General features: G+C 63.2%; 53 protein-coding genes, 1 tRNA gene, 1 other RNA gene and 1 pseudogene (1 of these 56 running past the window's edge). 22 read left to right on the top strand and 34 right to left on the bottom strand.

Annotation, left to right across the window (positions count from 1 at the left end; translation table 11 throughout):
* Positions 1-39: 39 nt before the first annotated feature.
* From L610_RS09190 to L610_RS09205, 4 genes are all read right to left on the bottom strand, one after another.
* Positions 40-684: a plasmid pRiA4b ORF-3 family protein gene (locus L610_RS09190; RefSeq protein WP_144704471.1), complete on the bottom strand. Its 645-nt coding sequence runs from the start codon at positions 682-684 to the stop codon at positions 40-42.
* A complete protein-coding gene (locus L610_RS09195; RefSeq protein ID WP_244650305.1) occupies positions 681-2,264 on the bottom strand; it encodes an IS66 family transposase in 1,584 nt (527 codons plus the stop codon). Before L610_RS09195 ends, L610_RS09190 begins: the two co-directional genes overlap by 4 nt.
* Positions 2,265-2,356: 92 nt before the next feature.
* Positions 2,357-2,704: an IS66 family insertion sequence element accessory protein TnpB gene (gene tnpB / locus L610_RS09200; RefSeq protein WP_144704475.1), complete on the bottom strand. Its 348-nt coding sequence runs from the start codon at positions 2,702-2,704 to the stop codon at positions 2,357-2,359.
* Positions 2,701-3,102: a transposase gene (locus L610_RS09205; RefSeq protein ID WP_024850032.1), complete on the bottom strand. Its 402-nt coding sequence runs from the start codon at positions 3,100-3,102 to the stop codon at positions 2,701-2,703. Before L610_RS09205 ends, tnpB begins: the two co-directional genes overlap by 4 nt.
* 97 nt (positions 3,103-3,199) lie before the next feature.
* Here L610_RS09205 and L610_RS20195 point away from each other — a divergent pair, with 97 nt between their 5' ends.
* Together L610_RS20195 and L610_RS09210 are read left to right on the top strand one after the other, a co-directional pair.
* A complete protein-coding gene (locus L610_RS20195; RefSeq protein ID WP_186441407.1) occupies positions 3,200-3,340 on the top strand; it encodes a hypothetical protein in 141 nt (46 codons plus the stop codon).
* Positions 3,341-3,521: 181 nt separating this feature from the next.
* Positions 3,522-4,007 carry a hypothetical protein gene (locus tag L610_RS09210; protein ID WP_144704478.1) on the top strand — a complete coding sequence of 162 codons (486 nt, stop codon included), beginning with the start codon at positions 3,522-3,524 and terminating at the stop codon, positions 4,005-4,007.
* 59 nt (positions 4,008-4,066) lie between these two features.
* Here the strand turns inward: L610_RS09210 and L610_RS09215 are convergent, their stop codons facing one another.
* Positions 4,067-4,387: a hypothetical protein gene (locus L610_RS09215; RefSeq protein WP_144704483.1), complete on the bottom strand. Its 321-nt coding sequence runs from the start codon at positions 4,385-4,387 to the stop codon at positions 4,067-4,069.
* A 324-nt stretch (positions 4,388-4,711) separates the two neighbouring features.
* Here L610_RS09215 and L610_RS09220 point away from each other — a divergent pair.
* The 5 genes from L610_RS09220 to L610_RS09235 all read left to right on the top strand — a co-directional run bounded on the left by L610_RS09220 (position 4,712) and on the right by L610_RS09235 (position 6,961).
* Positions 4,712-4,790, top strand: an RNA gene (locus L610_RS09220) — hammerhead ribozyme type II.
* A 16-nt stretch (positions 4,791-4,806) separates the two neighbouring features.
* Entirely contained in the window at positions 4,807-4,968 is a 162-nt protein-coding gene (locus L610_RS20200; RefSeq protein WP_186441409.1) for a hypothetical protein, read from the top strand.
* 20 nt (positions 4,969-4,988) lie between these two features.
* On the top strand, positions 4,989-5,198 hold the full coding sequence (locus L610_RS09225) for a hypothetical protein (protein ID WP_144704486.1): 210 nt from the start codon (positions 4,989-4,991) through the stop codon (positions 5,196-5,198).
* A 27-nt stretch (positions 5,199-5,225) separates the two neighbouring features.
* Positions 5,226-5,744, top strand: a complete 519-nt coding sequence (locus L610_RS09230; RefSeq protein WP_144704489.1) for an antirestriction protein ArdA — start codon at positions 5,226-5,228, stop codon at positions 5,742-5,744.
* 758 nt (positions 5,745-6,502) lie between these two features.
* Complete coding sequence (locus L610_RS09235) at positions 6,503-6,961, top strand: helix-turn-helix domain-containing protein (protein WP_144704492.1); 459 nt, start codon at positions 6,503-6,505, stop codon at positions 6,959-6,961.
* A gap of 69 nt (positions 6,962-7,030) precedes the next feature.
* On the opposite strand, the gene L610_RS09240 is transcribed toward L610_RS09235, so the two are convergent.
* Positions 7,031-7,115: transfer RNA gene (locus L610_RS09240), tRNA-Leu, on the bottom strand.
* Positions 7,116-7,136: 21 nt separating this feature from the next.
* On the opposite strand from L610_RS09240, the gene L610_RS09245 reads away from it, so the two are divergent.
* From L610_RS09245 to L610_RS09290, 10 genes and pseudogenes are all read left to right on the top strand, one after another.
* Complete coding sequence (locus L610_RS09245) at positions 7,137-8,237, top strand: site-specific integrase (protein WP_144704495.1); 1,101 nt, start codon at positions 7,137-7,139, stop codon at positions 8,235-8,237.
* A 193-nt stretch (positions 8,238-8,430) separates the two neighbouring features.
* Complete coding sequence (locus L610_RS09250) at positions 8,431-9,039, top strand: TlpA disulfide reductase family protein (RefSeq protein WP_246658973.1); 609 nt, start codon at positions 8,431-8,433, stop codon at positions 9,037-9,039.
* Complete coding sequence (locus tag L610_RS09255) at positions 9,036-10,136, top strand: transglutaminase-like domain-containing protein (protein WP_144704498.1); 1,101 nt, start codon at positions 9,036-9,038, stop codon at positions 10,134-10,136. The genes L610_RS09250 and L610_RS09255 overlap by 4 nt, the downstream gene beginning before the upstream one ends.
* A 515-nt stretch (positions 10,137-10,651) precedes the next feature.
* Positions 10,652-12,520 carry a TRAP transporter large permease subunit gene (locus L610_RS09260; protein ID WP_024847754.1) on the top strand — a complete coding sequence of 623 codons (1,869 nt, stop codon included), beginning with the start codon at positions 10,652-10,654 and terminating at the stop codon, positions 12,518-12,520.
* A gap of 34 nt (positions 12,521-12,554) precedes the next feature.
* Positions 12,555-13,568 (top strand): TRAP transporter substrate-binding protein, encoded by a 1,014-nt coding sequence (locus L610_RS09265; RefSeq protein WP_024847755.1) that lies wholly within the window; start codon positions 12,555-12,557, stop codon positions 13,566-13,568.
* Positions 13,569-13,645: 77 nt separating this feature from the next.
* On the top strand, positions 13,646-14,458 hold the full coding sequence (locus L610_RS09270) for an SDR family NAD(P)-dependent oxidoreductase (protein ID WP_034329675.1): 813 nt from the start codon (positions 13,646-13,648) through the stop codon (positions 14,456-14,458).
* A gap of 1 nt (position 14,459) precedes the next feature.
* Complete coding sequence (locus L610_RS09275; RefSeq protein WP_024847757.1) at positions 14,460-15,311, top strand: IclR family transcriptional regulator; 852 nt, start codon at positions 14,460-14,462, stop codon at positions 15,309-15,311.
* Positions 15,308-16,892, top strand: a pseudogene (locus L610_RS09280) (acyl-CoA synthetase). Before L610_RS09275 ends, L610_RS09280 begins: the two are co-directional and overlap by 4 nt.
* Entirely contained in the window at positions 16,889-17,632 is a 744-nt protein-coding gene (locus L610_RS09285; protein ID WP_024847759.1) for an SDR family NAD(P)-dependent oxidoreductase, read from the top strand. The pseudogene L610_RS09280 and the gene L610_RS09285 overlap by 4 nt, the downstream one beginning before the upstream one ends.
* 77 nt (positions 17,633-17,709) lie before the next feature.
* A complete protein-coding gene (locus L610_RS09290; protein ID WP_186441411.1) occupies positions 17,710-18,480 on the top strand; it encodes a PCC domain-containing protein in 771 nt (256 codons plus the stop codon).
* Positions 18,481-18,543: 63 nt separating this feature from the next.
* On the opposite strand, the gene L610_RS09295 is transcribed toward L610_RS09290, so the two are convergent.
* Both L610_RS09295 and L610_RS09300 read right to left on the bottom strand, forming a co-directional pair.
* A complete protein-coding gene (locus L610_RS09295; RefSeq protein ID WP_144704501.1) occupies positions 18,544-19,122 on the bottom strand; it encodes a GDYXXLXY domain-containing protein in 579 nt (192 codons plus the stop codon).
* Entirely contained in the window at positions 19,119-20,219 is a 1,101-nt protein-coding gene (locus L610_RS09300) for a DUF2157 domain-containing protein (protein ID WP_144704504.1), read from the bottom strand. The genes L610_RS09295 and L610_RS09300 overlap by 4 nt, the downstream gene beginning before the upstream one ends.
* A gap of 246 nt (positions 20,220-20,465) precedes the next feature.
* On the opposite strand from L610_RS09300, the gene L610_RS09305 reads away from it, so the two are divergent.
* Positions 20,466-20,606 (top strand): DUF1127 domain-containing protein, encoded by a 141-nt coding sequence (locus L610_RS09305; RefSeq protein ID WP_084465841.1) that lies wholly within the window; start codon positions 20,466-20,468, stop codon positions 20,604-20,606.
* Positions 20,607-20,781: 175 nt separating this feature from the next.
* Complete coding sequence (gene trmFO, locus L610_RS09310; protein WP_144704507.1) at positions 20,782-22,206, top strand: methylenetetrahydrofolate--tRNA-(uracil(54)-C(5))-methyltransferase (FADH(2)-oxidizing) TrmFO; 1,425 nt, start codon at positions 20,782-20,784, stop codon at positions 22,204-22,206.
* A gap of 3 nt (positions 22,207-22,209) precedes the next feature.
* On the opposite strand, the gene L610_RS09315 is transcribed toward trmFO, so the two are convergent.
* Genes L610_RS09315 through yajC form a run of 4 tightly spaced genes read right to left on the bottom strand, consistent with a single transcriptional unit; the run spans position 22,210 to position 26,407 of the window.
* Positions 22,210-23,049 (bottom strand): phytoene/squalene synthase family protein, encoded by an 840-nt coding sequence (locus L610_RS09315; RefSeq protein WP_024847764.1) that lies wholly within the window; start codon positions 23,047-23,049, stop codon positions 22,210-22,212.
* A gap of 1 nt (position 23,050) precedes the next feature.
* Positions 23,051-23,440, bottom strand: coding sequence for an Mth938-like domain-containing protein (locus L610_RS09320; RefSeq protein ID WP_024847765.1), 390 nt, complete (start codon positions 23,438-23,440; stop codon positions 23,051-23,053).
* Positions 23,440-26,019, bottom strand: coding sequence for a protein translocase subunit SecDF (secDF, locus tag L610_RS09325; RefSeq protein WP_024847766.1), 2,580 nt, complete (start codon positions 26,017-26,019; stop codon positions 23,440-23,442). Before secDF ends, L610_RS09320 begins: the two co-directional genes overlap by 1 nt.
* Before the next feature lie 52 nt (positions 26,020-26,071).
* The gene (yajC, locus tag L610_RS09330; protein ID WP_024847767.1) at positions 26,072-26,407 is read right to left on the bottom strand and encodes a preprotein translocase subunit YajC; all 336 of its coding nucleotides are present in this window, start codon (positions 26,405-26,407) and stop codon (positions 26,072-26,074) included.
* 178 nt (positions 26,408-26,585) lie between these two features.
* Here yajC and L610_RS09335 point away from each other — a divergent pair, with 178 nt between their 5' ends.
* Entirely contained in the window at positions 26,586-27,464 is an 879-nt protein-coding gene (locus tag L610_RS09335; RefSeq protein ID WP_024847768.1) for an ATP-binding protein, read from the top strand.
* 109 nt (positions 27,465-27,573) lie between these two features.
* Here the strand turns inward: L610_RS09335 and L610_RS09340 are convergent, their stop codons facing one another.
* The 14 genes from L610_RS09340 to L610_RS09405 all read right to left on the bottom strand — a co-directional run bounded on the left by L610_RS09340 (position 27,574) and on the right by L610_RS09405 (position 44,026).
* Positions 27,574-28,911: a M23 family metallopeptidase gene (locus tag L610_RS09340; protein ID WP_144704510.1), complete on the bottom strand. Its 1,338-nt coding sequence runs from the start codon at positions 28,909-28,911 to the stop codon at positions 27,574-27,576.
* 107 nt (positions 28,912-29,018) lie between these two features.
* A complete protein-coding gene (locus L610_RS09345; RefSeq protein WP_034329681.1) occupies positions 29,019-29,666 on the bottom strand; it encodes a protein-L-isoaspartate(D-aspartate) O-methyltransferase in 648 nt (215 codons plus the stop codon).
* Between the two features lie 2 nt (positions 29,667-29,668).
* Positions 29,669-30,451, bottom strand: a complete 783-nt coding sequence (gene surE / locus L610_RS09350) for a 5'/3'-nucleotidase SurE (RefSeq protein WP_144704513.1) — start codon at positions 30,449-30,451, stop codon at positions 29,669-29,671.
* Positions 30,451-31,752 (bottom strand): serine--tRNA ligase, encoded by a 1,302-nt coding sequence (serS, locus tag L610_RS09355; RefSeq protein ID WP_024847772.1) that lies wholly within the window; start codon positions 31,750-31,752, stop codon positions 30,451-30,453. Before serS ends, surE begins: the two co-directional genes overlap by 1 nt.
* Positions 31,753-31,936: 184 nt before the next feature.
* Complete coding sequence (tatC, locus tag L610_RS09360; RefSeq protein WP_024847773.1) at positions 31,937-32,770, bottom strand: twin-arginine translocase subunit TatC; 834 nt, start codon at positions 32,768-32,770, stop codon at positions 31,937-31,939.
* Positions 32,767-33,318, bottom strand: coding sequence for a Sec-independent protein translocase protein TatB (gene tatB / locus L610_RS09365; protein ID WP_024847774.1), 552 nt, complete (start codon positions 33,316-33,318; stop codon positions 32,767-32,769). The genes tatC and tatB overlap by 4 nt, the downstream gene beginning before the upstream one ends.
* Positions 33,319-33,364: 46 nt before the next feature.
* On the bottom strand, positions 33,365-33,580 hold the full coding sequence (locus L610_RS09370) for a twin-arginine translocase TatA/TatE family subunit (RefSeq protein WP_024847775.1): 216 nt from the start codon (positions 33,578-33,580) through the stop codon (positions 33,365-33,367).
* A gap of 57 nt (positions 33,581-33,637) precedes the next feature.
* A complete protein-coding gene (locus L610_RS09375) occupies positions 33,638-34,738 on the bottom strand; it encodes an ABC transporter ATP-binding protein (RefSeq protein WP_245263686.1) in 1,101 nt (366 codons plus the stop codon).
* A 52-nt stretch (positions 34,739-34,790) separates the two neighbouring features.
* Positions 34,791-35,513 (bottom strand): SMC-Scp complex subunit ScpB, encoded by a 723-nt coding sequence (gene scpB / locus L610_RS09380; protein WP_024847777.1) that lies wholly within the window; start codon positions 35,511-35,513, stop codon positions 34,791-34,793.
* A complete protein-coding gene (locus L610_RS09385) occupies positions 35,506-36,312 on the bottom strand; it encodes a ScpA family protein (RefSeq protein ID WP_024847778.1) in 807 nt (268 codons plus the stop codon). The genes scpB and L610_RS09385 overlap by 8 nt, the downstream gene beginning before the upstream one ends.
* 42 nt (positions 36,313-36,354) lie before the next feature.
* On the bottom strand, positions 36,355-37,374 hold the full coding sequence (nagZ, locus tag L610_RS09390) for a beta-N-acetylhexosaminidase (RefSeq protein WP_024847779.1): 1,020 nt from the start codon (positions 37,372-37,374) through the stop codon (positions 36,355-36,357).
* 117 nt (positions 37,375-37,491) lie between these two features.
* Entirely contained in the window at positions 37,492-40,890 is a 3,399-nt protein-coding gene (locus L610_RS09395) for an SPOR domain-containing protein (RefSeq protein WP_144704516.1), read from the bottom strand.
* Between the two features lie 101 nt (positions 40,891-40,991).
* Positions 40,992-42,749 (bottom strand): arginine--tRNA ligase, encoded by a 1,758-nt coding sequence (gene argS, locus L610_RS09400; RefSeq protein WP_144704520.1) that lies wholly within the window; start codon positions 42,747-42,749, stop codon positions 40,992-40,994.
* A 62-nt stretch (positions 42,750-42,811) separates the two neighbouring features.
* Positions 42,812-44,026, bottom strand: coding sequence for a deoxyguanosinetriphosphate triphosphohydrolase (locus tag L610_RS09405; protein WP_246658974.1), 1,215 nt, complete (start codon positions 44,024-44,026; stop codon positions 42,812-42,814).
* Positions 44,027-44,111: 85 nt separating this feature from the next.
* Between L610_RS09405 and erpA the strand changes: the two genes are divergently transcribed.
* Both erpA and xth read left to right on the top strand, forming a co-directional pair.
* Positions 44,112-44,462: an iron-sulfur cluster insertion protein ErpA gene (gene erpA / locus L610_RS09410; RefSeq protein WP_144704526.1), complete on the top strand. Its 351-nt coding sequence runs from the start codon at positions 44,112-44,114 to the stop codon at positions 44,460-44,462.
* Between the two features lie 5 nt (positions 44,463-44,467).
* Positions 44,468-45,256 (top strand): exodeoxyribonuclease III, encoded by a 789-nt coding sequence (xth, locus tag L610_RS09415; protein ID WP_144704529.1) that lies wholly within the window; start codon positions 44,468-44,470, stop codon positions 45,254-45,256.
* A gap of 27 nt (positions 45,257-45,283) precedes the next feature.
* Here the strand turns inward: xth and L610_RS09420 are convergent, their stop codons facing one another.
* From L610_RS09420 to L610_RS09455, 8 genes are all read right to left on the bottom strand, one after another.
* The gene (locus L610_RS09420; RefSeq protein ID WP_144704532.1) at positions 45,284-46,099 is read right to left on the bottom strand and encodes a tetratricopeptide repeat protein; all 816 of its coding nucleotides are present in this window, start codon (positions 46,097-46,099) and stop codon (positions 45,284-45,286) included.
* Between the two features lie 334 nt (positions 46,100-46,433).
* Entirely contained in the window at positions 46,434-47,600 is a 1,167-nt protein-coding gene (locus L610_RS09425; RefSeq protein ID WP_144704535.1) for an OmpP1/FadL family transporter, read from the bottom strand.
* Between the two features lie 236 nt (positions 47,601-47,836).
* Complete coding sequence (locus L610_RS09430) at positions 47,837-50,608, bottom strand: valine--tRNA ligase (RefSeq protein WP_144704538.1); 2,772 nt, start codon at positions 50,606-50,608, stop codon at positions 47,837-47,839.
* A gap of 494 nt (positions 50,609-51,102) precedes the next feature.
* Positions 51,103-51,774, bottom strand: coding sequence for a PopZ family protein (locus L610_RS09435; protein WP_024847789.1), 672 nt, complete (start codon positions 51,772-51,774; stop codon positions 51,103-51,105).
* Between the two features lie 231 nt (positions 51,775-52,005).
* Positions 52,006-52,278: a DNA-binding protein HupB gene (gene hupB, locus L610_RS09440; RefSeq protein WP_024847790.1), complete on the bottom strand. Its 273-nt coding sequence runs from the start codon at positions 52,276-52,278 to the stop codon at positions 52,006-52,008.
* Positions 52,279-52,624: 346 nt separating this feature from the next.
* Positions 52,625-55,033 carry an endopeptidase La gene (gene lon, locus L610_RS09445; protein WP_024847791.1) on the bottom strand — a complete coding sequence of 803 codons (2,409 nt, stop codon included), beginning with the start codon at positions 55,031-55,033 and terminating at the stop codon, positions 52,625-52,627.
* A gap of 228 nt (positions 55,034-55,261) precedes the next feature.
* On the bottom strand, positions 55,262-56,533 hold the full coding sequence (gene clpX / locus L610_RS09450) for an ATP-dependent Clp protease ATP-binding subunit ClpX (RefSeq protein ID WP_024847792.1): 1,272 nt from the start codon (positions 56,531-56,533) through the stop codon (positions 55,262-55,264).
* A gap of 291 nt (positions 56,534-56,824) precedes the next feature.
* Positions 56,825-57,134, bottom strand: partial view of an ATP-dependent Clp protease proteolytic subunit gene (locus L610_RS09455; protein WP_024847793.1) — the 3' end only. 341 nt of this gene lie beyond the right edge of the window; only the last 310 of its 651 coding nucleotides appear in the window; the start codon falls outside the window, past its right edge; the stop codon is at positions 56,825-56,827.

A 57,134-nucleotide genomic window follows, 5' to 3' on the forward strand; every position in this document is an offset into this window, starting at 1 on the left:
AGTAACCGTCCGGTGAGGACCGCGGTTATGGCGGCGTGATCAGTTATCGGGTTTCGGCGGGGCTTTGTTGATCAATCGCGCCTTGGCTGGGTTTCGTCGGTTCGCGATGCGCAAGAGCGCGTATTTGATCGGGAGTTCGTCGATGGTGTCGGGATCGTAGTCGTCGGCCCATTCGGTTGCGTCGGCATGGTTGGGGTGGTCGGGGTCGGCCAGCGCGTCGAGCATGTCGTAGAAGCCTGGAATGCCACCGCAATCCTCGGGTGGGGCGTTCCTCTCGCCGCCGAGATAGCGCGGATAGGAGGTCTCGGGATGGCCGGCCCTGACGCCGGTCACGGTGAGCCGAAGCTCCCAGCTGTCGCCGAAGTCGTAGAGGTAGTCGATCGTCGTCCTGCGCGGCTTGAGCACATCGCGCAGGCGCACTTTGGCGGCGTCCTTGCGCGGCGCCGTTCCCCAGTCCTCGTCCATCGGCAGGCCGTATCTCTGCTTGCCGATGGTGAACTCCCACAGATGGTAGTCGAACCAGCCCATCACGGCCTGGATGATGTCGTGCAGCACCTTCAGCGTGATCGAGGTCAGCACCTCGACCTCGCGCCAGATCAGGGGATCGGTGTCGCGCAGTTCGACGCGGACCGTGGCGATCTCGTTGAGGCTGTCGGATGCGGCGATCTTCGGGGACGGGCTCATGCGGCCAGTCTTGCAGATTGCGCCTTCCAGTTCCACGGCAGGAGATCGGCCAGGCGGCCCTGCGGCGTGTCGGCGATGCGGGCGAGCACGTCGGCCAGCCAGGCCTGCGGGTCGACGTCGTTGAGCTTGGCGGTTGCGATCAGCGTGTACATGATCGCCGCGCGATCGGCGCCGCGGTCCGACCCGGCGAAGAGCCAGGACTTCCTGCCCAGTGCCAGACCGCGCAGCGCCCGTTCGGCCGCATTGTTCGTGAGGCAGACGCGCCCGTCCTGGAGGAAGCGTGTGAAGCCATTCCAGCGCTTGAGCATGTAGTCGATCGCCTGGGCGGCGGGCGCATGGCGCGAGAGCCTGGCCCGCTCGCCACGCATCCACTCTTCCAGTTCGGCGACGAGCGGCGCACTCCGTTCCTGACGCGCGGCAAGACGTTGCTGGGCAGGCAGCCCGTTGATGTCGCGCTCGATGTCGAACAGGATATCGATGCGCCTCACGGCCTCGAAGGCGATCGGTGAGATCGGCGGCGCGGTCTTGCCGCGACGCGCGTTGGCGGCGATGTCGGCGAGCACGAAGAACTTGCGCCGCGCATGGCTCCAGCAGAGCGCTTCCATCACCGGTCCGGGCTTGCGGTCGACGAGGTAGAGCCGGTTGTAACCGGCATAGGCATCGGCCTGCAGAATGCCGGTAAACTGCTTCAGGTGCCGCTCGGGGTGATCGCCAGACCGGTCGCGCGATGCGTGGAACAGGGCTGCAGGTGGCGATGTCCCGCCGAAGGGCCGATCGTCGCGGACATAGACCCAGGCCCGGCCGGTGTCGGTCTTGCCCTTCGCCAGGATCGGCACCGTCGTGTCGTCGCCGTGAAGCCGTTCCGCCGAGAGCACATGCTCCTCGATGAGCGCATGCAGCGGACGCAGCACCGCCGCGCATGCGCCGACCTGATCGGCCAGCGTCGACAGGCTCAGCTCGACACCTTCGCGGGCATAGCGCTCGCTCTGCCGGCTCAGCGGCTGATGCTGGCCGAACTTCTCGAACAGCACCATCGCCAGCAGGTTCGGCCCGGCGAAGCCGCGCGGCGTGACGTGGAACGGCGCCGGCGGCTGGGTGATCGTCTCGCACTGGCGGCACGAGAACTTCTCGCGCACCGTCTGGATGACCTTCCACCGACGCGGGATCACCTCCAGCGTCTCGGTCACGTTCTCGCCTAGCTTCGACAGCCTGGTCGAGCCGCAGCAGGGGCAGCTCTCGGGTGCGGCGATCACGACGCGCTCGCGCGGCAGGTGCTCCGGGAACGGCTTGCGCGACGGGCGCCGGCGCTCGAACGAGCGGACCGTCTGTGACCGGGAAGCCGCCCTTTCGGCAGAAAGTTCGTCCTCAACAGCATCAGCTTCCAGATCCTCGAGCTGAAGCTCCATCTGCTCGAGCAGCCGGGCCTTGCGCTCCGAGCGGCTGCCGTAGAGTTCGCGCCTGAGCTTCTCGATCTCCAGCTTCAGTCGTGCAATCAACGCCTCCGTTCCGGAGCTGACCGCCGCCGCGTGGGCGGCAAGAGCTTCGGCCTCGATGCGTGCGGCGCGCTCCGCCAGGATCATCGCGTGGGCGGCGGCGAGGTCGGAAGGGAGCGATTCAGCGTCGGGCATATGGAAATGGAATCATATCCACCGCCATGTGCAAGACCAAATCGTCAGCCGGTCGCCGTCGGCCGCCAGGTCTTCTGCGGCATGCGCCAGTCGATGCCTTCGAGTAGATAGCCGAGTTGGGCCGGCGTGATCGTCACGACGCCGTCGGCCGGCGATGGCCAGATGAAGCGCCCCCGTTCCAGCCGCTTGCAGAACAAGCAGGCGCCCTGGCCGTCGTGCCAAAGCACCTTGATCAGATCGCCGCGACGACCACGGAAGACGAACAGGTGACCATTGTGCGGATCACGCTTCAGCGTCTCCTGCACTACCAATGCCAGGCCCGGAAAGCCCTTCCTCATGTCGGTGTGACCCGTCGCCAGCCACACCCGCACGCCGCTCGGAACCGGGATCATCGCAACCCGAGCGCGTCCAGCACGCGCCGCAGCGCCTCGCCATCCACGTCGCGATCAACACGGACACGGCGCCCGCCGCCAAGCTCGATCTCGATGATGCCGCTCTTGCGGCGACGTCGGTTGGGAGACGCCGATGATGCCGGCGTCTCAACGACGGGCGGCTGGGCGGCAGGGACGATCTCGACCGGGACCAATTGCGTGGCGCCAACATCGACCCGATCACACAGCTCCTTGCGCCATCGGAAGAGCTGGCTGACGTGAATGCCCGCCGATCGCGCGACCTCCGAGGCCGTCACGCCAGGCTCGAAAGATGCCACCACCAGGCGCTCCTTCTCCTCACGCGACCAGCGGCGCCGTCTCTCGACCGACGTGATCACCTCCACTCGCGGCATCGTCATAGGGCTACTCCTAGGATTGTCCCTAGGACTTCCGACGTTCGCCCTCAGACCGCAAGGCGGCCGTCACCGGAGGGATACCCCTGATAGGTGTTTGACCATGAAGCAGATCGTTTCTTGGTTGAAGGCTGATTCCGGCAATGGACCACGGTGGGCCTTCATCCTCATCGGCATCGCCATCTTCTACGTCCTGTTCATCGGAGATGGTCCCCGCAGCGACTGGTACTATCCCGTTCGATGATCGTCCCGCCCCTCCCCAGCACTCGCTACCGCTCGGCTGGGGAGTGTCAACCTTGGGCTAACCACCGAGGAGCGATGGCTCTCCCCCTTCCCCTTCTTCATCCATTCTCAACGTTCATTGCCGATCGTCCTGAGCAGCGTAGCCGCAGAAGGCCCCTCTCAAGCAACAGGATGGTCTCCCGATGACTACCATGCCCACCAATAGCCAATCGTCTTGGCCGCGTTACTACAGGACCCTCAAACGGGTTTTAGGCGGCTACCTGATGGCCTGCTTCGTGGCGGGCATTGTTATCGGATGTTTTCTTACCGTTCCTGCGGTGAGCGACCCCGGCTCCAGCCTGTCACTGAGCGACGCAATGTTCTTAGCGGTCGTGCACGTTGGAATGGCAACCGCATTTGTGGTCTTTCTCTCCTTCATTCCCGCAACGCTCATGATCTTCGTGACCGAGCTATGGGCAATCCAAAGCCGTGTGGTCTACCTCGCAACTGGGCTCGTTACATCGAGCGTCAGCTTCATCGTTAGCTTGCTCTGGTCCGGCAGTCACAGATTCCATACCCCTCTCCGTATTCTTGAAACGTGGGGTCTCATGATGTGCGTGGCTGGACTGGTCGCCGGGTACACGTACTGGAAGATTGCCGGAAGACGGGCAGGAAGGTGGAGACCGTGACTCAGAAGAGGCGGTAGACCACCCCGCAGGGAGGCGGGCTAGAGAGGGACCGGCTAACCTTATCGAACGGGCAGACGGTAGACGCTGACGTCGCCCAGTTTCTCAAGTTCCTGCACGCCGCACTCGTAGTCGCCCCTTCTCAAGCCGGGGTCATTGTTGGACGCGGCCAAAGTGAGTGCCGCTCTCGGACACTCTTCTACGCTCACGAACCCCTCAATCCTCTCTCCGACGATCAGATCGTGGCGGTTGGGGTAGTAGTGGAGGACGACCCACTCCCACGGTGCTGCGTCTTCACCCCAGAACCAGTTCGCTATGGTCACTAGCGCGCTACCAAAGGCGAACCACAGGCCAAGGACTAGAATGAGAACGATCAGGGGCATAGCCCTCTCCCCACCCAGTAATCTGAGGCCATGGTATCCCAGCAATTCCACTCTGCCGAGTGGCGGCCCCTAGGCCCTTTTACGGCGTCTCCATTGGGGTGTCTTGAAGGCGGCAAGGCCGAGCGACTTCGGCGGCGCGTCCATCAATATCCCCGCCTCTTCTGCCGCAGCCCTGAACCACATTCGGGCTGACAACATTGGCCCTACATCCTCTGGTCGCTCCAGTGCCCGTAGGGGAGTCGCGACTATGCCTGCGGAACGGTCGAGATCGTGGATACCCGCCGTGCTGCGGCTGCTTCTGCGGCCTGATCTATCCACCCATGGATGCGAAACCTAAGGCGGGCCAGTGGCTCGCCTGATGGTCGTCCTAGGGTCGCGCCTAGGGCCTGATGAGCAGCGATTAATGGGAGTTAGCGCGAATGTACCTGATCGACATCGAACACGAACGCGAAGCCCTCAAGGCGTACATCGAGGCTATCCGGGAAGAATACCTCGCCTGCGAGTCCGGGACGGAAGAGAGCTTGGCACTTGCCGAGGAACTGGCAGAGGCGCGGGCACAGCTGCGCGCGCTCCGGGACTAATGGGCACAAGGGAGATCGCTATGACGGGACGTGAGTGGACCGCCTTCGATGCAACGATGGTCGCCGAGGGCAATTTTGAGCTGGCTGGCCTGAGCGCCGAGGAAGTGACCGAGGATGTGGTCGTCTCCGCTTGGCAACACCTGATCGACACCGGCCTTGCGTGGTCGCTGCAAGGCTCATTCGGTCGAACCGCTCACCGGCTGATCGAGGCCGGAATTTGTCACGCCTGATTTTCCCCTCATTAAGAGCATTTCGCCATGACTTCACGCATCTACGTCGCCTGCCTTGCGGCATACAACAACGGCATCCTGCACGGTCGCTGGATAAACGCCAGCCGGGACACCGAGGCCATGCAGCAGGAGGTTCGGGCTGTTCTCGCCAGCAGCCCGGTCCCGGACGCCGAAGAATGGGCCATCCATGACACCGAGGACCTTCCGAACACCATTGGGGAGTTCTCCGGGCTGGAGGCGGTCGCGTCCTTCATGGAACTGGTCGAGGACTATCCGTGGATCGACCTCTATGACCTGATCGACATCGTGCAGGAAGTGGACGGGCCTGATGAGGCGCGGGAGCTGCTGGAGGATAGGCTGATCGGCGTCTACGACAGCTTCCGGGACTACGCGGATGAGTTCGCGGATGAGCAGCTGGCCGCTCTTGGGCAGCAGGACACCCTAGCAGCTCGCTACTTCGACTATGAGGCGTTCGCCCGCGATCTGCGGATGGACCTGAACGTCATCGACCTCAAAAGCGGTCGCGTGGCGATCTTCCACGCCTGAGCCAAGTGCGGTCTACTGAGGGAGGCCAGCATGGAAGCTCTACGCGCCCAGCAGGGCAACAGTAAGAAGACTGGATGGGGGCCGGGAAGGCCCTCCCCCAACCGCTACCGTAAGATGAAGCAACGCTGGCTCCCGAACGGCCAGCGCCTCGTCTACTACCAGTGCCGCGTGACGGGGGCCACGTTCGCACTGAACCTCGGCTGGAAGACTTCGAGGCAGACTATTCACAGGTCGCCCTAAATCCATAACAGGATTGGACGGCGGTCGTGGATAGCAACGCAAGAACAGTTGCGAATCCATGCGTGGATAGTTATTCGTGGTTCTCGTTCATCTCTGCTTTATGAGGGAGATGGGTGACTGGAGTGAGACGGTTAGACATGGACGCCTACATTTCTGTCCCGTTGATTGGGAGTGCATTCATCGAAGTGCGTAGGGAGTGGGTCGGTTGGGGTTCGATCCGCTACCCAAGAGGAGACCGGGAGATTTTCCTTGGCTACCTCCAGTTGACCTGCTCGCCAGCCGAGCGCGGGGGCGCAAGCAGGAAGTCGTTGCTGGCCGTGGGGGCGGCAGCTTCGATTGGCCTCATCGGTGCGGTCGCACTAACGCATCGGGGGGCACAGAGTGACATCAACCAGCCTCACGCTGAGTTGATTAATCCACAGGTCGAAAACATTCCGAGTCTGGATATGATGGACAAATGGCACTATATGGTGCTCCCTCCGGGAGACTAGAGTGCCTTTAAGACAGGGGACTTTCTTATGACGAAGACTGGCAGCGAGACGTACAATCGAGCGTCGAAGTTTATCCAGCTACTCCGTAAGCATCAGACCGACATGCCGATGCAGATGGCTGACGTGTTGCTCGCGATAGCGCGCCGTCCCGGCTTAACCATGGCGGAGCTGGCCGAGGAAGTGGACTTGGCTCAATCTTCATGCTCTCGAAACGTAGCTGCACTCTCTGAGTATCACCGGCTGGGCAAGCCGGGACTAGGACTGGTCGAAGCGGTGATCGATCCAAGAGAGCCGCGACGGAGGGCGATCTTCCTGACTCAAAAGGGAAAGGTATTCGTCACCCAGCTTATGCGCGCCATAGACCCTGACTTCTCGTTCGACCGAGACACGGACGCCCGTGTGGAAGTGGCACGTATGCACCAAGAGGCTGCGGAGAAGGCCAAGGCCGAGCGAGACGCTCAGAAGCAGTCTAGAAAGCGCACCTAAGCTCTACCCATCCATCCCGGATGTTTACGCCCTGTCCCCTCCGGGGGATGGGGCTTGGGGGATTCCCGATGGTGCCCGGTGAGGGACTTGAACCCCCATGCCTCTCGGCGCTTGATCCTAAGTCAAGTGCGTCTACCAATTTCGCCAACCGGGCAGCACTAGGAGGTAGCTTGCTATGTCCATTAAGCAGCGCGGTCAATCGTTTCAAGCGACAGTCCACTACAAAGGTGCGCGTTATCGTCGTCAGTTCCCGACGAGGCTCGAAGCCGAGCGGTGGCTGGTCGAGACCAAGACGGCTCTGTCTCAGGGCCGCTCGCCTGAGATGGCCCCTTCGGTCGCCTTGACCTCCGATGACTACCGCCCTTCCACCTTCAAGGAACTCGCTGAGTACGTGTTCGAGCACCACTGGCGCGGTACGAGGTCCGAGAAGACCATGAAGATCAACGTCAACCACATGATCGAGTGGATTGGTCCCGAGAAGGACTACCGGAAGATCACGGACCACACCACGGACATGCTGGTCGCGCAGCTGAGGGACACCTACCCCGACAGCACGGTCAACAAGAAGATGTCCACCCTCCGGGTCATCCTCCGGCTCGCCTACAAGCGCGGCTGGACCGACCGGATGGTCAACATCAAGCACTTCAAGGAGAGCGAGGGCCGCATCCGCGTGTTCTCGCCCGAGGAAGAGCGTAAGATGCTGGACTGGTTCATCGGTGCCGGGGACATGGACATGCACGACTACGTGGTCGTGTCCATCGACTGCGGCTTCCGCCAGTCCGAGGTCTTGAAGCTGCTGGCCCATGACGTGGACCACCGGAAGGCTTCGGTCTACGACACCAAGAACCGCAAGCGCCGTGCGGTGCCCCTCACCCCGCGCGCCCGTGACGTACTGGAGCGCCGCAAGCGCCTTCATGACCGGGAGCTTTTCCCCATGACCAAGGACCAGATCAACTGGCACTGGAACAAGATGCGGTCGGCTCTCGGGTACGCGGACGATGAAGAGTTCGTGCCGCACACGATGCGTCACACCTTCTGCTCCCGGCTGGCCGACCTCGACGTGTCCGCTCAGGTCATTCAAGCTCTGGCCGGACACACCCGCATCGAGACCACCATGCGTTACATCCACCTGTCCGAGCGGTCGCTGTTCTCGGCAATCGAGCGGCTGGCGGCGAGCATGGGCGCATCAGAAACTTCTAAGGGCGGTGACGCCACGCCACACCCGGCCACGCCACACGCCACAACCCCGCGCCACATGGCCCTGTGTGGTGCATAGTATTCCGTGGATGGATGGCGCTAACCCATTCGCCTACCTAGCTAATTCGCCCTCAGTATATCACGCGCGTTAGATTTAGGTTCTGGCGCCGAGAGGCGTGGGGGTTCAAGTCCCTCCACCCGCACCATCAGCCCTCAGAGGCGCACCCAATCCCCTTAACTTGACAACCAATAGTGCTGGGCTAGGCTTTGGCGTGGTCAGCCATTTGGCTCCCGAGGTTCGGGGCTCGCGTCTTCAAGGCAAGCTATTCCGCGTGGTTCTCGCCGCGGTCGTCGTGAGTGTGGCGCTTGGAAGCCGTGTCCTGGCGTCGCCGCAGTTTGCGCTTGAGCCCTGGCAGGGTGGGCCGAAGCCTGCGTGGACACTGGATGTCCTGGATGGCGAGAAGCTGACGCTTGAGGGCTACCTCGGCAAGCCCGTCATCGTCCATTTCTTCGCCACATGGTGCGAGCCCTGCGTCGAGGAGCTCGGCTCGCTGGAGCGGCTTACCAACCGCAAGTACAGTGGCCTCGCGATCCTTGCCATCGACGTCGGCGAAATCGACGCGCGCGTGCGCAACTTCCTACGAAAGCATCCTGTCAATTTTCCGGTCCTGCTCGATCGCGATCGCGCGGTGACGAAGACGTGGCAGGTCACCGCGCYGCCGACGAGCTTCGTGCTGGCCTGCGGTCTCACGCCCGTCCTGCACGTGCGAGGCGACATCGCATGGGACAGTGCCGAAGTCGCCACCACCCTTGACCAAGCCATCCAAACGCCCGCCGAGGGGCAGCCAGCATGCAACCAGCAAAGGGAGGAAAGTGAATGACAAGTCGGCGTGAATTCCTGGCCGGAACGGCCGCTTTTTCCGCAGCTGCATTGATGCTGCCAAACGTGGCAAGGGCCGAAGTGAAATTCGACCCCCAGCCCGGTAAGTGGCGCACCTTCAGCATCACAACGCGCATTGAGCTGGCGGATGCGGGCAAGGCCGCCCACGTCTGGGTGCCGCTGCCGTCGCTGACGGAAGATGCGTGGATTGTGCCCGAGGGAGACGAGTGGTCGAGCAATGCGGCCTCCGCCGAAATGATCACCGACCCAAAGTACGGCGCAAAATTGTTGCGCGCGAACTTTGCCGTCGGCAACGAGCCTGGTGTGATCGAAGTGAGGAGCCGGATCAGGACACAGGACCGCGGGGCGCCGTTCGGCGGCACGAGGGCTGCGGCGTCGCTGAGTGATTCTGAGCGGCAGTTGTTCCTCGAGCCGACCGAACTGATGCCGACCGACGGGATAGTCAAGGAGACGGCCGACAAGATCACCGGCGGCGCCGGCGACGAGGTCGCCAGGGCCCGCGCGATCTATGACTGGATCGTCGAGAATTGCCACCGCGACAAGTCGGTACGCGGCTGCGGCACGGGCGACGTTGCGAGCATGCTGGAGTCGGGCAACCTGGGCGGCAAGTGCGCGGACCTCAACGCGCTCTATGTGGCGCTGGCACGGGCATCTGGCCTTCCGGCACGCGACGTCTACGGTCTGCGCGTCGCCCCGTCCCGGTTTGGCTACAAGAGCCTCGGCGCCGGTTCGGAGAACGTCACCAAGGCACAGCACTGCCGGGCGGAAGTGTATCTTACCGGCTATGGCTGGGTCGCTGTCGATCCGGCGGACGTGCGCAAGGTGATGCTGGAAGAACCGCCAGCGGACAATCCGATCGATGCGCCGGTCGTTGTCGCGGCGCGCGAAAAGCTGTTCGGCGCCTGGGAGGGCAACTGGCTTGCCTACAACACCGCCCACGACCTGGTGCTGCCGGGTTCGCAGCACAAGGTGGCGTTTCTAATGTACCCGCAGGCCGAGGTCGGCGGCGAACTTCTCGATTCGCTTGACCCGGATACCTTCAAGTACACGATCACTTCGGCGGAGATCGCTTCCTGATTGGATATTGGGGGGTGGGCGGCACGAGCCTGCCCCTGACAGCCTCAACATCACGATCTGGGCGTTGTTGCGATTACGCCTGTTTTAGGTCGATTGCGTCACTTCAACCTGCCGACGCGGATGCCCATTCTCGTCGGCACCAAAGGTCCCCACAGGCCGCCATTTCGGCCTGACCATTTTCAGCTTATCGTGCCCCTAAAGCATTGCGGACCGGAAGTCGCCGCTTCTTCCGTTGCGTAAGTTCTGGTGTCAGCACCCTTCTCAACAAAGACTACGCAGACACAAATAGGTTCGCAATATGGACCTCATCGCTTCTTCCAAGAATATTGATCTCTCACTTTGGATGTGCAAACCTCAACTTGGAGGAGCTTGGTGGTCCACGATGTGGATCACCGGTTAAGCACGAGGATCGCACAAGCGGCCGTGCAGAGGGGGACTCATCCGGATTGTTTTCCGCGTGGAGGCGCAGGAGGAAATTCGGGGAGTTGCCGTCGGATCTGGGAGGAGCGACCGCAATGGCGGCAACCGACGAGGACGCTTTTTCTGTCGAAAGCCACGCCGAGGTCGAGGGCGCACGCCCCGGCTCGGCGCTAATGAAGCCCGTCGAGGTGGTCGCATCGATACTCCTCGTCATCATCGTCGGCCTGCTGCTCACCGGGGTCGTCGCCCGTTACGTCCTGCACACGCCAATCGTCTGGATCGACGAGGCAGCGTCGATCTCCTTCCTGTGGCTGGCGATGCTGGGTTCGGCGATTGCGGTCGACCGCAACGAGCACCTGCGCCTCACCGTCTTCGCGGCACTCTTTCCTGAACGGTTGCGCAGCTTCATCGACACGCTCGCGATGGTCGTCGTCATCGTCGTGCTCGCGGCACTCATCATGCCCGCCATCGAATATGTGCGGGAAGAATCCTTCATCACCTCGCCGGCGCTGAAGATCTCGGTCAGCTACCGCGTCTCGGCGCTTGTGGTCGGCATCGTGCTGATGATGCTGGTGGCGCTTCGCCACCTGTTCGCAAGCTCGAGCATCGCCGACATCGTCAAGGCGGCTGCGCTGGTGGCGTTGCTCGGCGCCATCGGCTGGTGGCTGTCGCCGTTCTTCATGAGCCTCGGCAACGTCAACATCCTGATTTTCCTGGTGGGACTGGCCGCGCTTTGCCTGGTCCTCGGCGTACCTATCGCCTTCTGCTTCGGCATGGGAACGATCGCATTCCTGACGCTGACGACCCATGTGCCGATGATGGTGATGATCGGGCGCATGGACGAAGGCATGTCGAGCCTGATCCTGCTGTCGGTTCCGATCTTCGTACTGCTCGGCTGCATCCTCGACGCCACTGGCATGGGCAAGGCAATCGTCGAGTTCATGGCCTCGCTGTTGGGGCACGTGCGCGCCGGCATGTCCTACGTCCTGCTTGGTTCGCTGTTCCTCGTCTCGGGCATTTCGGGATCGAAAGTCTCCGACATGGCAACGGTCGCCCCTGCCCTGTTCCCGGAAATGAAGCGACGTGGCCACAAGCCTAAGGAGATGATCGCACTGCTGGCCACCGGCGCTGCGATGGCCGACACGGTACCGCCGTCGATCGTGCTGATCGTGTTAGGCTCGGTCGCGGGCGTTTCGATCGCAGCCCTCTTCACCAGCGGTTTCGTCATTGCGATCGTGCTGCTGCTGGCGCTGGCCGTGCTCGCCCGCTGGAAAGCGCGCCACGAGAGCATGGAAGGCGTGAAGCGCGCGTCGTTGCGTGTCATCTGGACGGCGCTGCTGATTGCAGCCCCTGCCCTGCTGCTACCGTTCCTGATCCGCGGCGCTGTCGGCGGCGGCATCGCGACGGCGACGGAGGTGTCGACCATCGCCGTGCTCTACGCCTTCGTCATCGGCATCGTGCTCTATGGCGGCATCCGGCCGGCAAAGATCTACGCCATGCTCGTCGAGACGGCGGCATTGTCCGGTGCGATCCTGCTGATCCTCGGGACGGCCTCGGCGATGGCCTGGGCGCTGACTCAGACCGGCTTTGCCCACCAGCTCGCCGGCTACATGCGCGAGCTGCCGGGCGGCTGGTTCGCCTTCATGCTGGTCACCATCGCGGTGTTCGTCGTGCTCGGCTGCGTGCTCGAGGGCCTGCCGGCGATCGTGCTGATGGCGCCGCTGATGTTCCCGATCGCCAAGCAGCTCGGCATCCACGACGTGCACTACTCGATGGTGGTGGTGACCGCGATGAATGTCGGCCTGATGGCGCCCCCGATCGGCATCGGCTTCTACATCGCCTGCAAGATCGGCCAGGTCTCGCCCGACGAGGCGATGGGCGCGATCTGGCCCTATCTCGGCGCGCTGATCGTCGGGCTGCTCGTCATCGCCGCCGTGCCGGCGCTGTCGATCGCATACCTGTGAAACCAGAAATCATAATGAGGAGGAGGAAACCTGCATGAAGATCAATCGCAGAACCCTAGTGCTGGGCGCGTCCGCCCTGCCGCTGGTATCGACCATCCGCTACGCCGGCGCTCAGACTGCCGAGTTCAACTACAAATACGCCAACAACCTGCCGATCTCGCACCCGATGAACGTGCGCGCGCAGGAAGCGGTCGACAAGATCCGTGAAGAGACCGGGGGGCGCGTCGCCATCCAGATCTTCCCGTCGAACCAGCTTGGCGCCGACACCGACATGCTGAGCCAGGTGCGCTCCGGCGGTGTCGAGTTCTTCACCCTGTCGCCGCTGATCCTGTCGACGCTTGTGTCGAACGCCTCGATCAGCGGCATTGGCTTTGCCTTCCCAAGCTACGACCAGGTGTGGCCGGCAATGGACGGCGAGCTCGGCGCCTATGTACGCGGGGAAATCGAGAAGTCGAACCTCGTCGTCATGGAGAAGATCTGGGACAATGGCTTCCGTCAGATCACCTCGTCGGTGGGCCCGATCAACAATGCGGATGACCTCAAGGGCTTCAAGATCCGCGTCCCGGTGAGCCCGCTGTGGACCTCGATGTTCACCGCCTTCGAATCCGCCCCGGCCTCGATCAACTTCGCAGAGGTCTATTCGGCACTGCAGACCGGCATCGTCGACGGCCAGGAAAACCCGCTCGCGATCATCTCCACCGCCAAGCTCTACGAGGTGCAGAAGTACCTCTCCGTCACCAACCACATGTGGGACGGCTTCTGGTTCCTTGCCAACAAGCGCGCCTGGGAGCGCCTGCCGGAGGACTTGCGCGAGATCGTGGCGAAGAACATCAACGAAGCGGCGGTCAAGGAGCGCGAGGACGTGGCTGCGCTCAATGCCTCGCTGCTCGGTGAGCTCGAGAAGCAGGGCATGGTCATCAACCAGCCTGACACCGCGACCTTCCGCCAGAAGCTGACGGATGCCGGCTTCTACGGCGAGTGGAAGAACACCTACGGCGAAGAAGCCTGGGCGATCCTCGAAAAGGCCGTCGGCACCAAACTCGGTTAGTTCGGGCAGCGAAAGCATCGCGGGCGGACCTCTGGCCCGCCCGTCTTTTGCGTCGGCATTGAGTAGGTGCGGGAAAGATGCGGAACGTAAAGGGACGTCTCGAAGGAAAATCAGCCATCGTGTTTGGCGCCGGCTCATCCGGCCCCGGCTGGGGAAACGGCAAGGCGGCGGCAGTGGCATTTGCACGCGAAGGCGCACGTGTCGCCTGCGTCGACCTCGTCGCCGAGGCTGCGGAGGAAACGGCGTCGATCATCCGCGACGAAGGCTATGAAGCGATCTCGGTCCAGGCAGACGTTACCGACCTTGCCTCGGTAGAAGCCGCGGCAGCAAAGGTGGCGAACGCCTTCGGCGGCATCTCGATCCTGCACAACAATGTCGGCGTCACCCACATGGGCGGGCCGGTGGAGCTCGACGAGCAGGAATTCCAGGCCGCGCTCGACCTGAATATCGGCCCGGTCTACCGCACCTCGAAGGCGGTGCTGCCCTACATGCTCAAGGCCGGCGGCGGCGTGATCATCAACATCTCCTCGCTCGCGGCGATCCGCTACATCGGCTACCCCTACTTCGCCTACTACGCGACCAAGGCGGCGGTGAACCAGGCGACCGTTGCCCTCGCCATGCAGTATGCGCGGCAGGGAATCCGAGCCAACTGCATCATGCCGGGCCTCATCGACACGCCGCTGATCTACAACCAGATTTCCGGACAGTACGGCTCGGTCGAGGAAATGGTCGCTGCGCGCGACGCGATGGTGCCGCTCGGTAAGATGGGCACCGCGTGGGACGTCGCTGCCGCAGCCGTATTCCTCGCCTCGGACGAGGCCAAGTTCATTACCGGCGTGTGCCTGCCCGTTGACGGGGGCCAGAGCTGCGCCGCAGCCGGGCCTGCCTGAAATGAACCTCGCCGGCGAACGCGATGTAACCGGCTCCCAGAGCGTCGACCGGGCGCTCACGCTTCTGTCGATGGTGGGCCGGCATGCTGACCGCGGTGTTTCGCTCTCCCGGATCGTCGAGCAAAGCGGCCTCAACAAGCCAACCTGTCGGCGCCTGCTTCTGGCGCTGATGCGCGCGGGGCTCGTCGAACAGGACGAAGAGAGCCGCCGATACTACCTTGGCCAGGAATCTTATGTCCTCGGAAGCCTTGCCTCGCGCCGCTTCGGGCTGTTGCAGCTGTCGATGGAAAGCCTGCTCCGCCTGTCGCGGAGCACGGAGGACTCAAGCTTCCTGTCGGTGCGGCGCGACACCTTCGCCGTGTGTCTCCACCGCGAGGAAGGCACCTACCCTGTCCGCACGCACGCGCTTCAGGCTGGTTTCGAGCATCCGCTCGGGGTCGGCGCCGGCTCGCTCGCCATGCTCGCGGCACTTCCTGACGACGAGGTCGAGGCGACGCTCGCGGCGAACGCGCTCGTACTCGCCGAGCAATTTCCGATGCTGCCGGCGGACCGCATCCGCGCCGACGTCGCGGACACACGCGCCAAAGGCTACGCGCTCAACCCCGGCCGCATCTTCGCCAATTCCTGGGGGATCGGCGTCGCGCTGAAGACGCCGGAGGGCCACCTCGCCGGTGCGCTCAGCATCGCCGCGATCGACAGCCGCATGCAGGAGAAGCGCCAGCAGGAACTGGCCGGATACCTTTTGCAGGAGGCGCGACTGGTCGAAGCGCGCATCGCCCAGATGTTCGCTACCCGCCAGGACAGCCGCAACACCGCCTCACCCCGAATGCCTGATAGGAGAGCAAACAGATGACACCAAGCACCACCAGGGTGATGAACCTGTCGCACTTCCTGACCCAGGCTGCGCAGCGCGATCCGGATGGCATCGGCTTCGTGTGGGGTGATGACACCTGGACCTGGGGTGAGATGGAAGCGCGCGTCAACGCGATGGCGAGCGCGTTGCGCGCTGAGTTCGGCGTGAAGAAGGGCGAACGCGTGCTGGTGCAGTCGTCGAACTGCCTGCAGATGTTCGAGTCGATGTTTGCCTGCTTCCGTGTCGGTGCCGTGTGGGTGCCGACGAACTTTCGCCAGACGCCGGACGAAGTGGCCTATCTTGCGCAGGCGAGCGGCGCGGTCGGCATGATCTGCCATGCCTCCTTCCCGGCCCACGCCTCGACCTGCCGGCAGNCCAGCCATGCGCTTCGTCATCGCCATCGGCAATGCAGACTTCGGCGAGGACTATGACGCAATCGTCGCGCGCCACCGAGGCGAAATTGTCCGCGACGAGCCCGTCGAACGCGACGATCCGTGCTGGTTCTTCTTCACCTCCGGCACGACCGGCAAGCCGAAGGCCGCAGTCCTAACCCACGGCCAGATGGCCTTCGTGGTGACAAACCATCTCTGCGACCTGATGCCGGGCACCGGCCCCGGCGACGCCTCGATCGTCGTTGCGCCGCTTTCGCATGGCGCGGGCGTCCACCAGCTGGTGCAGGTCGCGCACGGGGTTAAGACAATCCTGCCTCGCAGCGACCGCTTCGATCCAAACCTGATCTGGTCTTTGGTCGAGAAATGGCGGGTAACGAACCTCTTTACCGTGCCAACCATCGTCAAGATGCTGGTCGAGGACCCGGCGGTCGACCGTTACGACCACTCCTCGCTGCGCTACGTGATCTATGCGGGTGCGCCGATGTATCGCGAGGACCAGAAGCGGGCGCTCGAGAAGCTGGGCCCGGTGCTGGTGCAGTACTTCGGTCTCGGCGAGGTCACAGGCAACATCACCGTGCTGCCGCCCGCCCTTCACACGCTGGAAGACGGACCACATGCCCGCATCGGCACCTGCGGCTTCGCACGCACCGGCATGCAGGTCGAGATCCAGAACGGCGCCGGCGAACCGGTGCCGCGCGGCGAGACGGGCGAAATCTGCGTGATCGGACCTGCCGTGTTCGCGGGCTACTACAACAATCCGGAAGCCAACGCGAAGGCGTTCCGCAACGGCTGGTTCCGCACCGGAGACCTCGGCCACATGGACGAACAGGGGTTTGTCTACATCACTGGCCGCGCTTCGGACATGTACATCTCCGGCGGCTCCAACATCTATCCGCGCGAGATCGAGGAAAAGATCCTGCAGCATCCCGCCATCAGCGAGGTGGCGGTGCTGGGCGTGCCCGATCCCGTATGGGGCGAAGTCGGCATTGCGGTGTGTGTCCCGCGCGAGGGTCATTCTCCGGCAGAGGCCGAACTGCGCGGCTGGCTGGAGGACAAGATCGCCCGCTACAAGATGCCCAAGCGTTTCGTCTTCTGGAATGAGATGCCGAAGTCAGCCTATGGCAAGATTGCCAAGAAGCTGATCCGTGAAGAGCTCGAGCGGCGCGGCGAGCTGGAGTCCGCGGCATGAGCGGCGCGGTCATCATCACCGGCGGTGCCTGCGGCATCGGCTTCGAGACCGCCCGCATCCTTAATGAGCGTGGCTGGAGCCCTCACCTCATAGACCTTCGGCGCGAGGCGCTGGTCGAGGCCTGCAGCAAGCTTGGCTTGCCTGTCGACGCCACCTTCGCCCTCAACGTGACCGACGAGGCCGCTGTGGAAGAGGCCGTCGTCGCAATCGCCGCGCGGGGTCGGATCGCCGGGGTCGTGAACTGTGCAGGCATCGGCGCCGACAAGCCGCTGACGGAGACCAGCGTCGATGAATTCCGGCGCATCATCGAGGTGAACCTGACAGGCACCTTCATCGTCTCGCGCGCAGCAGCAAGGCACTGGCTGGCAAAGGGCGAGCAGGGAGCGATCGTCAACATCAGCTCGATCTCGGGAATGATTGGAAACAAGGGCCGCAGCGCCTATGGCGCGTCGAAGGGCGCGGTGAACACCATGACGATGGTGCTCGCCAACGAACTCGGGCCTGCCGGCATCCGGGTCAATGCGGTCGCGCCTGGCCCGATCGACACGGCACTCGCACGCGCCATCCACACCGACGACGTTCGCCAGCAATGGCATGCGCGCGTGCCGCTGCGCCGCTATGGCGAACCGCATGAAATCGCGCGCGTCGTCGCCTTCCTGCTGTCGGACGAGGCGAGCTACGTCAACGGCCACATCCTCGCCGCCGACGGCGGTTTTGTCACCGCGGGGCTCGCGAACTAATGCGCTACCTCAAGCATCCCGGCCCTGTCGCGGCAGAGCGTGAGCAATCTGCTCGCTGCCGAGCGACGCAGCTATCGTTGCGGCTCGCGAAGGGGCAGAGCGTCAACGCGGCCATCACCGGCACACTCGCCAACGCTGGCTTTTCCGCCGGCCACGTGCATCTCGAAAACGTGGCGATCTGGCCGATGCGCTACGTCATTCCGGCGGCCTCGCCTGACGACAGCCACGTTGCCTGGTACAGCGAGACATATGCGCCCGACGGCGTCGTCATCATCGAGCGCGCCGGCGTCATTGCCGGCATTCGCGACGGTGCGCCGTTCATCCACTGTCATGGCATCTGGATCGATGAGGCGGGCAACCGCCGCGCCGGGCACTTGCTGCCACACGAGGCGTTCATCGCTGAGGATGCGACGGTGCGGGCCTGGGGCATCAAAGGCGCGAACTACATTGCACGTGACGATGCGGAGACCAATTTCAAGCTGTTCGCAGCCGAGGCAACCGGCCATGAGGTCGCCGCCCCCAACGCGCTTGCAGTGACCATTCGCCCGAATGGCGACATCTCACTTGCGATCGAGGCGTTGTGTAGCCGCCACGGCATCACGCAGGCCCAAATCCTTGGTGTCGGTAGCCTCAACGAGATCGATTTCGACGACGGCCGGCGCGTCGCCTCCTATGCGACTGAAGTCTTCATCGACGACGGCCGCATCTTCACGACGGATGGCAGATTGCAGAGCCAGCTCGATGTTTCGCTCGTTGATCTGCGCGGGGCGATTCACAGCGGCCGCCTTATGAACGGCCAGAATCCTGTCTGCGTTACTTTCGAGTTGCTGATCGTCACCGACGACTGAGGGTAAGCGGTCAGCAGGATTTTGGAAATGGGCCACCCGTCCGGCGGCCCTTGTCGGAAACCCTCAATACACCGGCTCTTCATAGAGCATCGTCTCGCCGTCGTGCAGCGACTTGATCTGCGCGGTGCTGTTCGAGGAAATGGCGACCTTCATGCGGAAGGAGCGGGTGCGCAGGTCGCGCTCAATCTGGCGGCCCTCGCCCTCCGGCACATAAAAGCGCTCGATGCCGTAGGTCACGCGCACGGCGTCGCTTTCCCAGCGCGCGAAGTATGCCGTGCCACGGATGTCGACTTCCGCGTCAGACAGCGCCGCTGCGGCGGGCGCATCGACCGAGGCCGCGACCGGCTGCCAGATGCCGTCCCCGCCTTCCTTCAGGCGAATGAAGACGGTGCGTTCTACGCTGTCATTCTCGGGCAGCGCCGGAGTATTCGTGAACAGCGATACCGGCACCCGGCTGATGTTGTAGCCGAGGATGACATAGTCGCCGCGCAGAAGATCGCGTGGGTCGACCGGCTCGACGGAGAGCACGATCTCGCGGCCTTCGCGCAGGATCTGAGCGCGGCCGAGGATGGTCCAGCTCAGGAACGCGATCTGGACTAGTGCGACGAGGATCGCGACGGGGATCAGCCAGCGCCGGTTCATCGTTTCGCTCCTTCAGCTGTGCCAAAACGCCGTTCGAGGCGGCCGATGAGCCAGGCCAGTGCCGAAAGAACGATGCCGCCGAGGATGAAGAAGCCGGCGGTGCCGAGCATCGAACCCAGCATGACGACGTAAAGCATGCCGAGCTGGACGATGAAGGCGGCGTAGGCGAGCCAGCGCAGCAGCCGGCTTTCGCGTCCCGACAGCAGCAATGCGGCAATGATGCCGGCGAAGATGACGATCGAGGCAAGGACAAAGCCGTCGGTGTCGACATGAAGAAGCTGCACCATGCCGCCGGCAACGAGAAACGCGAAGAGACCGTGCACAGCCGCGGTGCTGCCGAGACCGGTAAATTTTCGTGCAGCTTCGGGCTGCAGAAGATCGAAACCGAACAAGGCGATGCCGAAGGCACCGAGGAACAGCGGCGCGACGAGGCTTTCCTGGTCGAGGAAGTTGAGCGCGGCGACCAGCGACAGCGACAGCACCAGCAAGTGGTGCGCGTGGCGGCTGCCGGTCCAGAACGACAGCAGGTAGAGCACCGCAGCACCCGCAAGGTAGCCGAGGCTCGACCGCATCACCTCGTCGCCGCCCTCGCCCAGCTCCATGACGAGCCAGACGATGGCAAGCAGCGCCGCGCCTGCCGTCAGATAGCGCGAGCATAGCGCACCCGCCGCAAGCGCGGTGCCCGCGCCCCAGACTAAAACTGCCTGCCGCTCGTCGCCAGAGAGGTGATACATCTGGCCGATTAGTGCGATCGAGGCCCCGAAGGCGGTGGCAGCAAGCACCCAGACGGATTCGGCCAGTGTGTCGCGGCCCTTCAGCTTCAGCCACGCGCCGCCGACATAACCAAAGACCATCAGAGCAAACAGCAGGCCGACGCGCACGAGGCGCGGGATCATCTCCCAGTTGGCCGCGACGATCAGCAGGATCGCGGCGGCAAACAGCGCAGCCGCCATGGTCGCGAGCACGACGCCGAAAGAAACGCCCCGATGGCGCTGTGACACGTCAAACGAAAGTTTCTCTGCCGTGGCCGCATCAATGAGGCCGGCCTTCGCCCAGCGTTCAATGTCGCCTTTGACCCTGGTGGCGTAGCTCGCCATCACCCTCTCCGCTTGCGACCGATGCTGGACTGCAACATCCGCCAGCCTCAGCCTGATTTCCGCCACGATTACGGCAACATAACCGCGTCGCCCATCTTTCGCCGCAAGCGTTGACGCCCCTCAATGTTGCAATGCACAAAACGCATTGGAGCCATGCGCCAACGTCACTTCAAAAAGATGAAGCTCGGGACTATCTACCAGCCATCGCAAGAACAACGAAACACAAAAACTTCTCTAGGTGACGAAATGAACTTGATCCGCAACTTCCGCAACTGGCGCCGCTACCGTGAAACCGTCAACGAGCTGAGCCGCCTATCCAACCGCGAACTTCACGACCTCGGCATTGCCCGCGGCGACATTCCGTTCATCGCCCGCAAGTCGATCTAACGCATTCAGTTCTTGCCAGGTTCTCCTCCTCCCAGCCTGGCAGATATGGCCCTCCTCTTCCTCCTCCCAGTGAAGGGCCACTAAAACGACACCCGCCGGTCCTCCTCCCCCGGCGGGTGTTGTTGTTTCCGGGCTTTCCTTGCTTTCAGGCACACTCCGGATTATCTCCTCCCCCATGACAATAGCTCCCGTTCACGTCATCGGCGGCGGTCTCGCCGGTTCCGAAGCCACCTGGCAGCTCGCTCAGGCGGGCGTCCCCGTCATCCTGCACGAAATGCGCCCAGTGCGGCGCACGGAGGCGCACCAGACCGAAGGCCTTGCCGAGCTGGTCTGCTCCAACTCCTTCCGTTCGGACGATGCCGAGACCAATGCCGTCGGCGTTCTCCATGCCGAAATGCGCATGGCGAACTCGCTAATCATGGCCTCGGGCGATGCCAGCCAGGTTCCAGCTGGCGGCGCGCTGGCTGTCGACCGGGTCGCCTTCTCCGACCGCGTGTCGCAGACGCTTGCCTCGCACCCGCTCGTCACCATCGTTCGTGAGGAGGTCACCGGCCTGCCGCCGAAGGACTGGGATCTCGTCATCATCTCCACCGGCCCGCTCACAGCACCGTCGCTGGCCGAGGCCATCGCGGCCGAGACGGGCGCTGACTCGCTCGCCTTCTTCGACGCTATCGCGCCGATCGTGCATTTCGACTCGATCGACATGAACGTCGCCTGGTTCCAGTCGCGCTACGACAAGGTCGGCCCCGGCGGCACCGGCAAGGACTACATCAACTGCCCGATGACGAAGGAGCAGTACGAGGCCTTCGTCGGCGCGCTGCTCGCGGGCGCCAAGACCGAATTCAAGGAATGGGAAGGCACGCCCTATTTTGATGGCTGCCTGCCAATCGAGGTGATGGCGGAGCGCGGACCTGAAACGCTGCGCCACGGGCCGATGAAGCCGATGGGCCTCACCAACGCCCACAACCCGACAGTGAAGCCCTATGCGGTGGTTCAGCTGCGCCAGGACAATGCGCTGGGCACGCTCTACAACATGGTCGGCTTCCAGACGAAGCTGAAGCATGGCGAGCAGGTGCGCATCTTCCGCACCATTCCGGGACTGGAGAATGCGGACTTCGCCCGCCTCGGCGGCCTGCACCGCAACACCTACATCAACTCGCCGATCCTGCTCGACCGGACGCTGCAGCTGAAGTCCCGCCCCGGTCTGCGCTTTGCCGGCCAGATCACCGGCTGCGAGGGTTATGTCGAGTCGGCCGCGATCGGCCTCCTGGCCGGCCGCTTTGCCGCCGCGCAGCGTCTTGGCAAGGACATCAAGCCGCCGCCGCCCACGACCGCATTCGGCGCGCTGCTTGGCCACATCACCGGCGGGCACATCGTCTCGGACGACGAGCCGGGCAAGCGTTCGTTCCAGCCGATGAACGTCAATTTCGGCCTGTTCCCGCCGCTCGAGCCCGGAACTCAGCTTCGCCCGGAAGGCTTCGAAGGCCGCTTCCGCGGCAAGGATAAGGCACTGGCGAAGAAAAAGGCCCTCGCGGCGCGTGCGCTGGCCGACTGCCGCCGCTGGCTCGACAGCAACAACGCGCTGGCGGCTGCCGAGTAATCGCTACCAGCGCCGCGCGGCGCTGGTCAGCAACCTGAAATGCTTTCGCACTGCCCCCACTTCGGCGACCTTCTCGAGAGGGTCGAAGCTGGACGCTGCGATCTTGTCGAGGTAGAGCGGCGCAAGCGTTGCGGGCAGGAAGGCTGCCCGCAGCGATGACGGCAGACCCTTAGCCTCATTCCGGAACTTATCGAAATGATCGCGCGCCAGCGCGGCCATGGCGGCGACCGCGTTCTTCGCGGCCTCGCGGTTCTGTGCGGCAACGAATTCGTCGCGGCTGGTGCCAACGGCCGTCAGGATTTCGGTAGGGACGTAACACTGCCCGCGGGAGCGGTGCAGTGGAGTCAGCCGCAGGAGGCCAGTGATGGCCTGGGCGCAGCCGGCATGACCAGCCGCTGAGGCGTAAACCGGAGCTGCATCCGCATCAAGGATCAGCGCGGCCAGCTGGATGATCGCCGAAGCCGTCTCACCACAATAGCCCTCGAGATCCGAGCGCGACGGCATCGGATCGTCGTAGAGGTCGAAGATGCGGGCCTCGAGATAGTTGTCGAAAGCGGCCAGCGGCAGGCGGTATTCTTTGATCACATGCAGCAGCGCAGCCGCAACCGGATGGCCGGCTGTTTCGGAATTGCCGGCAGAAAGCGTATCGCGCCACCATTGAATGCGGATTTCGCCGGGCATCGGCTCGTGGATGCGGTCGCGGATCGCCGCGATCTCGGCGTTGAACAGGTAGAGGGTCGCCAGCGCCTCGCGCTTGTCAGCCGGCGCGTAGAGGACCGAAAGGTACCGGTCGGGATCGCTCTTGCGCAGCTCGGGGAGCAGCGAGGTCGCAGCTTCCGTCATCTTACTCCACCGCGACCAGCGCAGCGGCAACGGCACGATCTTCCGCCAGAAGGACGTTGTAGGTCCGCACGGCCGAGCCAGTCGACATCGGCTCGACAGCGACCTTGAGCTCGCGCAGCCTTTCACGCAGCGGGCGTGGCAGCGGCAACAGTTCGACGCCGGTGCCGACCAACAGAATATCGATCTCGGCTGCCTCGGCGATCACCTTTTCGAGGTCGGCATCGGTGAGCCCCTGCCCGGACGTCGCCGTCCAGCCGTGGATGCCGGACGGCAGGCACAGGATCGAGCCGCGATGCGACATGTCGGCGAAGCGGAAGCCGCCGTTGCCGTATGCATCGATAGGCGCGCGGCCCGGATAATGGGCCGCGCGGATATGGAGGCCGCTGGACATCAGCCCGCCGAAGCCTGCTTGGCCTCGGCCTTCAGGTCCCGAGCTTCACCGATGCGGATTTCCTCTTCCGAGAGCGCCTGGCCCTTCGTCGAGCGCAGGTTGAAGAAGATCAGCGCCGGCGCAGAGATGAAGATCGACGACAGCGTACCAATCACGATACCGAAGATCATCGACGCCACGAAGGAGCGGATGACTTCGCCGCCGAACAGATAGAGAGCGACCAGCGCGAGCAGCGTCGTCACCGAGGTCATCACCGTACGTGCCAGCATCTCGTTGTCCGAAAGATCAAGGAGCTGGCCGAGCGGCATCTTCTTGAAGCGGCGCAGATTCTCGCGGACGCGGTCGTAGATGACCACGGTGTCGTTGAGCGAGTAGCCGACGATCGTCAGCATCGCGGCGACGGTGGTGAGGTCCACCTGGATCTGCGTGACGACAAGGAAGCCAAGCGTGAGACAGATATCGTTGATGGTAGACATGATCGCGCCGATGGCGAACTGCCATTCAAAGCGTATCCAGACATAAACCATGATTGCGGCCAGCGCGACCAGTACGCCGACGATGGCAGACCACATCAGCTCGCTGGAAACCGTGGGACCAACCACTTCCGTACGGCGGATGTCATAGTCGGTCGACAGGACCTGCTGCGCATCCTGCACGATGGCATTGCCGGTTGCCTCGTCCTCCGCTGCGCCCAGACGGATCAGTGCGTCGGTCGGATCGCCAAAGCCCTGGACCTGCACTTCGTGCACGCCGGCGTCGGCAAGCCGCTGGCGGATGTCGCCGAGGTCTGCCTCGCCCGTCTTGGCGCGGACCTCGATCAGCGTACCGCCGGTGAAGTCGATGCCGAAGTTCGGCTTGACCGTGAACAGGAGGACGACCGAGGCAATGCTGAGGAACACCGACAGGACGAAAACCTGCAGTCGCACCTTCATGAAGGGGATGCGGGTGACCGGCGGCACGAGATGGATGTAGCCCTTCGGCACTTCCGTGGGCTTCGTGCGGCGCAGCCACATCGCGACGACCCAGCGCGTGAAAGTGTACGCCGTAAACAGCGTCGTCAGGATACCGATGGCGAGCGTGACGGCGAAGCCCTTGACCGGACCGGTGCCCACGAAGAACAGCACGGCCGCCGCAATGAGCGTGGTCAGGTTCGAGTCGACGATCGTCGCGAGCGCGCGTTCGAAACCCGAGTCGAACGCCTTGATCACGCTGCGCCCATTGCGCCGTTCCTCGCGAATGCGCTCGTAAATCAGCACGTTCGAGTCCACCGCCATGCCGACGGTAAGCACGATACCGGCGATGCCAGGCAGCGTAAGCGTGGCACCAAGTGCAGTCAGGATCGCGATGATGAGGACGACGTTGACGATCAGCGCGACGTTCGCAATCAGGCCGAGGAAGCCGTAGGCTGCGAACATGAAGACGATGACGAGGATCGAGCCAATTATCGAGGCCATGACGCCGGCATCGATCGAGTCCTGACCAAGGCCCGGACCAACGGTGCGCTCTTCGACAACAGTCAGCGTGGCCGGCAGCGCGCCTGCACGCAGCAGCACTGCAAGGTCGTTGGCGCTCTGGACGGTGAAATTGCCGGAGATCTGGCCCGAACCGCCGAGGATCGGCTCGCGGATCTGCGGCGCCGAAATCACCTTGTCGTCGAGGACGATCGCAAACAGGCGGCCAACATTCTGCTGGGTGGCCTGCGCAAAACGCGTCGCGCCCTGATTGTCGAAGCGGAAGGAAACGACCGGCTCGTTCGTCCGCTGGTCGAAGGTCGCCTGCGCGTCGACGAGGTTTTCGCCGGAGACGATGACGCGGTTCTCGATGATGTACGGGACCGCAGGCTCGTCATTCGACATCATCACCGTCGTGCCAGCCGGTGCGCGCCCATTGAGCGCCTCCTGTGCTGGCATCGACTGGTCCACCATCTGGAAGGTCAGCTTCGCCGTCTGGCCAAGTATGTCCTTCAGGCGCTGCGGGTCCTCAAGGCCAGGGACCTGTACGAGAATGCGGTCCGTGCCCTGGCGCTGAATGATCGGCTCGGTTGTGCCGAGCTCGTTGACACGGCGGTTGACGACCTCGACCGACTGGTCGACGGCGCTGCCGACGCGGTAGGTGATGCCGTCATCGGTGAGCGTGAGGCGAAGCAGCCCCTGCTCCGGCTCGGACATCTCGACTTCCGTGACGGTTCCGCCGCCCAGGAAACCAGCGGAAACCGGTGCCGTCAGGTCAGCGAGAGCCGTCCTGGCGGCGTCAAGCTGGCTCGCGTCGCGAATGCGGACCTGGACGCTGCGGCCAGTGCCGGACAGGCCGGTATAGCCGACGCGTGCGTCGCGCAGCTTGGTGCGGACGTCGTCACGCAGCGTCTCGAGACGGTCACCGATCAGATCTTCACGATCAACCTGCAGCAGGATGTGCGATCCGCCCTGCAAGTCCAGGCCGAGGGTCATCTGGCTCGTGGGTAGCCAGCTCGGCATCGACCGGAGAACCGACTGCGGCAGCGCGTTCGGCAGGGCGACGAGCACACCTAGCAATACGATCAGCCAGATCGAGATGGACTTCCAGCGCGAGAAATAGAGCATGTTTGATCGTCCGGACGGAACCGAGGGTGAACCGCTTCAGCCTTGAATAAGGTTATTTCTTGGCGTTCTGGTTGGCGACAGGCTCGCCCTTCACCCGCACATCGGCAATAGTCGCGCGCAGTGCCTTGACGGTAAAGCCGTTGCCGAGATCGATCTCGAGCTCGTCGTCATTGGCCTTCGACACCTTGCCGATCAGACCGCCGCCGGTGATGACGGTGTCGCCACGACGGATTGCAGCAAGCATTTCCGTACGCTTCTTCATCTGCGCGCGCTGGGGGCGGATGATGAGGAAGTACATCACCACGAAGATGAGAATGAAAGGCAGGATGCTGACGAAAACATCTGTGCCGCCTGCGGCAGTCTGGGCGTATGCCGGGGTGACGAACATGGGAAACTCCTGAGACTAAATGATTGAGGTCGGCAGAACCGCCCCTGAAAGGTCGCCGGAATATAATGTGTCAGGGATTCAATGCAACTGCGCTGCCCGGCAACCCACGGCTTTCAAGGTCCTGCACCCCGTGATACACCCCCTGCCTGCACGTAACCAAGCAGGGACTTCATTTAGCATGACCACCGGCCTGCCAGAAACGCTGGAAGAAAAGATCGACAAGCTGATCGCCACGATTGCCCGCCTCGCCCCGCGCGAACCGCAGGCAAGCGACCTGACCGCCGCCGACTGCTTCGTGTGGTCAGCCGAGCTTGGAGCGCTGGAACCGGTCAAACGCGTGAACCGAGTCGACATCACGCTCATCAAGAGCGTCGACCGCGTGCGCGACATACTCGTCGAGAACACCCGCCGCTTCGCGCGCGGTCTGCCCGCCAACAACGTGCTGTTGTGGGGTGCGCGCGGCATGGGCAAGTCGTCGCTGGTCAAGGCGGCGCATGCAGCGGTCTATGCGGAGATTGCCGGCAGCGAGCCGACCCTCAAGCTGATCGAGATCCACCGCGAAGACATTTCCTCACTGCCGAAGCTGCTCGGCATCCTCAAGGGCGCGCCGTACCGCTTCATCCTGTTCTGCGACGACCTGTCGTTCGACCATGACGACGCGTCCTACAAGTCGCTGAAGGCCGCGCTCGACGGCGGTGTTGAGGGCCGGCCGGAGAATGTCGTGTTCTATGCGACGTCGAACCGTCGCCACCTGCTGCCGCGCGACATGATCGAGAACGAACGCTCGACCGCGATCAATCCCGCTGAGGCCGTCGAGGAGAAGGTATCGCTGTCGGACCGCTTTGGCCTGTGGCTCGGCTTCCACAAGTGCTCGCAGGACGATTACCTCGAGATGATCGAAGGTTATACCCGCTACTTCGGGCTGAAGGTCGACCCGGAAGAGCTGCGCCGCGACGCGCTCGAATGGGCAACGACCCGCGGCAGCCGTTCGGGCCGTGTCGCCTGGCAGTTTATTCAGGACCTTGCCGGCCGCCTCGGCCAGCGCCTCGAGGGCTGATCCCCTTTTCTTTCGCCGAACGCAAAAGGCCCGCCGTGAGGCGGGCCTATGGCTTGGCTGTCCGGACTGGAGACTAAAACGGACAGCCCGTGCTCTTTGAAGCCAGGAACTATTCGAGGTATTTTGTCGGGTCGACCGGTGTCGAGTCCTTGCGGACCTCGAAGTGAAGTTTCGGCATATCGGCCGAACCGCTCATGCCGGCGAGCGCGATCTCCTCGCCGCGGCGAACCTTCTGGCCGCGCTGAACCTTCAGCTCGCTCGCATGGCCGTAGACGGTGACGAGGCCGTTGTCGTGGCGCACCAGGACGGTGTTGCCGAACTCCTTGAGGCCGTCGCCGGCGTAGATGACCACGCCGTTCTCTGCCGCCTTGATCGGCGTGCCGGCCGGCACCGCGATGTCGATGCCGTCGTTCTTCTTCGTGCCAGACGCACTGTACGCGCTGATGACGCGGCCGCGGACCGGCCAGCGCATGCCGGAAATACCGGTCGAATTTGGCGCTGGGGTCGTACGATCGATCGCAGCCTTCTCAACCGGCAGCTCGGACGACTTCTTCGGCGGCGTGTAGGTCTGCACCTCCGGCTTCGGGGTCGCGCTGGTAACGGTCGACTTGTCAGGCTTCTGCTCGGCCACGACGACTGCCGTAGCAGGCTCAGCCTGCTTCGGCGCAGCGTCCCCTGCCGGAATGGTCAGGGTCTGGCCGATACGAATGTTGCCGTCATTGAGGCCGTTGGCGCGCTTGAGCGCGTCGACGCTGACGTTGAAGCGGCGAGCAATGCTGTGAAGCGTGTCACCCGAGGCCACCTTGTAGGCGTTGCCGCTGGCAGAGGCCATTGCGGGAGCAGCCGGAGCGGGGGCTGCCGCCTGCGCGAGCTGCTGCTGTGCCGGTGCGCGATCGCCCGGCGCGCGCGACGGGGTGGGAACCTTCGCGCTAGCGCTCGACTGGTCGAGCTGGCCAAGGGTGTTCGGAGCTGACGGGCGCACCTCGGCGACCTTCGGCGCAGGTGCTGGCGCCGGCGCCGGCTGAACCGAGCCGGTCGGTGCCGGATCGAGGCTGCTGCGAACGACGGGCGCAAGGGCGGGACCGGAGGAAACCGGAGAGGACGGAGCCGGATAGACCTGTGCGGGCTGCTGCCAGGTGTTCTGGCTCGGCGCTGCCGCGTACTGGCCACCCAGATCCTGGCGCGGACGCGGGGTCAGGCGATTGAGCAGACCGCCACGGCGCGGCGCGGATGAAATCGAGCCCGTCGAGGTATGGTCAACCCCGTACGGCGCTCCGGGATATGACTGCGACACCTGCTGCTGCGGAGCGTGGGAGTTGCCGGTAAGGATCGACTCCTCGAAGCGCATCACGTCGGAGCTGCAACCTGCAGCAAGGCCACCCATCAGAAAGACGGCGGCGCCCCGTGCCAGAACTCGGCGGTATTGGCCTGAAACAGCGAAACGCATCACACTACCCGCAACACTCGATACCAAAGACTGGCAGGATTAAAGCGCGTTAATGTTACTGCGCCGTTAATTAGGAAGCGGGAAAGTTTACGGACCGCATGACGCTACTAGATGGCAGCGGCAACGCCCGCAGCCATCGGCTGGAAACGGACGTTTCCAACGACCTCGCGTTCGAAGCGGCTGCCGAGCTTGGTGAGCTTCTCCATCACCTGCACACCGTCACCGGGGCCGATCGGAGCGATCATGATTCCGCCCGAGGCGAGTTGGTCGACGAAGCTGCGCGGCAGCGATTCGTAGGACGCCCAGGCGATGATGCGGTCGAACGGTCCTTCCGCCGGTGCGCCCTGTGAGCCATCGGCCTGACGGATCAGGATGTTGGAGAGGCCCAGCGTCTCGTGACGGGTGCGCGCTGCCTCGCACAGTGTGCGGAAGCGGTCGAGGCTGAGTACACGCGCGGACAGGCGCGCCATCACGGCGGAAGTGAAGCCAGAGCCCGTGCCGATCTCCAGCACGCGCGAGCCGGGTTCAAGGCTCAGCATGGAAATTGCCCGCATCTGCAGGTCGATGCCCTCGATGGTCTCGCCGCATTCGATTGGCAGCGAGCGGTCCGACCAGGCATCGGCTCGCCACTGCGGCGGTACGAAGCTGGCGCGAGGCGTTGCCTCCACCGCCGCCATCAGGTCCCGGCGATCGAGCCCTGCCCCGCGCATGCGCAGTAGAAAGGCGGCGAAGCGTTCGCGTTCCGCCTCGTCCATTGTCAGCCCGGATTCCTGGCTGGCGCCTTGGCCAGCGCGTTGGCGATCTGGTCCTTCACAGCGTAGGCGGTCAGGTCCATGTGCAGCGGCGTCACCGAAATCTTGCCTGCGCGCAGTGCGGCAATGTCGGTACCGTCGCGGATTTCGCCCGGATCCCGACCAAAGCGCAGCCAGAAATAGGGGAAGCCGCGTCCGTCCTTGCGCTCGTCGAGCCAGAGGCCATGCGAGAGCTTGCCTTGGTTAGTCACGACGACGCCCTTGACCTCGTCGGGTTCGCAGTTCGGGAAGTTGAGGTTTAGGAAGACATTTTGCGGCAGGTCGAGGCCAATAAGCTGGCGCAGAACATGCGGCGCATGCTGCTCGGTCGTCGCCCAATTGACTTCCCTGCCCTCCTCGCTGACCGAGTAGGCTTGGCTCAACGCGACCGAGCGGATGCCAAGCAACGTGCCTTCCATCGCGCCAGCGATGGTGCCGGAATAGGTCACGTCATCGGCGACGTTCGATCCCGAATTAACGCCCGAGACGATCAGATCCGGCGGCTCCGGCATCAGGTGGCGAACGCCCATGATGACGCAATCGGTCGGGGTACCGCGCACGGCATAGTGCCGGTCGCGCACCTTCCGCATGCGCAGCGGCTCCGACAGCGACAGTGAGTGCGCGAAGCCCGACTGGTCGGTCTCCGGTGCAACGACCCAGACTTCGTCGCCAAGCTGATTGGCGATGCGCTCCAGAACCTGGAGGCCCTCAGCGTGGATACCGTCGTCGTTGGTCAGCAGTATCCGCATCAGGCAGCCGCCTCGATGCGGGTGATGCCGCCCATGTACGGCCGCAGCGCATCCGGGACGCTAATCGAGCCGTCGTCGTTCTGGTAGTTCTCCATCACCGCGATCAACGCACGCCCCACGGCCACGCCCGAACCGTTGAGGGTGTGGACGTACTGCGGCTTGCCGTCGGCTCCGCGATAGCGGGCGTTCATGCGACGGGCCTGGAAGTCACCGCAGACGGAGCAGGACGAAATCTCGCGGTAGGTATCCTGGCCCGGCAGCCAAGCCTCGATGTCGTAGGTCTTGCGCGAACCAAAGCCCATGTCACCGGTGCAGAGCACGACGGTGCGGAATGGGATGCCGAGGCGCTTGAGAACGGTCTCGGCGCACTCGGTCATGCGCTCATGCTCGGCGATCGACGATTCGGCGTCGGTGATGGAGACCAGTTCGACCTTGTAGAACTGGTGCTGGCGCAGCATGCCACGCGTGTCGCGCCCGGCCGAACCTGCCTCGGAACGGAAGCACGGGGTGAGTGCCGTGAAGCGCAGCGGCAGCTTGTCGCCGGAAAGAATGTCGTCGCGCACCAGATTGGTCATCGGCACTTCCGAAGTCGGGATCAGGCCGAGGCGGCTTTCGCCATGCGGGGTGAAGAAAAGATCTTCCTCGAACTTGGGCAGCTGGCCGGTACCGAACAGCGCCTCGTCGCGCACCAGCAGCGGAGAGACGACTTCGGTGTAGCCGTGTTCCGTGGTGTGGAGGTCAAGCATGAACTGGCCAAGCGCACGCTCCAGTCGCGCCAGCTTGCCGGTCAGCACGGTGAAGCGCGCACCGGAAATCCTGGCGGCACGCTCGAAGTCCATGTAGCCGAGCGCTTCGCCGAGTTCATAGTGCTCCTTGAACGGGCCGTCCGTGCGCGGCTCGCCGAAGCGGCGGATCTCGACGTTGTCGTTCTCGTCCTTGCCGACCGGAACGTCGTCGAGCGGAATGTTCGGGACGACGGCGAGCGCATCGGTCAGCGCCTTGTCGAGCTCACGGCCGGTTGCCTCGCCGCTCTGGACGAACGCCTTCAGCTCGGCGACCTCGCTCTTGAGCTTCTCAGCGAGCTCGAGGTCGTTGGCGGCCATCGCCTTGCCGATCTCCTTCGAGGCGGCGTTTTGGCGGGCCTGCGCGTCCTGCAGTTTGGTCAGGTGGGCGCGGCGCGCCTCATCCTTCGCGATCAGATCCGCGACAACGGATTGAGCAGCGTCCGACAACTGCCCGCGCTTCTGCAGCGCCTCGGCCAGTGCCTGCTGGTTTTCGCGGATCCATTTGATGTCGAGCATGATGCGTCCGATTCCTGTCATCTGACCCCTCGCGGGTACCAATGGTGGGTAAACCGCAATCAGAATCTACGCAAGAGTTCGGATGGAAGAGGCGATGTTGCCGCAACGCCGCGCCAGTTGCGGCGACAGTCAGACTTCAGTCCCGGGCGCGAGGCCCGGGATCAGATAGTCGAATGAGGAGGAATTACTCGGCCGCGTTGGCCGTCTCGGCTTCGCGCGCAGCTTCTTCGGCAAGGCGCGACTTTTCGATCCTGCGGCAGAGGAAGATCGAAATCTCGTAGAGCAGGATCGTCGGCAGCGCGAGGCCGATCTGGCTGACCGGGTCCGGAGGCGTGATCACCGCAGCAACGATGAAGGCGATGACGATCGCCCACTTGCGCTTGTCGGCAAGCGTCTGCGCCGACAGGAGCCCGACACGTGCCAGCAGCGTCGTCACGACGGGCAGCTGGAACACCAGGCCGAACGCCAGAATCAGCATCATGATCAGGCCGAGATATTCCGAGACCCGCGGCAGGAGCTCGATGGTCACTTCCTGATCCGGGCCGATCTGCTGCATGGCCAGGAAGAACCACATCACCATCGGCATGAAGAAGAAGTAGACCAGCGCGCCACCCATCACGAATAGGATAGGCGACCATACCAGGAACGGCAGGAACGCCCGACGCTCGTTGCGGTAGAGGCCGGGAGCCACGAATTTATAGATCTGGGTGGCAATTACCGGGAACGCCAGAACCAGACCGCCGAACATGCCGAGCTTGATCTGGGTGAAGAAGAATTCCTGCGGCGCCGTGTAGATGAGGTTGACCCTGCGCTTGTCGAGCCCGGCCCACTCCGTTGCCCACTGGAACGGCTGCACCAGCAGGTTGAAGAGCTCCTTGGCAAAGAAGAAGCACAGCAGGAAGGCGAGGAAAAAGCCGACGAGCGACCAGATCAGGCGCTGGCGCAGCTCGACCAGGTGCTCGATCAGCGGGGCCGACGACTTTTCAATCTCGTCATGTTCGGAAGGAGATGCACTCACGATTTCGCTCCGCCGGCTTCTGTCTGTGCGCCTGCGGCGACTGCGTCCGATGATGCCTCGGCCGTCGCCTTCTCAGCCGGAGCAGCCGCGGAAGCCGCTGCTGCGGTTGCGGCGGTCGCAGCCGTTGCCTTCTGCACTGCCTCCTTCATCGCAGCCTGCACGGATGTCTCGCCAGCGGGTTCAGCGGCGGCAGGAGTTTCGGCGTCCGGCGTTTCGGCCGAAGGTGCGGAAGCAGAGGTATTCGGCTGCAGCGCACTGTCGAGACCGGTCTTAACGTCGCGCGCTGCCTGTTCCATTGGCGACAGCGCCTGCTTGATTTGGTTCGCCGGATTAAGCTTGCGGGCATCGCTGGCGAGATTCTTCAGCTCGTCGAGCTCGGCCTCCTTCATGGCCTCGTCGAACTGCTTGCGGAAGTCGTTGGCCATGACGCGCAGCTTGGCTGTTGTCTTGCCAAAGGTCCGCAGCATTCCGGGCAATTCTTTCGGGCCGACGACGACGATGACCACGATCGCGATCACCAGCATCTCGCTCCAGCCGATGTCAAACATCGCTTGTTACTCCGACGCAGAAAAGGTTGGCGTCTCAGCAGACCTCTTACGAGGTCTTGCCAGCCTTTTCCTTGGTCGACGCGACGGTCTCTTCGGGGCGATGCTCGACAGTCTTGGGCTCGTCCTCATCGGCCATGCCCTTCTTGAAGCTCTTGATGCCCTTGGCCATGTCGCCCATCAGCTCGGGGATCTTGCCACGACCGAACAGCAGCAGCACGACGACCAGGACGATGAGCCAGTGCCAGACCGAAAAACTACCCATGTGTAACTCTCTCTCGAATGTTTCCCCCGACCGGTCCTACCAGCCTAGGCTTCTGATTTATGTGCTTTCGCCGTTTCTTTCAAACACAAGCACATCCGATTCACGAACTGTGAGCCATATTTCCCCACCATCTCCGGTCAAAGCGCCGCACCGTACGCGCGCCCTCACCGGAATTTCGGAGCCGGGAACAGCAAGCTCCACCAGTTCAATCACCCCAAGGAACCGGCGTGATATCACCCGCGCAGGTATTTCACCATGCGTTTGCGAGACGTCAAACGCGGAAAGGCGGAATGCAACAGACGCCGGCGTGCCGTCCGCCATTCCGGGTGCTGCGTAGCGGCCAAGGGGCGTTTCCACCATCCCGCTCTGCGCCCTGCCCTCAAAGACGTTGATCTCCGAGAAAAAGCCCGCAGCGAACAGGTTTGCGGGCTGGTTATAGAGCTGCTCAGCCGTACCCACCTGAACCAGCCGCCCATCCTTCAGCAGGGCGATCTTGTCACCAAGGCGCATCGCCTCTTCTGCATCATGCGTCACGACTATGGCGGTCGCGCGACTGCGGCGTAGAATCTCGAGCGTCTCGGCGCGCACCATGTCGCGCAGGCGGGAATCGAGGCCGGAGAACGGCTCGTCCATCAGGAGCACCGCCGGTCGTGGCGCGATCGCGCGGGCGAGCGCCACACGCTGTTGCTCGCCGCCCGAAAGCGCCTGTGGATAGGAGTTTGCGTAATGCGCAAGGCCGACGCGCATCAGCGCGTTCATGGCCTCGCGTTTCGCTTCCTCTTTCGACAGGGCGGTGAGGCCAAAGCGGACATTGTCGATGATGCTGAGGTGCGGGAAGAGCGCATAATCCTGAAAGACCAGGCCGATCGAGCGCTGCTCCGGCGGCAGGAAGACTCCGGGACCCGCTATCTCCTTCTCGTTCAGGAAAAGGCCTCCGCTCGTCTGATGCTCAAGGCCGGCTGCGATTCGCAGCAACGTCGTCTTGCCGGAGCCGGATGGCCCGAGCAGGCAAAGAACCTCGCCCGCCTCCGCGCTCAGCGACACATCGTGGAGCGTCGCGACGCCTGGAGAAAATTCATGGCAAATCTGGTCGAATCTGAGCCGTGCGGCAAATGACACACCGGCTGTCACGGGCACTGTTGCAGTTTCTGCAGCCACTCGACCTCAACACGTACTGTCCTGCCGCACCGTTCGGCCGGAACAATTCTCGTCAATCATCGACGGCGCGCGGTGTCAACAGGCCGAGATCTTCGAGGTCGAGATCATCGAGCGGATCTTCGTCGTCCGTCAGCACGTCGGGATCTGCCGGCGGCTGCGGAATCGAGAAGTTGGCCGGCATGCGCGGCGAGAGCAGCCCCGCGCCCTTCAGTTCATCGATGCCCGGCAGGTCGCGGATTTCCTCGAGCCCGAAGTGGTCGAGGAAGGCATCGGTGGTGCCGTAGGTGACGGGACGGCCCGGCGTGCGGCGGCGCCCGCGCATCCTGATCCAGCCGGTTTCCATCAACGTGTCCAAGGTGCCCTTCGACGTTTCCACGCCGCGGATTTCCTCGATTTCGGCGCGCGTGACCGGCTGGTGGTAGGCAATGATCGCCAGCACCTCGAGCGCGGCGCGCGACAGCTTCTTCTGCTGCACCGCATCGCGGCTCATCAGGAAGGCAAGGTCGCCGGCGGTGCGGAACGCCCAGGCGTCGGCTACGCGGACAAGATTCACGCCGCGGCGCTCGTACTGCCGCTGCACTTCCAGCACCACGGCGCGAACATCCACGCCTTCGGGCAGGCGCGCGGCAAGTGCCTTTTCCGACACGGGCTCTGCCGAGGCAAACAGGATCGCCTCCGCCATGCGCACGGCCTCAGCCATGTCGAAGGGAAAGGCAGAGGAAGCTTCCTCCCCCTCGATCTCGAACGGAATGATCTTCGCGCTGCTGTCACTCATCGGCAGGCTCGCGGTTGCGTCTGGTTTCCGTCTGGCGGCCGCGCATGTAGATCGGCGCGAAGGCGCTGTCCTGTCGCACCTCCAGGAGACCTTCGCGGACCATTTCGAGGCTGGCGGCAAAGGAGCTGGCGATCGCGGTCACGCGCTGCTCGGGCGTCGTCATCCAGCGAATGAGGAAATGGTCAAGCGCAGTCCAGTCCTGCACATCGCCGACCAGGCGGGTCAGCACCTCGCGCGCCTGTTTAAGCGACCAGACACCGCGCTTTGCGATCTGCACGGTGCTGACGGCCTGACGCTGGCGCTGCGCGGCATAGGCGGTCAGCAGATCGTAGAGGGTCGCGGTGTACTCGTTGTGCTTTTCGACGATCACCGTCTCCGGCATCCCGCGTGCGAAAACGTCACGACCGAGGCGGTTGCGGTTGACCAGCCTCGCGGCTGCGTCGCGCATCGCTTCAAGGCGTTTGAGGCGGAATTGGAGCACAGCGGCCATCTCTTCGCCGCTCTCACCCTGGTCGCCGGGCAGCTTGGGGATCAGCAGCTTCGACTTGAGGTAAGCGAGCCAAGCCGCCATCACGAGATAATCGGCGGCAAGTTCCAACCGCATCCGACGCGCCTGCTCGATAAAGGCGATGTACTGCTCGACCAGCGCCAGAACCGAGATGCGTGAGAGGTCGACCTTCTGCGTGCGGGCCAGAGCAAGCAGAAGGTCAAGCGGGCCTTCGAAACCGTCGACGTCGACCACGAGCGAGGGCTCGGAGACGCCGCGGCTCTCCTCGTTCTCGCTCCAGAGCCGCTCCATCGGAACGGCGTTTTTGGCCGGTGTCGTCGCCAATGGCCTTCCTTATGCTACCGCCCCGAACAGGGCCTCGAATTCCGCCCGGATTTCCGCCTCGCTCGCGCCATCGTTGATGGCGAGCCCCTGCACCGCTAAATGCGCACGGCGCGACGCGTCACCCGCCAGCACCGGGGTGCGGCTCGCGACAGCCTTCATCTCGTCCATGATGCCGTTGCAGTGGAGGACGACATCGCAGCCGGCAGCAAAGATCGCCTCGGTGCGCTCGGCGAAGTCGCCAGATAGCGCCTTCATCGACACGTCATCACTCATCAGCAGCCCGTCGAACTGCAGCTCCTTGCGGATGATTTCATTGATCGCCTTCGGCGAGGTCGTGGCCGGGCGCTCGGGATCGATCGCCGTGTAGACAACATGCGCCGTCATCGCCATCGGCGCGTCGGAGAGCGCGCGGAACGGCGGAAAATCGTGCGCGCGTAGTTCATCGAGCGTTGCTTCGACAACAGGCAGATTGTGGTGGCTGTCGGCAAAGGCGCGGCCGTGGCCGGGAATGTGCTTGATGACCGGCAGCACGCCGCCCGCCTTGAGGCCTTCCATGGCCGAGCGGCCCATCAGCGTGACGATGCCCGGCTCCTTGCCGTAGGCGCGGTCGCCGATCACGTCATGTGCGCCCTCGACCGGTACGTCCAGCACCGGCAGGCAGTCAGCCGTGATGTCGAACTTGCGCAGGTCGAACGCATGGAGGCGCGAGACCAGCCAGGCCGCGCGCAGGCCTGCATCCGGGTACTTCTGGTACAGCGCGCCAAGGGCAGCGCCGGGCGGATAGTTGGGAGCGAGCGGAGGACGCAGCCGCTGCACGCGGCCGCCCTCCTGGTCGATGAAGACCGGGGCGTCGGGATTTCCGGCGCAGTCGCGCATCGCGGCGACGAGATCGCGCACCTGCTGTGCGTCAACGATATTGCGGGCAAAAAGGATGAAGGCCCACGGCCGCTGCTCGCGGTAGAAGGCCACTTCGTCCGGGATCAGCGTCGGACCCGACGAGCCCAGGATCATTGCTTTTGATTCGCTCATGTCTCGAATCATATCCGGAAGCGCCGTGCGGCGCATCAAACTGTCCAGTACCGATTGAAACGGTCCACAAATGAAAAAGGCCACCCGAAGGTGGCCTTGATCGGTCTTTTCTCGGGATCAGCGCGACACGAAGCAGCTGCCGCCTGCCGCCTTGTAGCGGGTGCAGAGCTGGATGGCCTCGTCGCGGCTCGATGCCGGGATGCGCACCCGGTAGTAGGTGCCGCGGCCCTCGATGTCGGCGCGGACGATGTCGACGCCCCTGCCCTGGAGCACGCTGCCATAGCGGCGGGCAAGATCCTGATAGGCGGCCTGCGCGCCCTCGGCGGTCGGCTGAGAGGCGATCTGCATCGACCAGCCGCCTGCAGCCTGGCCTGCCGGCGCGGCAGCGGTCGACGCCGAAGCCGGGGTCGGTGCCGGGGCCGCCTTCTGCTGCGGCTGCGGTGCCGCTGCCTGACGCTGCGGGGCCTGACCGGGCTCCACGCGAGGCGTCGGAACGACGGCGACCGTCTGCGGCGTCTCGACGACGATGCCGTCATCTTCTGCCTCGGCCGAAAGTGCGGCGGCGCCGTCAACCGAAGGTGTGCCGACAGCCGGAGCTTCCAGAACCGACGTCGCGGCATTCTGCTGTGCCGGAGCGGCTTCGGCGACCGGAGCCGGATCCTCGCGCGGCACCAGCGTGCCGTCCGGTCGGACGACCATGGTGCGCACCTTGCGCGGCGTGACGGCTGCGACTTCTTCCGCCGGTGCGTTTTCGGCCGGCTGGGCTGCCGGATCTATACGATCCTCGGACTTCGGCTGGCCCATCACGGCGGCGAGCTCATCGCTGCCGTCATCCTCGGAGCTGCCGACTTCCATGCCGACCATGTCGTCGGCGTTGCCCTGATCGTCGATACCCGGCGCAAGAGCGGAGTCGCTATCGGTCTGCTGCAGCACATCAACCGGCTCCTCGGCGGTCGAGATCAGGCGTTCCTGACCTGGAGCAGTTTCTGTGCCCTTGCTCGCAACGCTTTCATAAACCTTGCTGTTCTGGTTCGGCACTGTAGTACCGCCCGGGTTTTCGGGGCGAACCTTCAGCGGCTCGTCATCCGCCTTCACCAGCGCCGGGCCGTCAGAACCCTCGCCGAAGAACGATGCGCCGACGAAGCCAACGGCAGCGACGATGGCGATGCCAGCAACAGCGAACGCGAGCATCGTGCCGCGGCGGCGGGGTGCCGCTTCGACGCGCTTGGGCTCATACGGAGCAGCAGCGAGTTCCTGATCGACTTCCGATTCATAGTCGAAGCTGTCGTCGGACATCGGCGGGGCGGAGAGCCAGCGGGCCTCCTCCTCGGCAAGATCCGGCTTGCTCGCGTCGGCCCTGGACGGCGCGGCAGCAGCCGGCGCAGTCGACGCGTGGGGATCCTGCATGTCATCGAAGCCATGCGCGAGCTCTGCCTCAAACGAGTCGAACGGATCGGCCGGAGGCGTGGGTTCCTCGTACGGGACTTCCGGAATGTCGAGGTCGTCTTCGAGGCGCGGAGCGGCCTCGACCACTTCGATGGTCTCGATCTCCGGGGCTTCCTCCTTTGCGGCAGCGGCCGGCGTGCCCCAGGACGAGGTGGCAGCAGAGGTCGAACCGTAAGAGGTCGACTGGCCATAGGAGGTCGTTGGCTCGGCCTTGGGCTCAGCTTCGCCGAAGGACGGCGTTGCACGCGATGTCCAGCTGCTGGCGGCTGCAGCACCAACCGCASCGGCWGCAMCGGCCGCTTGCGGGAAGTAGGACGGTGCCGGCTGGGCCTTCGGTGCCTCGTTCTCGACGTGAATGTCGAAGTCCTCGTCAAAGATGGCGTCGAAATCCGGCTCCTCAACCGGCGGCATCACGCGGCGCGGCGCTTCCACCACAACCGGTTCCGGCGCCTGCTGGGGCTCGGCCGCTACCGGCTCGTCAATATCGAGCGAGAAGTCACCAAAGATGTTGTCGAGATCATCGTGCTCCGGTTCCGGCTCACGAGAGACGGATGCAGGAGCGGGCTCCTCATCGAACGCGATTTCCGGCTCGGAAAGGCTGGCTCGACCGAATGTGTTGACCGAAGGCTGCCAGGAGTTGGCGGCCGGCTGCGGGGCCGGTGCGGCGACAGCGGCAGGCTTTTCCTCGGCATTCAGCAGCGCGGTCAGCTCGTCCTCGAAAGATGGCTCGGCCGGCGCGATGTGCAGGTGCGTCGTCGAAGTCGGGAAGATCGGTGCGGGATCAACGGCGACAGTCTCAACCACAGGGGCTTCGTCTGCCGGTTCATCGTTCAGATCGAACTCGAACGGCTCGAACGAGAAATCGTCCTCGGCAGCCTGAGCCGCAGGCTCCTCTGCGTGAACAGTCTCAGGCTCAAGTGCTACCGGCTCGGCCGGCGCGTCGGTGAGCTCAAGCTCGAACGGTTCGAAGTGGAAGTCATCGGCCGCATTATCGGCGATCTCAACCGGAGCAGCTTCTGCCTCGACGGCCTCAACCGTCTCTTCCGGCTCGGCAAGCGCCTCGTCGTTCAGGTCGAGCTCGAACGGCTCGAAGTCGAACGTGTCCTCGGTCGCCTCGGCAGCAACGGCCGGAGCAACGTCTTCGTCGAAAGCATCAGCCTCGAAGGTTACCTCAGGGACCTCGTCGTAGGCGGCGACAGGCTCTTCCTCGGCAACGGCCGCGAGCGGCTCGTCCTGTTCGAAATCGTCCAGCGGCCCAAAATCAAAGTCGAGATCATCGATGTCCGCAGCCTGCACTTCTTCCTCGGCAGTAGGCGCAAACTCCTCGACAGGTGCTTCAACCTCGGCGGTTACCGGCGCCACAACCGGAGCGAACTGCTGGACGACCGGAGCCACTTCAACGCTGTCAGCCGTCGATTCTTCCGGCTGCTGCTCGTCTTCTGCCTCGGCAGGAACCTCGGTCATGAAGGGCTCGAGCTTTTCGAGCGGCCAGAGTTCGTCGTTGTTGAGATAGAGTTCCGCGGCAGTCGCGATCACCTGGGCCGGGTCAACAACCTCGACCTCATCCTCCTCCTCGTCGGAGGTAGCCGCCGGCGCGGGTTCCGCGCGCGTGACGACCGGTTGCGGCGCAGGCTGTGGCTGAGCGACAGCCTGCGGAGCCTCGGCCTCTTCTTCCTCGTCAAATTCGGTGGTGGCGAGCAGCTCGCGCGCGAGAACTTCGTCCAGGCTCTCGTCCCAGTTCGACGCCTGCGGCTGCGCAGGCTCGGGCTGGTGGGCGACGACAGGCTCAGGAGCCGGCTCAAATGTCGGTTCAGCAGGTGCTGCAGCGACGGATGCCGAATCGTCTGACCACTGGACCGACGGCGCAGCTTCCGGCTGGGCAAACTCGTCAGACGCGAGTTCGCCCATCAGTTCCTTTTCAAGGTCGATACCGAAATCGTCTTCCGCAGGCGCGGCGGGGGCGGCCGCCGAAGCGGCCGGGCGCGGGTCGAGACCCATTATGCGCGTGAGTTCTGCGAACGGATCATTGTCCGGCAACTGGCCGCGCGTGTTCTGATTGGTGTCTGCCATGCTTTTTCCCGCACTCGGACTCGATCGGACGCCGGCGACGTCACGTTAGGTTGCGTTACCAAGGCATTGTGGGCAAACGGTGGCAGAACGTTTTGAGAACCCTAGCGCATTTCCGTAGGCGCATCTGCGCCGATCAACGCAAGGCCAGATGTCAGAACATCCGAAACGGCCTGCACCAGTCCCAGCCTGGCGTGCGTCAATTCTGGTTCGTTAACCTTAATAATCCGTAACGACGGGTTGTCGGTGCCGCGATTCCAGTGCGAATGGAACACCTGCGCAAGATCATAGAGGTAGAAGGCCAGGCGATGCGGCTCCATCGACTGCGCAGCAGACTCGATCAGGCGCGGATATTCTGCCAGCTTCCGGATGATGGCGATTTCGCCTTCATCGACCAGCAGATGCGCGGTTTCCTGCATCTTCTTGCGGTCGGTCCAGCCCTCGCCGAGCTGTTCCTTCGCCTGCCGAAAGACAGAGTGACAGCGCGCTGAGGCGTACTGCACGTAGAACACCGGATTGTCCTTCGACTGCTCGGTGACCTTCGCGAAGTCGAAATCAAGCGGCTCGGTGTTCTTGCGATAGAGCATCATGAAGCGGATCGGATCGCGGCCTACTTCGTCGACCACGTCGCGCAGCGTGACGAACTCCCCTGCCCGCTTCGACATGCGGACCGGCTCGCCGTTGCGGAACAGCTTCACGAGGTTGCAGAGCAGGATCGTCACGTCGACGGAGCCGCCGGACAGCGCCTTGCCAAGCGCCTCCATGCGCTTGACGTAGCCGCCGTGGTCGGCGCCGAGGATGAACACCAGCTCCTCGAAGCCGCGGCTGATCTTGTCCTTCATGTAGGCGACGTCAGCCGCAAAGTAGGTGAACGAGCCATCGGACTTCACCAGCGGGCGGTCCTGGTCATCGCCGACTACCGTCGAGCGGAACAGGGTCTGCTCGCGGTCTTCCCAGTCCTCGCTCTTCTCGCCCTTCGGAGGCGGCAGCTTGCCCTTGTAGACGTGCCCCTTGAGGGTGAGGTCGGCGATCGCTGTGCGGATCGCGCTGCCATTGCCCTCATGCAGCGTGCGCTCTGAGAAAAAGACGTCGTGGCGCACGTTCAGCGCCTCGAGGTCCTCGCGGATCATCTGCATCATGGCCGCAATGGTGCGTTCCTTGACAATCGCGATCGCTTCGTCCTCGGCCATCGACAGCAACTTCTCGCCGAACTCGTCGGCCAGCGCCTTACCGACCGGCACGAGATAGTCGCCCGGATAGAGGCCCGACGGGATCTCGCTGATCTGCTCGCCCAGCGCCTCGCGGTAGCGGAGCATCACCGAGCGGGCCAGCACGTCGATCTGCGTGCCGGCATCATTGATGTAGTATTCCTTGGTCACGTCGAAGCCGGCGAACGCCATGATGTTGGCGAGCGCGTCGCCGACGACCGCGCCACGGCAGTGGCCGACATGCATGGGGCCGGTCGGGTTGGCCGATACGTATTCGACATTGACCTTGCGGTTGCCGCCCACCGTCGAGCGACCGTAATCGGTGCCCGCATCAAGGATTTCGCTGAGACGCTCCTGCCAGAAGCCGTCGGCAAGGCGCAGGTTGACGAAGCCCGGACCGGCAACTTCCGCTGCGGCCACATCGGCATCCTCGGCGAGCACCTTTGACAGCTTTTCGGCCAGCGCGCGCGGTTTTTCGCCGACGCTCTTGGCCAGCACCATGGCGGCGTTCGTGGCCAAATCGCCGTGGCTCGGATCGCGCGGGGGCTCGACTGCAATTCGCGAAAGGTCGAGCGTGCCGCCGTCTTTCGGCGTCAGCCCGAGCTGTTCAATCGCATTGTTGATGCGCGACGCGAACTGCGTGAAGATATTCATGGTCAGCTACCCAGCTTCGATGCGGGAATGGGCCGTGCGGCCCCGTGAATTTTGCGCTCCGCCTATCCCAATTCGGGAGTGTGGTCAAACAGGCGCTTGTGCTCGCGGATCGCGTAGGTGTCGGTCATACCGGCGATGAAGTCGCCCACATCGCGCGCTTTGATGCGATCTTCGGCCTGGTCGAGCCCCTCGCGCCAGCCCTCCGGCATGTCACGCGGATTGGCAAAGTAGTGACCGAACAGGTCGCGGACGATCTTGTCGGCGCCACGGCGCTTTTCCATCACGTCGGGATGGCGGTAGAGCCTCGAGTACATGAAGCGCTTCAGCTCCTTCTCCGCCGCCGTCATTTCCTCCGAGAAGGCGACGATCTGTCTGCCGGCATCGTGGATATCGGCCGAACTCTGCGGCTTCAACTCGTCCAGATTGGCCTTCGCGGTGCCGATCGCATCCTCGACCATGCGGGTGATCTGCCGACGCATCAGTTCGTGGCCGGTGCGCACCGCATCGAGCGCGGGATATTTTTCGCGCACCTCCGCAAGAATCTTCGCCGGCAGGGGCGTGTCCTCCAGCATCGACAGCGTCAGCAGCCCGGAGCGCAGCCCGTCGTCGATGTCGTGCGCATCGTAGGCGATATCATCGGCGAGTGCGGCCGCCTGTGCCTCGATCGAAGCGTGCTTGGAAAGCTCAAGGTCGAACAGCTCGTTGAAAGTGGCAATCGTCAGCGGCAGCTCGCCCTTTAGCGGTTTTCCCGCTTTGTCGGTCAGCGGGCCATTGTGCTTTACCAGCCCCTCCAGCGTTTCCCAGCAGAGGTTGAGTCCGTCGAACTCGGCATAGCGACGCTCGATGCGGGTAACGATGCGCAGCGACTGGGCGTTGTGGTCGAAGCCGCCCCACGGCTTCATCATCCCGTCCAGCGCGTCCTCGCCGGTATGGCCGAACGGCGTGTGGCCGAAATCATGGACGAGAGCGATGGCCTCGGCGAGGTCTTCGTCGACGCACAGCGCCCTCGCGAGTGCGCGGGCAATCTGCGCGACTTCGATCGAATGTGTCAGGCGCGTGCGGTAGTGGTCGCCTTCATGGGCGATGAAGACCTGGGTCTTGTGCTTCAGCCGCCTGAACGCGGTCGAGTGGATGATCCGGTCGCGGTCGCGCTGGAACGGCGTGCGGGTCGGGCTTTCCGGCTCGGGATAGAGGCGTCCGCGTGACTTCGCCGGCTCGCATGCATATGGGGCCCGGGGGCGATATCCGAAGCCGATCCCTTCGAGCGTTCCTGACAATCCGGTCACTTGAGACCCACCGCTTGTTGACTTGCCTGATGGCTGTTCATACCTATTGTGCAAATGCGAACGCAAGGTGACGGCTATGGGCGTCGATGCAAAGACAGGCATGAAGGGCGTCGAGCTGACCGACTCGGCTGCCAATCGAATCAAGAAGATCGTGGCTGGCGAGCCCGGCAAGATCGGCCTGCGCATCACGGTTGAAGGCGGTGGCTGCTCCGGCTTCTCCTACAAGATGGATCTGACCGATACGCGCAATGACGATGACGTCGTCTTTGAAAAGGACGGTGCGATGGTGCTGATCGATGACCTGTCGCTCGTCTACATGGGCGGTTCGGTGATTGATTTCGTCGACGACCTGATGGGCCAGTCGTTCCAGATCAAGAACCCGAATGCCGTGGCCTCCTGCGGCTGCGGCACCTCCTTCTCGATCTGAACTCCATGAAAATCGCGACCTGGAACATCAACGGCGTCAAGGCACGCATCGACAACCTGCTGACCTGGCTCAAGGACAGCCAGCCGGACATCGTCTGCCTGCAGGAAATCAAAACCGTCGATGAGGGTTTTCCGCGACTCGAGATCGAGGCGCTCGGCTACCATGTCGAGACTCACGGCCAGAAAGGCTTCAACGGCGTAGCGATTCTGTCGAAGCTGCGCTTCGACGAGGTGAACCGCGGCCTCCCCGGCGACGACGAAGACGAACAGGCGCGCTTCATCGAGGGCGTGTTCTCGACATCGCAGGGCGCACTGCGCGTCGTCTCGTTGTACCTGCCCAACGGCAACCCGATCTCAGAGGATCGCAAGTTCGGCTACAAGCTGCGCTGGATGGACCGGCTCGAGCGTTGGGCGAATGACCGGCTCGCGCTGGAAGAGCCGCTGATCCTTGCTGGCGACTACAACGTGATCCCCGAACCGCAGGACGCGAAGTACATCGAACAGTGGTTCAACGACGCCCTGTTCCAGCCTGAGAGCCGGCAGGCGCTGCGTCGCATCTGGCACCTCGGCTTCACCGATGCGATCCGCACCACCACAGACGAGGCCGGTATCTATACCTTCTGGGATTACCAGGCCGGCGCCTGGCAGAAGAACAACGGCATTCGCATCGACCACCTGCTGCTGTCGCCGGAAGCCGCGAACTATCTGACCTCGACCAGCGTCGAGAAATATGTCCGCGCCTGGGAAAAGCCGTCAGACCACGTTCCGGCAGTCGCCGAACTCGCGCTCAATTAAGACACAGAAGACATCGGAAGCAGAGGGTCAGTTCTCGCCCTGGACCAGCATGTCCTGTGCAAGGGCAATCGCCGTCCTGCGGTCGGCCTCGTCGGCCAGCGCGAACGCCTCTTCCTGCATGCCCCGGATCCACTGCTTGTCGCCCGGACGCGCACGCTCGAGCGCGGCAGTCATCATGGCGAGGCCACGGACCACCTTGCCGCTCTGGAAAAGAAGGTTGCCAAGGGTCGCCTGCGCGCCCGCGTGGCCCTTCTGGGCAGCGAGCTGGAACCAGCGACCCGCCTGCTGGATGTTGGCCTTCATGCCCCCTTCCCCGTTCAGCAGCATGTTGCCGACCTCGAACTGGGCCTCGGGGTTGCGGTAGGTCGCGGCGGCGCGCATGAAATAGTCCTGCGCGGCAGCGGGATTAGGCTGGACCGGAGTGCCGGGAATGCCCCACTGGGTGTAGCGGCCAAGCGCCACCAGCGCGTCGGCGACGTAGCTGCCGTCGGGCGAGCCGGGCTCCACATCCTGCGCCGCGATCTCCTGGAAGAACTTGTAGGCTTCGTAGTCGTTGCGGGTGACGCCGTCACCCTCGGCGTACATTCGGGCAAGCTTCCAGCGGGCGCCGAGCTGGCCGTTCTCCGCCGCGTAGCGATAGGCCTCGATGGCCTGATCCTTGTGCCCGCTCTTGTAGGCACTGAAGCCGAGGCGAAACACCGCCCAGGGATTGCGCTTTTCTGTTTCTTCCGCGGTTCCGATGACCGACTGATCGAGGGCAAAGGCGTTCGAAACCGTGAGTCCGCACGCCCCACAGGTGGCGACTGAAAGAATTCCGATCCTGACGAACTCAGCTACACGCATGACGCCCTGTTTCCCACGTCCTGGCCACCCGGATCGCGGAGTTGGGCGTGGATTCCTTGCTGGTCGGCATGCGTCCGACCCGAACGAGGAATTTGTTACCGTTCCGCACTTCCATCATCATCCTTGTCGCGGGTGACGCGACGCCCTGTCCGTTTCGATGCTCTTACGGCACCTTGATAATAGAGACCTGAGGTGCGCCCGGTTTATGGCGGGAAATTGGCATTTCGAAGGGGGCACCTTGCGGTCCAGAGCGGTCGATGCAGCACTGTTGCACAACCGCCACAGAACGAGAAACGCCCGTGACTAGCACGGGCGTTCGACTGATCTCGAAGCGTTACCAGGTCAGCTTGTAGCTGCCGCCGAAGCTGACGGCCCAGCCGGAACCGACCGCCGCATTCCCCGACGGGTTGTAGGGCGATGGATACGCGGTTTCCCGCACCGAGCTCAGGTAGTTCAAACCCACACCGCCGCGCAGCTCACCGCCGATGCTGTCCTTGTAGGAGACACCAAGACCGACAGTGTAGGTATCGCCCATCAGGTCGTAGCCGGTGGACACGCCCTTATCCCACTGGAAGTTGATCGTCCCGGAAAGGTTTTCCGTGAACTTGTGGCCAAGGCCCGCAGATACGGTCCAGCCATCGCGCCAGTAGTATTCGTTGCGGGTGACCAGTGAGCCAGTAGGACCAAACACGTCGAGCGTGTCGAGACGGCTCCAGTCCGTCCACTTGATCGAGCCCATCGCCAGCCAGCCCGGCGCAATGCCTGTCTGCATCTTGAACTCGACGGACTGCGGCAGGCTACCGACGCCGGTCGCGTCAACCGTGACGGGGGCGATGCTCGGAGCACCCGGAATGAGCGCAGCCATCGGAGCGGTCAGCTTGCCGCTCGCGCCGAACGAGGTGCCCGAGCGATACATCAGCTGCGTACGCAGCGCGATCTCAGGGATCTCATAGGCGACGCCGAGGCGGTAGCCAACGTCGGTGCCGTCAAGCTGCAGCAGCGTCGGTGCGCGACCCAAGGTCGGCACGAAGCCCTCGCGCTCATAGTCGAAGTAGTCGACGAATGCGCCACCCAGCAGCCAGAGCTTGCCACGGCCAACTTCAATGTTGGCGCCGCAGGTCAGGCCCGCTTCATGAACGATGAATTCCTCGGTCAGCTTGCCGGTGACGGTGCCACCGCCATCCGTCCAGTCACCCGCCGCGCCGAAGCCATGCGTATAGGTGCCGGCGCAGGCGAAATTCGGTACGATCTGGTACTTCACCGCGGCCGACGGAACAATGTAGTTGTCGAACGGGTTCTTGCCGACCAGTGCCGGGTTTGAATTTTCAGTGAACTTACGATTGACGATGACTGCGGTTGCCCCCGCTCGCGCAGCTATAGTGCCTGGTTCATACAGTATATCTGTATCTGCAGTGCCCCGCGCGAACCCACCCGCCTGCGCTGCTGCGGAGGAAAGAAGCAATGCTCCACCGACCGCTGCATGTAGTCCCCAATAACGCATTAAATCCTCCGTTATGCTTCCGGGGTCCCCAATCCCCTTACGCCGAAGCTAGAAGAACCTTTAGCTTTGTCTCCGGCAATCTTCTGCGGCAGTGCCATTTTCGCTTTTGATCGACGATACCCCGCGAAACTTAAAACTTTCATAAAGCTAAACGTCTGATTCAAAAAGAAAAATCCCTGCTGCAACTCTGCAACAGGGATCCGGATTTGCAATCTGCAGTTTACGTATTGGTCAAATCAACCGGCGTTGCGCACGCGAATCAGCGCAGCGTCGAGACGAGCCCGCGCTTCCTGCAGTTCGGCGAGCTTTTCGCGCTCGGTTTCGACCACCTCGGGCGCAGCCTTGGCGACGAAATTCGGGTTGGCGAGCTTCTTTTCGATGCGCGCGATTTCGTCGGCGTTCTTGCCAAGCTCCTTGGCGAGACGCGCCTCCTCGGCCTTCAGATCGATCAGGTCGCCGAGGGGCAGACAGCCGGTCGCCTCGCCGATGACGATCTGCGCAGAGCCCTTGGGAGCCGCATCAGCGAAGCCAACCTCCGTAACGCGTGCCAGGCGACGGATCGCCGGAGCGTGACGGCCCGCACGTTCGCGGGTAAGCGCGTTGGCGCCGACGAGCACCAGCGGCGCGGTGGCAGCCGGCGGAACGTTCATCTCGGAACGAACCGAACGAATGCCGGTGACGAGTTCGATCAGCCAGTTGATCTCAGCTGCAGCTTCCTCGTCCTCGAAGTCCGGCGTCGGCCACGCGGCGTGGCAGAGCAGCGTGTCGCGCTCTGCAGTCTGGCGCCACAGTTCCTCCGTCATGAACGGCATCATCGGGTGGAGCAGCTTGTAGATCTCATCGAGCACGTAGGCCATGCATGCACGGCTTTCTGCCTTGGCGGCTTCGTCCTCGCCGCTGAAGACGGGCTTGAGCAGCTCGACGTACCAGTCGCAGACGAGGTTCCAGACGAAGCGATAGGCCGCCGAGGCCGCGTCATTGAAGCGGTACGACGTGATCGCGTCCGTGATCGCCGCCGTCGTGCGGGACAGCTCGGTGAGCGCCCAGCGGTTCAGCGTCAGCTTCGCATCTTCCGGAACGAAGTTCGGGTCGCGCTTGACCTCGTTCATCTCGGCAAAGCGCGTGGCGTTCCAGAGCTTGGTGCCAAAGTTGCGGTAGCCGGCAACGCGGGCCGGGTCGAGCTTCACGTCGCGGCCCTGCGCGGCCATGATCGCCAGCGTGAAGCGCAGCGCGTCTGCCCCGTACTCGTCGATAAGCTCGAGCGGGTCGATGACGTTGCCCTTGGACTTCGACATCTTGGCGCCGGTCTTGTCGCGAACGAGCGCGTGGACGTAGACGGTGTGGAACGGCTCCTCCTTCATGAAGTGGAGGCCCATCATCATCATGCGGGCAACCCAGAAGAAGATGATGTCGAAGCCGGTCACCAGCACGTCAGTCTGGTAGTAGGTATCAAGCTCCTTGGTCTTCTGCGGCCAGCCAAGCGTCGAGAACGGCCACAGCGCCGACGAGAACCAGGTGTCGAGCACGTCCTCGTCCCGGGTAAGGATCTCGTCCGGCTTGAAGTTCTCCAGCTTGTCCTTGACCCATTCGCGCCACGGCGTGTCAACGGCGAGGTAATATTCAACCGCCTCGTCGAGGGCTTCCTTCTCGCTTTTGGCGACGAAGACGTGGCCGTCCGGACCATACCAAGCCGGGATCTGGTGACCCCACCACAGCTGGCGCGAGATGCACCACGGCTGGATGTTCTCCATCCACTCGAAATAGGTCTTTTCCCAGTTCTTCGGAACGAACTTGGTGCGGCCCGAGCGAACCGCCTCGATCGCCGGCTGGGCCAGCGTCTTGGCGTCGACATACCACTGGTCGGTCAGGAACGGCTCGATCGGCACGCCGCCGCGGTCGCCATGCGGAACCATGTGGCGGTGCGGCTCGATCTTGGCGAGGTAACCGCCCTCTTCCATCAGCTCGACGATCAGGCGGCGAGCCTCGAAGCGGTCGAGGCCGTGCAGACGCTGCCAGACGGCCGTGCGCTCGTAAGTGATCTCGACGCCTTCAAGGAAGTCGTCGTTGTCGATGATGTTGACCGTGGCATCCGTGTTCAGGATGTTGATCATACGCAGGTGGTGGCGCTTGCCGACTTCGAAGTCGTTGAAGTCGTGAGCCGGCGTGATCTTCACCGCGCCCGTACCCTTCTCCGGATCCGAATACTCGTCCGCGACAACCTGAATGCGGCGGCCAACCAGCGGCAGGATGACATTCTTGCCGACCAGTGCCGTGTAGCGCTCGTCCTCAGGATGAACGGCAACACCCGTATCGCCAAGCATCGTCTCCGGACGCGTGGTCGCGACGGTGATGTAGGTCGACGGGTCTTCCGGATTAAACTCCACGCCCTCGACCGGATAGCGGAAGTGCCAGAGGTTGCCGTCCAGCTCGATCTGCTCAACCTCAAGGTCGGAGATCGCCGTCAGCAGCTTCGGATCCCAGTTGACGAGGCGCTTGTCCTTGTAGATCAGGCCCTCGCGATAGAGCGTGACGAACACCTCGAGGACGGCCTCCGAAAGGCCGTCGTCCATGGTGAAGCGCTCGCGCGACCAGTCGCACGACGCACCCAGCCGCTTGAGCTGGTTGAAGATCATGCCGCCGGATTCGCCCTTCCACTCCCAGACGTTGTCGATGAACTGCTCGCGCGTGAGGTCGCGGCGGCGGATGCCTTCGGCCGCAAGTTTGCGCTCCACAACCATCTGGGTTGCGATGCCGGCATGGTCCATGCCCGGCTGCCACAGCACGTTTTTGCCGCGCATGCGCTCGAAGCGGACCATGATGTCCTGCAGCGTGTTGTTGAGCGCATGGCCCATGTGCAGCGAGCCAGTGACGTTCGGCGGCGGGATTACGATCGCAAAGGACTCCGCTCCTGGCTGGGAGCCGGCGCCGGCTGCGAAAGCGTTCGCTTCCTCCCACGACTTCGCGATGATCGGTTCGACGGCCTTGGCGTCGTATGTCTTGTCGAGCATGAAGAGCTCCAGCCTGTTTGCGGAATTTCAGCGGTGTAAACCGGATGGGAGCATCCGAGTCAACCGGGCGGCATTGGTGCACCTATACCTATGCTTTTCGGGTGATTTCGCCAGCCTCTTCCGCGGCGCCGCCAAGGCTGTTGAACAGCGGCGCTCACGTGCCCGCGCGGGTTGTGAAATTCGCGCGGAGGTTTATCAGCGGCGTGAACCCACCACCACCCCGTTCGCAGGAAAGCAATCTTGAAGAACCATATCGTTGCCGTCATGGCGTGCGCGGCCCTGACAGCAAGCACGATCGTCGCACAGGCGGAGGACGCCGCGTACGCGTGCGTCACCACCGACAATGTCGGCTTCATCTACAATGAGTCAACGAAGCGGCGCGACCAGACGCCCTTCCACGACACGAAGTTCACCGCCATTCTTCGCGACAACGTCATGACCCTGAAGGAGGACGGGAAGGAAGAGGTTTACCGCTGCGAAGCGCCGTGGAGGACTTACTGTCCGCCGCGTGCCACGCGCTCGATCTCCTCGCGCACGAGGCGCTCAACCAACGTCGGCAGGTTATTGTCGAGCCACTCCTGCAGCATCGGGCGCAGCATCTCTTCCGCCATCTCGTCGAACGAGCGGCGGCGGCTTGCCGCGAATGCCTCGGAAAGCTCGCCGAATGCCGCCGAGACCTGGCGCTGCGTCGTCTCGGAAAGAAGAGCCGGACGCGCGCCGGAAATCGTCGTCTCGCCACCTGGTGCCGAATTCGGAGCTGCAGCCACAACAGGCTGTGCCTGCGGTGCAGCCGCCTGCGGCGCCGAAACGGCCTCCACGGCCTTCTGCACGTCGACGTCGGTCAGCTCCTCCGCAGAGAGCTGAACTTGCGGCACCTCGCGCACCTGCGGTTCTACGGGTGCCTCCGCCGCTGGAGCAGCCGGCTCAGCAACCTGCTCCGCCATTTGCTCGGCAACAGCCTCAACGGCCTCATCGAGCTCCGCCCGGAATGCCTGGACCTCGTCCGTCGCGGGAGCCTGCTCTTCCACTGCAGGCGAGACCACGCGCAATTCCGCGGGCTCTTCGAGTGGCTGCCTGACGCTGTCACTGTCCTCGATGATCCTGCGGATCGACGCCAGGATCTCTTCCATTGAAGGTTCGCGCTGCGCGCTGCCAGTCTGTGCCATCGTCACGTCCGCCGCTTATGCTATCGGCATCGTCCGGACGCTCACCGGACTGCCGAATCATCGCTTAGGCTAGCGGAGCGTTACTGAAGTGTGAATCGCCCCCTTGAAGGTGCTTCAGTTTCACACAAGTTTGCTGGGCGTCGCCTCCAGCATTTCCAGAAGTCCTAAATGAAAAAGCCGGACGAATGGTCCGGCTTTTTCAGCACTTCCCCCGCCTGTCACGGAAGTTGATTAGTTCACCGCGTCCTTCAGGCCCTTGCCTGCCGAGAACTTCGGCACGTTGCGAGCCGGGATCTTCACTTCAGCGCCGGTCTGCGGGTTACGGCCGGTCGTCGCTTCGCGCTTGGAGACCGAGAAGTTTCCGAAACCAACAAGGCGAACGTCGCCGCCGTTCTTCAGTTCATTAGCGATGACCGAAAAAACCGCATCGACAGCAGCCTGGGCGTCAGCCTTGGAGAGCTTGGCGGCGTCCGCTACCGCGGAAACGAGTTCATTCTTGTTCATGGAGAATTCCCTTCCCTGTGAAAAGACCGGTGACTGACTCATCCGGCGAGGAGCAAACTTTAGGAAATCAACAGGAATACACCAAGCGGGAAAGCGCGGAATTCCGCGGTTTTTCCCGGGTTTCTGCGGGTTTCAGCAAAAAAGCCGGGTCAAAAACCCGGCTTCAGTTTGTTGACAAACCCTCGACGCACCTTTCCGGAGCCCGAGATTCACGGAACGTCTCAGATTCAAAGTGAGAACGGRTCGGAATYAACAAGCCTGATTTGAAGGCTCGCGGAACTTTGTCAGCAGTCTGAAGCCGGGTCAAAAACCCGGCTTTTTCGTCATGAAGCCTGTTTACGTGGCGTCAGTGGGCCAAAGTGGTCGCCGAAGCGTCCTCTGTCTTCGCTGCAACCGGCTCTACCGGCTCCACCCACTCGATCGGTTCCGGCATACGCGTGAGCGCATGACGGAGCACCTCACCTACCCTGCTGACCGGTACGATTTCGAGGCCGCTCTTCACGTTCTCCGGAATATCTGCGAGGTCCTTCGCGTTCTCTTCCGGGATCAGCACCTTCTTGATGCCGCCGCGAAGCGCTGCAAGCAGCTTCTCCTTCAGGCCACCGATCGGCAGCACGCGGCCACGCAGGGTGATCTCACCCGTCATGGCAACGTCCTTGCGGACCGGGATGCCGGTGAGCACCGACACGATCGCCGTCGCCATCGCGGTACCGGCAGACGGACCATCCTTCGGCGTTGCGCCTTCCGGCACGTGGACGTGGATGTCCCGCTTGTCGAACAGCGGCGGCTCGATGCCGAAGTCGATGGCACGCGAGCGGACGTAAGACGCAGCAGCCGAGATCGACTCCTTCATCACGTCGCGCAGGTTGCCGGTCACCGTCATCTTGCCCTTGCCGGGCATCATGACGCCTTCGATCGTCAGCAGCTCGCCGCCGACCTCAGTCCAAGCCAGACCGGTGACCACACCGACCTGATCCTCGCCCTCGGCCATGCCGTGGCGATAGCGCGGCACGCCGAGATAGTCGGCAAGGTTGTCCTTGGTGATCTTCACGGACTTCTTCTTCGTCCGCAGGATCTCCGTCACGGCCTTTCGCGCGAGCTTCATCAGTTCGCGCTCGAGGTTACGGACACCGGCCTCACGCGTGTACTGCTGAATGGCCAGGCGCAGCGCCTCGTCTGTAATCGAGAACTCCCTCGGCTGGAGCGCGTGGTCGCGAACCGCCTTGGGCAGCAGGTGCCGCTTGGCGATCTCAACCTTCTCGTCCTCCGTGTAGCCGGCAATACGGATGATCTCCATGCGGTCCATGAGCGGACCGGGGATGTTCAGCGTATTGGCCGTCGTCACGAACATCACGCCCGACAGGTCGTATTCGACCTCGAGGTAGTGATCCATGAAGGTCGAGTTCTGCTCCGGATCCAGCACCTCCAGCAGCGCCGAAGACGGATCACCGCGGTAGTCCTGGCCGAGCTTGTCGATCTCGTCCAGCAGGAACAGCGGGTTCGACTTCTTCGCCTTCTTCATCGACTGGATGACCTTGCCGGGCATCGAGCCGATGTAGGTGCGACGGTGACCGCGGATCTCGGCCTCGTCACGGACGCCGCCCAGCGCCATACGGACATATTCACGTCCGGTGGCTTTGGCGATCGACTTCGCAAGCGAGGTCTTGCCGACACCGGGAGGTCCGACGAGGCAGAGGATCGGACCCTTGAGCTTCTTCTGACGGCTCTGGACCGCCAGATACTCGACGATACGCTCCTTGACCTTGTCGAGACCGAAGTGATCAGCGTCGAGCACCTCTTCAGCGTATGCCAGGTCCTTCTTGACCTTCGAGAACTTCTGCCACGGAAGCGACAGCAGCCAGTCGAGGTAATTGCGGACCACGGTGGCCTCGGCAGACATCGGCGACATCGTCCGCAGCTTCTTCAGCTCGGCCTCAGCCTTCTCGCGTGCCTCCTTGGACAGCTTGGTCTTCTTGATGCGCTCCTCAATCTCGGAAGCCTCGTCACGGCCGTCTTCGCCCTCGCCGAGTTCCTTCTGGATCGCCTTCATCTGCTCGTTGAGGTAGTACTCGCGCTGGGTCTTCTCCATCTGGCGCTTGACGCGCGAGCGGATGCGCTTTTCCACCTGCAGCACGGAGATCTCGGCTTCCATGAAGCCCATCGCCTTCTCCAGACGGTCCTTGACCGAAAGGGTGGCGAGGATTTCCTGCTTCTCGGTGATCTTGATCGCGAGGTGCGATGCAACGGTGTCCGCCAGCTTCGAATAGTCGTCGATCTGGCTGGCCGCGCCCACGACCTCCGGTGAAATCTTCTTGTTGAGCTTCACATAGTTTTCGAAGTCGGCCACGACGGAGCGCGCAAGCGCTTCGATCTCGACTTCGTCCTCCACCGGCTCGACGAGCACGGCGGCCTCGGCCTCGTGAAACTCCTCACGGTCGAGGAACCGGTTGATCTTTGCGCGAGCAGTGCCCTCCACCAGCACCTTGACGGTGCCGTCGGGCAGCTTCAGCAGCTGCAGGACATTCGCGAGCGTGCCGACGTCGTAGATCGCGTCACCAGCAGGGTCGTCATCCGCAGCATTCATCTGGGTGGCAAGCAAAATCTGCTTGTCGGCACCCATCACTTCCTCCAGTGCGCGGATCGACTTCTCGCGGCCGACAAACAGCGGCACGATCATGTGCGGGAAGACGACGATGTCGCGCAGCGGCAGGACCGCGTAGGTGCCTTCGCCAGCAGACCTCGGTGATGTGGTCATAGTCCAACCTTTCATATCGCGACCGCCCAATGGCCAGCCGCGATTCTCGATATTAGCGACCGCGCGCCCTTCCGCCTACCTCCGGGGACCGAGGTTCACAGCACGGTAGAACTGGGCGGTCATCTCGACTGCTTAGTTGGAGTGGCATTACCCCAAGATCAAGGGCCACCCAAACGAAAGCGGCGCCTGTCGGCGCCGCTCCAAAGAATTCGGCAATCAGCAAGCGCATCAGGCGCTTGCGGCGCTGCCCTTTTCCTTTTCCGCGTAGATGTACAGTGGACGGGCGTTGCCAGACACCACCTCGTCGGAGATGACGACTTCCTGGACGCCTTCCAGCGCGGGCAGCTCGAACATGGTGTCGAGGAGGATCGCCTCCATGATCGAACGCAGGCCGCGAGCACCGGTCTTGCGCTCAATCGCCTTCTTGGCGATCGCCGACAGCGCGCTCTCGTGGAACGTCAGTTCCACGTTCTCCATCTCGAACAGGCGCTGGTACTGCTTGACCAATGCGTTCTTCGGCTCGGTCAGGATCTGGATCAGCGCAGCCTCGTCAAGGTCCTCGAGCGTCGCCAGAACCGGCAGACGGCCGACGAACTCAGGGATGAGGCCGAACTTCAGCAGATCCTCAGGCTCAACCTGGCGGAACAGCTCGCCCGTGCGGCGGTCTTCCGGAGCCTCGACAGTCGCGCCGAAGCCGATCGAGGTCTTGCGGCCGCGATCCGAAATGATGCGGTCGAGACCAGCGAACGCGCCGCCGCAGATGAACAGGATGTTCGAGGTATCCACCTGCAGGAATTCCTGCTGCGGATGCTTGCGGCCACCCTGCGGCGGAACCGAGGCAACGGTTCCTTCCATGATCTTCAGAAGCGCCTGCTGGACGCCCTCGCCCGAAACGTCGCGGGTGATCGACGGATTGTCCGACTTGCGGGAAATCTTGTCGATCTCGTCGATGTAGACGATGCCGCGCTGGGCGCGCTCGACATTGTAGTCGGCAGCCTGCAGCAGCTTCAGGATGATGTTCTCGACGTCCTCGCCAACATATCCGGCTTCGGTAAGCGTCGTGGCATCAGCCATCGTGAACGGCACGTCGATGATTCGTGCCAGCGTCTGCGCCAGCAACGTCTTGCCGCAGCCGGTCGGGCCGATCAGCAGGATGTTCGACTTCGCCAGCTCGACGTCCTGGTTCTTCGAGGCGTGCGCGAGGCGCTTGTAGTGATTGTGGACGGCCACCGACAGCACGCGCTTCGCGTAGGACTGTCCGATCACATAGTCATCAAGCACTGCGAGGATTTCCTGCGGAGTAGGAACGCCCTCGCGGGACTTCACCATCGAGGTCTTGTTCTCCTCGCGGATGATGTCCATGCAAAGCTCAACGCACTCATCACAGATGAATACCGTCGGGCCAGCGATCAGCTTGCGAACCTCGTGCTGGCTCTTGCCGCAGAACGAGCAGTACAGCGTGTTCTTGGAATCGCCGCCACCGTTGCTGACCTTGCTCATGTTATCCAAGTCCTTTCGGCCTTACTGGGGCCCGCAACAAGCGTGGCCTTTCAGGTCTAACATAATGGCGGGAACGCGCCCCTGCCAATGCCTATGTCCCGCCCGCGTCGGCCGGCACCCTTGAGAAGGCCGGTACTGCAGCGAACGCCAGCGTTCCAAATCGGAAAGCTACGCGGTCGAAACTCAACATAGGCTTAACGTAGGTCGTCACCCGTTCCGTGGGAACAGCAAATTGTGACGGAAATGGCGCACGAGGCGAGAATTTTGCCTCATGCGCCATGCCTACATCAGTTACGTAGCGGAAGGAGCAGCGGCAGATGACGCTGTTTCGACGGCGTCGCGCGATTCGATGATCTGGTCGATCAGGCCGAAATCCTTGGCCTGTTCGGCAGTCATGAAGCGGTCACGCTCCAGCGCGGAGTGGATCGTCTCGTAATCCTGTCCGGTGTGCTTGACGTAGATCTCATTGAGACGGCGCTTCAGCGCTTCGGTCCACTGCGCATGAATAAGGATGTCCGTGGCCTGACCCTGGTATCCGCCGGAAGGCTGATGGACCATGATGGACGCATTCGGAGTGGCATAGCGCATACCCTTGGCACCA

Source organism: Aminobacter sp. J44 (genome assembly GCF_007829415.1).
In the GTDB taxonomy this organism is placed as follows: domain Bacteria; phylum Pseudomonadota; class Alphaproteobacteria; order Rhizobiales; family Rhizobiaceae; genus Aerobium.

Coding starts and splice junctions, on each gene's coding strand:
- L610_RS09190 (WP_144704471.1), bottom strand. CDS start 684: ATGAGCCCGTCCCCGAAGATCGCCGCATCCGACAGCCTCAACGAGATC.
- L610_RS09195 (WP_244650305.1), bottom strand. CDS start 2,264: ATGATCCTGGCGGAGCGCGCCGCACGCATCGAGGCCGAAGCTCTTGCC.
- tnpB (WP_144704475.1), bottom strand. CDS start 2,704: ATGATCCCGGTTCCGAGCGGCGTGCGGGTGTGGCTGGCGACGGGTCAC.
- L610_RS09205 (WP_024850032.1), bottom strand. CDS start 3,102: ATGACGATGCCGCGAGTGGAGGTGATCACGTCGGTCGAGAGACGGCGC.
- L610_RS20195 (WP_186441407.1), top strand. CDS start 3,200: ATGAAGCAGATCGTTTCTTGGTTGAAGGCTGATTCCGGCAATGGACCA.
- L610_RS09210 (WP_144704478.1), top strand. CDS start 3,522: ATGACTACCATGCCCACCAATAGCCAATCGTCTTGGCCGCGTTACTAC.
- L610_RS09215 (WP_144704483.1), bottom strand. CDS start 4,387: ATGCCCCTGATCGTTCTCATTCTAGTCCTTGGCCTGTGGTTCGCCTTT.
- L610_RS20200 (WP_186441409.1), top strand. CDS start 4,807: ATGTACCTGATCGACATCGAACACGAACGCGAAGCCCTCAAGGCGTAC.
- L610_RS09225 (WP_144704486.1), top strand. CDS start 4,989: ATGACGGGACGTGAGTGGACCGCCTTCGATGCAACGATGGTCGCCGAG.
- L610_RS09230 (WP_144704489.1), top strand. CDS start 5,226: ATGACTTCACGCATCTACGTCGCCTGCCTTGCGGCATACAACAACGGC.
- L610_RS09235 (WP_144704492.1), top strand. CDS start 6,503: ATGACGAAGACTGGCAGCGAGACGTACAATCGAGCGTCGAAGTTTATC.
- L610_RS09245 (WP_144704495.1), top strand. CDS start 7,137: ATGTCCATTAAGCAGCGCGGTCAATCGTTTCAAGCGACAGTCCACTAC.
- L610_RS09255 (WP_144704498.1), top strand. CDS start 9,036: ATGACAAGTCGGCGTGAATTCCTGGCCGGAACGGCCGCTTTTTCCGCA.
- L610_RS09260 (WP_024847754.1), top strand. CDS start 10,652: ATGGCGGCAACCGACGAGGACGCTTTTTCTGTCGAAAGCCACGCCGAG.
- L610_RS09265 (WP_024847755.1), top strand. CDS start 12,555: ATGAAGATCAATCGCAGAACCCTAGTGCTGGGCGCGTCCGCCCTGCCG.
- L610_RS09270 (WP_034329675.1), top strand. CDS start 13,646: ATGCGGAACGTAAAGGGACGTCTCGAAGGAAAATCAGCCATCGTGTTT.
- L610_RS09275 (WP_024847757.1), top strand. CDS start 14,460: ATGAACCTCGCCGGCGAACGCGATGTAACCGGCTCCCAGAGCGTCGAC.
- L610_RS09285 (WP_024847759.1), top strand. CDS start 16,889: ATGAGCGGCGCGGTCATCATCACCGGCGGTGCCTGCGGCATCGGCTTC.
- L610_RS09295 (WP_144704501.1), bottom strand. CDS start 19,122: ATGAACCGGCGCTGGCTGATCCCCGTCGCGATCCTCGTCGCACTAGTC.
- L610_RS09300 (WP_144704504.1), bottom strand. CDS start 20,219: ATGGCGAGCTACGCCACCAGGGTCAAAGGCGACATTGAACGCTGGGCG.
- L610_RS09305 (WP_084465841.1), top strand. CDS start 20,466: ATGAACTTGATCCGCAACTTCCGCAACTGGCGCCGCTACCGTGAAACC.
- trmFO (WP_144704507.1), top strand. CDS start 20,782: ATGACAATAGCTCCCGTTCACGTCATCGGCGGCGGTCTCGCCGGTTCC.
- L610_RS09315 (WP_024847764.1), bottom strand. CDS start 23,049: ATGACGGAAGCTGCGACCTCGCTGCTCCCCGAGCTGCGCAAGAGCGAT.
- L610_RS09320 (WP_024847765.1), bottom strand. CDS start 23,440: ATGTCCAGCGGCCTCCATATCCGCGCGGCCCATTATCCGGGCCGCGCG.
- secDF (WP_024847766.1), bottom strand. CDS start 26,019: ATGCTCTATTTCTCGCGCTGGAAGTCCATCTCGATCTGGCTGATCGTA.
- yajC (WP_024847767.1), bottom strand. CDS start 26,407: ATGTTCGTCACCCCGGCATACGCCCAGACTGCCGCAGGCGGCACAGAT.
- L610_RS09335 (WP_024847768.1), top strand. CDS start 26,586: ATGACCACCGGCCTGCCAGAAACGCTGGAAGAAAAGATCGACAAGCTG.
- L610_RS09340 (WP_144704510.1), bottom strand. CDS start 28,911: ATGCGTTTCGCTGTTTCAGGCCAATACCGCCGAGTTCTGGCACGGGGC.
- L610_RS09345 (WP_034329681.1), bottom strand. CDS start 29,666: ATGGACGAGGCGGAACGCGAACGCTTCGCCGCCTTTCTACTGCGCATG.
- surE (WP_144704513.1), bottom strand. CDS start 30,451: ATGCGGATACTGCTGACCAACGACGACGGTATCCACGCTGAGGGCCTC.
- serS (WP_024847772.1), bottom strand. CDS start 31,752: ATGCTCGACATCAAATGGATCCGCGAAAACCAGCAGGCACTGGCCGAG.
- tatB (WP_024847774.1), bottom strand. CDS start 33,318: ATGTTTGACATCGGCTGGAGCGAGATGCTGGTGATCGCGATCGTGGTC.
- L610_RS09370 (WP_024847775.1), bottom strand. CDS start 33,580: ATGGGTAGTTTTTCGGTCTGGCACTGGCTCATCGTCCTGGTCGTCGTG.
- scpB (WP_024847777.1), bottom strand. CDS start 35,513: ATGAGTGACAGCAGCGCGAAGATCATTCCGTTCGAGATCGAGGGGGAG.
- L610_RS09385 (WP_024847778.1), bottom strand. CDS start 36,312: ATGGAGCGGCTCTGGAGCGAGAACGAGGAGAGCCGCGGCGTCTCCGAG.
- nagZ (WP_024847779.1), bottom strand. CDS start 37,374: ATGAGCGAATCAAAAGCAATGATCCTGGGCTCGTCGGGTCCGACGCTG.
- argS (WP_144704520.1), bottom strand. CDS start 42,749: ATGAATATCTTCACGCAGTTCGCGTCGCGCATCAACAATGCGATTGAA.
- erpA (WP_144704526.1), top strand. CDS start 44,112: ATGGGCGTCGATGCAAAGACAGGCATGAAGGGCGTCGAGCTGACCGAC.
- xth (WP_144704529.1), top strand. CDS start 44,468: ATGAAAATCGCGACCTGGAACATCAACGGCGTCAAGGCACGCATCGAC.
- L610_RS09420 (WP_144704532.1), bottom strand. CDS start 46,099: ATGCGTGTAGCTGAGTTCGTCAGGATCGGAATTCTTTCAGTCGCCACC.
- L610_RS09425 (WP_144704535.1), bottom strand. CDS start 47,600: ATGCGTTATTGGGGACTACATGCAGCGGTCGGTGGAGCATTGCTTCTT.
- L610_RS09430 (WP_144704538.1), bottom strand. CDS start 50,608: ATGCTCGACAAGACATACGACGCCAAGGCCGTCGAACCGATCATCGCG.
- L610_RS09435 (WP_024847789.1), bottom strand. CDS start 51,774: ATGGCACAGACTGGCAGCGCGCAGCGCGAACCTTCAATGGAAGAGATC.
- hupB (WP_024847790.1), bottom strand. CDS start 52,278: ATGAACAAGAATGAACTCGTTTCCGCGGTAGCGGACGCCGCCAAGCTC.
- lon (WP_024847791.1), bottom strand. CDS start 55,033: ATGACCACATCACCGAGGTCTGCTGGCGAAGGCACCTACGCGGTCCTG.
- clpX (WP_024847792.1), bottom strand. CDS start 56,533: ATGAGCAAGGTCAGCAACGGTGGCGGCGATTCCAAGAACACGCTGTAC.